52 protein-coding genes and 1 pseudogene (1 of these 53 running past the window's edge) are annotated in these 57671 nt (G+C 57.3%); 28 read left to right on the plus strand and 25 right to left on the minus strand.

The features are described 5' to 3' along the window. Positions 1-168, minus strand: a pseudogene (locus AB5Y86_RS02230) (IS3 family transposase); the annotation flags it as partial. A 115-nt stretch (positions 169-283) separates the two neighbouring features. Further along, positions 284-3376, minus strand: coding sequence for a ribonuclease E (rne, locus tag AB5Y86_RS02235; RefSeq protein ID WP_368191959.1), 3093 nt, complete (start codon positions 3374-3376; stop codon positions 284-286). A gap of 413 nt (positions 3377-3789) precedes the next feature. Here rne and rluC point away from each other — a divergent pair, with 413 nt between their 5' ends. Together rluC and AB5Y86_RS02245 are read left to right on the plus strand one after the other, a co-directional pair. Beyond that, the gene (rluC, locus tag AB5Y86_RS02240; RefSeq protein ID WP_042030945.1) at positions 3790-4734 is read left to right on the plus strand and encodes a 23S rRNA pseudouridine(955/2504/2580) synthase RluC; all 945 of its coding nucleotides are present in this window, start codon (positions 3790-3792) and stop codon (positions 4732-4734) included. Beyond that, on the plus strand, positions 4734-5396 hold the full coding sequence (locus AB5Y86_RS02245; protein ID WP_368191962.1) for an HAD family hydrolase: 663 nt from the start codon (positions 4734-4736) through the stop codon (positions 5394-5396). Before rluC ends, AB5Y86_RS02245 begins: the two co-directional genes overlap by 1 nt. 100 nt (positions 5397-5496) lie before the next feature. On the opposite strand, the gene AB5Y86_RS02250 is transcribed toward AB5Y86_RS02245, so the two are convergent. Continuing rightward, entirely contained in the window at positions 5497-6078 is a 582-nt protein-coding gene (locus tag AB5Y86_RS02250) for a nucleoside triphosphate pyrophosphatase (RefSeq protein ID WP_100653779.1), read from the minus strand. Positions 6079-6196: 118 nt separating this feature from the next. On the opposite strand from AB5Y86_RS02250, the gene yceD reads away from it, so the two are divergent. The 15 genes from yceD (at position 6197) to AB5Y86_RS02325 (ending at position 18379) form a co-directional block, all read left to right on the plus strand. Beyond that, the gene (gene yceD / locus AB5Y86_RS02255) at positions 6197-6718 is read left to right on the plus strand and encodes a 23S rRNA accumulation protein YceD (RefSeq protein ID WP_368191964.1); all 522 of its coding nucleotides are present in this window, start codon (positions 6197-6199) and stop codon (positions 6716-6718) included. Positions 6719-6737: 19 nt separating this feature from the next. Then, on the plus strand, positions 6738-6905 hold the full coding sequence (rpmF, locus tag AB5Y86_RS02260) for a 50S ribosomal protein L32 (protein WP_005300935.1): 168 nt from the start codon (positions 6738-6740) through the stop codon (positions 6903-6905). Positions 6906-6914: 9 nt separating this feature from the next. Continuing rightward, positions 6915-7934: a phosphate acyltransferase PlsX gene (gene plsX / locus AB5Y86_RS02265; protein ID WP_368191966.1), complete on the plus strand. Its 1020-nt coding sequence runs from the start codon at positions 6915-6917 to the stop codon at positions 7932-7934. Positions 7935-7941: 7 nt separating this feature from the next. Then, positions 7942-8901, plus strand: a complete 960-nt coding sequence (locus tag AB5Y86_RS02270; RefSeq protein WP_042655782.1) for a beta-ketoacyl-ACP synthase III — start codon at positions 7942-7944, stop codon at positions 8899-8901. A gap of 71 nt (positions 8902-8972) precedes the next feature. Beyond that, complete coding sequence (fabD, locus tag AB5Y86_RS02275) at positions 8973-9908, plus strand: ACP S-malonyltransferase (RefSeq protein ID WP_368192047.1); 936 nt, start codon at positions 8973-8975, stop codon at positions 9906-9908. Positions 9909-9921: 13 nt separating this feature from the next. Beyond that, on the plus strand, positions 9922-10656 hold the full coding sequence (gene fabG / locus AB5Y86_RS02280; protein ID WP_005351850.1) for a 3-oxoacyl-ACP reductase FabG: 735 nt from the start codon (positions 9922-9924) through the stop codon (positions 10654-10656). 158 nt (positions 10657-10814) lie between these two features. Then, positions 10815-11051 carry an acyl carrier protein gene (acpP, locus tag AB5Y86_RS02285; RefSeq protein ID WP_005300909.1) on the plus strand — a complete coding sequence of 79 codons (237 nt, stop codon included), beginning with the start codon at positions 10815-10817 and terminating at the stop codon, positions 11049-11051. Between the two features lie 82 nt (positions 11052-11133). Continuing rightward, the gene (fabF, locus tag AB5Y86_RS02290; protein WP_005360452.1) at positions 11134-12375 is read left to right on the plus strand and encodes a beta-ketoacyl-ACP synthase II; all 1242 of its coding nucleotides are present in this window, start codon (positions 11134-11136) and stop codon (positions 12373-12375) included. A 68-nt stretch (positions 12376-12443) separates the two neighbouring features. Then, on the plus strand, positions 12444-13250 hold the full coding sequence (pabC, locus tag AB5Y86_RS02295; RefSeq protein ID WP_139429134.1) for an aminodeoxychorismate lyase: 807 nt from the start codon (positions 12444-12446) through the stop codon (positions 13248-13250). Then, positions 13240-14241 carry an endolytic transglycosylase MltG gene (gene mltG, locus AB5Y86_RS02300; protein WP_005333156.1) on the plus strand — a complete coding sequence of 334 codons (1002 nt, stop codon included), beginning with the start codon at positions 13240-13242 and terminating at the stop codon, positions 14239-14241. The genes pabC and mltG overlap by 11 nt, the downstream gene beginning before the upstream one ends. After that, positions 14241-14882 (plus strand): dTMP kinase, encoded by a 642-nt coding sequence (gene tmk, locus AB5Y86_RS02305; RefSeq protein ID WP_368191968.1) that lies wholly within the window; start codon positions 14241-14243, stop codon positions 14880-14882. Before mltG ends, tmk begins: the two co-directional genes overlap by 1 nt. Beyond that, positions 14867-15814, plus strand: coding sequence for a DNA polymerase III subunit delta' (gene holB, locus AB5Y86_RS02310; RefSeq protein WP_368191969.1), 948 nt, complete (start codon positions 14867-14869; stop codon positions 15812-15814). The genes tmk and holB overlap by 16 nt, the downstream gene beginning before the upstream one ends. Positions 15815-15839: 25 nt before the next feature. Beyond that, complete coding sequence (locus AB5Y86_RS02315) at positions 15840-16619, plus strand: TatD family hydrolase (protein WP_005345529.1); 780 nt, start codon at positions 15840-15842, stop codon at positions 16617-16619. Between the two features lie 285 nt (positions 16620-16904). Then, positions 16905-17933 carry a site-specific integrase gene (locus AB5Y86_RS02320; protein WP_368191971.1) on the plus strand — a complete coding sequence of 343 codons (1029 nt, stop codon included), beginning with the start codon at positions 16905-16907 and terminating at the stop codon, positions 17931-17933. 161 nt (positions 17934-18094) lie between these two features. Next, positions 18095-18379, plus strand: coding sequence for a RepB family protein (locus AB5Y86_RS02325; protein ID WP_113739559.1), 285 nt, complete (start codon positions 18095-18097; stop codon positions 18377-18379). A gap of 226 nt (positions 18380-18605) precedes the next feature. Here AB5Y86_RS02325 and rsmF read toward each other — a convergent pair whose 3' ends face one another. The 4 genes from rsmF to AB5Y86_RS02345 all read right to left on the minus strand — a co-directional run bounded on the left by rsmF (position 18606) and on the right by AB5Y86_RS02345 (position 24001). After that, a complete protein-coding gene (gene rsmF / locus AB5Y86_RS02330) occupies positions 18606-20036 on the minus strand; it encodes a 16S rRNA (cytosine(1407)-C(5))-methyltransferase RsmF (protein ID WP_368191973.1) in 1431 nt (476 codons plus the stop codon). 144 nt (positions 20037-20180) lie between these two features. Beyond that, positions 20181-22733, minus strand: coding sequence for an MlaD family protein (locus AB5Y86_RS02335; RefSeq protein WP_368191975.1), 2553 nt, complete (start codon positions 22731-22733; stop codon positions 20181-20183). 55 nt (positions 22734-22788) lie between these two features. Next, positions 22789-23391 (minus strand): paraquat-inducible protein A, encoded by a 603-nt coding sequence (locus tag AB5Y86_RS02340; RefSeq protein WP_005333132.1) that lies wholly within the window; start codon positions 23389-23391, stop codon positions 22789-22791. Further along, on the minus strand, positions 23375-24001 hold the full coding sequence (locus AB5Y86_RS02345) for a paraquat-inducible protein A (protein ID WP_005345516.1): 627 nt from the start codon (positions 23999-24001) through the stop codon (positions 23375-23377). Before AB5Y86_RS02345 ends, AB5Y86_RS02340 begins: the two co-directional genes overlap by 17 nt. Before the next feature lie 147 nt (positions 24002-24148). Between AB5Y86_RS02345 and prpB the strand changes: the two genes are divergently transcribed. The 3 genes from prpB to AB5Y86_RS02360 are packed head-to-tail and all read left to right on the plus strand — an operon-like array spanning position 24149 to position 27630. Continuing rightward, complete coding sequence (gene prpB / locus AB5Y86_RS02350) at positions 24149-25036, plus strand: methylisocitrate lyase (protein WP_139411816.1); 888 nt, start codon at positions 24149-24151, stop codon at positions 25034-25036. A 10-nt stretch (positions 25037-25046) separates the two neighbouring features. Next, complete coding sequence (prpC, locus tag AB5Y86_RS02355) at positions 25047-26174, plus strand: 2-methylcitrate synthase (RefSeq protein WP_368191976.1); 1128 nt, start codon at positions 25047-25049, stop codon at positions 26172-26174. A gap of 10 nt (positions 26175-26184) precedes the next feature. Further along, complete coding sequence (locus tag AB5Y86_RS02360; protein WP_368191978.1) at positions 26185-27630, plus strand: bifunctional 2-methylcitrate dehydratase/aconitate hydratase; 1446 nt, start codon at positions 26185-26187, stop codon at positions 27628-27630. Between the two features lie 99 nt (positions 27631-27729). Here AB5Y86_RS02360 and AB5Y86_RS02365 read toward each other — a convergent pair whose 3' ends face one another. After that, positions 27730-28458: a hypothetical protein gene (locus AB5Y86_RS02365; protein ID WP_368191980.1), complete on the minus strand. Its 729-nt coding sequence runs from the start codon at positions 28456-28458 to the stop codon at positions 27730-27732. Positions 28459-28717: 259 nt separating this feature from the next. Between AB5Y86_RS02365 and AB5Y86_RS02370 the strand changes: the two genes are divergently transcribed. Then, on the plus strand, positions 28718-29050 hold the full coding sequence (locus AB5Y86_RS02370) for a polyhydroxyalkanoic acid system family protein (protein ID WP_368191982.1): 333 nt from the start codon (positions 28718-28720) through the stop codon (positions 29048-29050). Between the two features lie 255 nt (positions 29051-29305). Continuing rightward, positions 29306-30736, plus strand: coding sequence for a wax ester/triacylglycerol synthase family O-acyltransferase (locus tag AB5Y86_RS02375; protein WP_219263906.1), 1431 nt, complete (start codon positions 29306-29308; stop codon positions 30734-30736). A gap of 115 nt (positions 30737-30851) precedes the next feature. Here the strand turns inward: AB5Y86_RS02375 and AB5Y86_RS02380 are convergent, their stop codons facing one another. The 4 genes from AB5Y86_RS02380 to AB5Y86_RS02395 all read right to left on the minus strand — a co-directional run bounded on the left by AB5Y86_RS02380 (position 30852) and on the right by AB5Y86_RS02395 (position 34163). Then, positions 30852-31640: a hypothetical protein gene (locus tag AB5Y86_RS02380; RefSeq protein ID WP_368191984.1), complete on the minus strand. Its 789-nt coding sequence runs from the start codon at positions 31638-31640 to the stop codon at positions 30852-30854. A 25-nt stretch (positions 31641-31665) separates the two neighbouring features. After that, positions 31666-32307: a TetR/AcrR family transcriptional regulator gene (locus AB5Y86_RS02385; protein ID WP_005345492.1), complete on the minus strand. Its 642-nt coding sequence runs from the start codon at positions 32305-32307 to the stop codon at positions 31666-31668. Position 32308: 1 nt separating this feature from the next. Continuing rightward, positions 32309-33496 carry a patatin-like phospholipase family protein gene (locus AB5Y86_RS02390; protein WP_368191986.1) on the minus strand — a complete coding sequence of 396 codons (1188 nt, stop codon included), beginning with the start codon at positions 33494-33496 and terminating at the stop codon, positions 32309-32311. Positions 33497-33590: 94 nt separating this feature from the next. Beyond that, entirely contained in the window at positions 33591-34163 is a 573-nt protein-coding gene (locus AB5Y86_RS02395) for a phasin family protein (protein WP_005333118.1), read from the minus strand. A 248-nt stretch (positions 34164-34411) separates the two neighbouring features. Between AB5Y86_RS02395 and AB5Y86_RS02400 the strand changes: the two genes are divergently transcribed. Then, complete coding sequence (locus AB5Y86_RS02400) at positions 34412-36385, plus strand: SDR family oxidoreductase (RefSeq protein WP_368191988.1); 1974 nt, start codon at positions 34412-34414, stop codon at positions 36383-36385. Between the two features lie 90 nt (positions 36386-36475). On the opposite strand, the gene AB5Y86_RS02405 is transcribed toward AB5Y86_RS02400, so the two are convergent. Then, positions 36476-37351, minus strand: a complete 876-nt coding sequence (locus tag AB5Y86_RS02405; RefSeq protein WP_368191990.1) for an esterase/lipase family protein — start codon at positions 37349-37351, stop codon at positions 36476-36478. A 170-nt stretch (positions 37352-37521) separates the two neighbouring features. On the opposite strand from AB5Y86_RS02405, the gene AB5Y86_RS02410 reads away from it, so the two are divergent. From AB5Y86_RS02410 to AB5Y86_RS02420, 3 genes are all read left to right on the plus strand, one after another. Further along, the gene (locus AB5Y86_RS02410; RefSeq protein WP_368191992.1) at positions 37522-37824 is read left to right on the plus strand and encodes a YebG family protein; all 303 of its coding nucleotides are present in this window, start codon (positions 37522-37524) and stop codon (positions 37822-37824) included. Positions 37825-38202: 378 nt separating this feature from the next. Further along, positions 38203-39456 (plus strand): tyrosine-type recombinase/integrase, encoded by a 1254-nt coding sequence (locus tag AB5Y86_RS02415; protein WP_368192049.1) that lies wholly within the window; start codon positions 38203-38205, stop codon positions 39454-39456. A 397-nt stretch (positions 39457-39853) separates the two neighbouring features. Beyond that, positions 39854-40192: a hypothetical protein gene (locus tag AB5Y86_RS02420; protein WP_005333109.1), complete on the plus strand. Its 339-nt coding sequence runs from the start codon at positions 39854-39856 to the stop codon at positions 40190-40192. A gap of 847 nt (positions 40193-41039) precedes the next feature. On the opposite strand, the gene AB5Y86_RS02425 is transcribed toward AB5Y86_RS02420, so the two are convergent. Beyond that, positions 41040-41414 (minus strand): DNA-binding protein, encoded by a 375-nt coding sequence (locus tag AB5Y86_RS02425; protein WP_368191993.1) that lies wholly within the window; start codon positions 41412-41414, stop codon positions 41040-41042. A gap of 129 nt (positions 41415-41543) precedes the next feature. Between AB5Y86_RS02425 and AB5Y86_RS02430 the strand changes: the two genes are divergently transcribed. Both AB5Y86_RS02430 and fabA read left to right on the plus strand, forming a co-directional pair. Next, positions 41544-43520, plus strand: a complete 1977-nt coding sequence (locus AB5Y86_RS02430) for a Lon protease family protein (RefSeq protein ID WP_069554855.1) — start codon at positions 41544-41546, stop codon at positions 43518-43520. A 98-nt stretch (positions 43521-43618) separates the two neighbouring features. Continuing rightward, positions 43619-44158: a 3-hydroxyacyl-[acyl-carrier-protein] dehydratase FabA gene (gene fabA / locus AB5Y86_RS02435; protein WP_196783564.1), complete on the plus strand. Its 540-nt coding sequence runs from the start codon at positions 43619-43621 to the stop codon at positions 44156-44158. Positions 44159-44243: 85 nt separating this feature from the next. Here fabA and rmf read toward each other — a convergent pair whose 3' ends face one another. From rmf to pepN, 11 genes are all read right to left on the minus strand, one after another. Next, entirely contained in the window at positions 44244-44420 is a 177-nt protein-coding gene (gene rmf, locus AB5Y86_RS02440) for a ribosome modulation factor (protein ID WP_010674759.1), read from the minus strand. Positions 44421-44581: 161 nt separating this feature from the next. After that, positions 44582-46495 (minus strand): ABC transporter ATP-binding protein, encoded by a 1914-nt coding sequence (locus AB5Y86_RS02445; RefSeq protein WP_368191995.1) that lies wholly within the window; start codon positions 46493-46495, stop codon positions 44582-44584. 74 nt (positions 46496-46569) lie between these two features. Further along, positions 46570-46800 carry a glutaredoxin family protein gene (locus AB5Y86_RS02450; protein WP_368191997.1) on the minus strand — a complete coding sequence of 77 codons (231 nt, stop codon included), beginning with the start codon at positions 46798-46800 and terminating at the stop codon, positions 46570-46572. Continuing rightward, positions 46800-48995 carry a bifunctional 23S rRNA (guanine(2069)-N(7))-methyltransferase RlmK/23S rRNA (guanine(2445)-N(2))-methyltransferase RlmL gene (gene rlmKL, locus AB5Y86_RS02455; protein ID WP_368191998.1) on the minus strand — a complete coding sequence of 732 codons (2196 nt, stop codon included), beginning with the start codon at positions 48993-48995 and terminating at the stop codon, positions 46800-46802. Before rlmKL ends, AB5Y86_RS02450 begins: the two co-directional genes overlap by 1 nt. 140 nt (positions 48996-49135) lie before the next feature. Continuing rightward, positions 49136-49261, minus strand: a complete 126-nt coding sequence (gene ykgO / locus AB5Y86_RS02460; RefSeq protein WP_005336596.1) for a type B 50S ribosomal protein L36 — start codon at positions 49259-49261, stop codon at positions 49136-49138. Continuing rightward, complete coding sequence (locus AB5Y86_RS02465; RefSeq protein WP_005336598.1) at positions 49262-49525, minus strand: type B 50S ribosomal protein L31; 264 nt, start codon at positions 49523-49525, stop codon at positions 49262-49264. A 380-nt stretch (positions 49526-49905) separates the two neighbouring features. Beyond that, complete coding sequence (locus AB5Y86_RS02470) at positions 49906-50442, minus strand: cell division protein ZapC (protein ID WP_129504048.1); 537 nt, start codon at positions 50440-50442, stop codon at positions 49906-49908. 90 nt (positions 50443-50532) lie between these two features. Next, positions 50533-51543 (minus strand): quinone-dependent dihydroorotate dehydrogenase, encoded by a 1011-nt coding sequence (pyrD, locus tag AB5Y86_RS02475; protein WP_005336601.1) that lies wholly within the window; start codon positions 51541-51543, stop codon positions 50533-50535. Positions 51544-51620: 77 nt separating this feature from the next. After that, a complete protein-coding gene (locus AB5Y86_RS02480; RefSeq protein ID WP_368192000.1) occupies positions 51621-56459 on the minus strand; it encodes an NAD-glutamate dehydrogenase in 4839 nt (1612 codons plus the stop codon). Positions 56460-56737: 278 nt separating this feature from the next. Next, positions 56738-56959, minus strand: coding sequence for a DUF2835 family protein (locus AB5Y86_RS02485; protein ID WP_368192002.1), 222 nt, complete (start codon positions 56957-56959; stop codon positions 56738-56740). A 70-nt stretch (positions 56960-57029) separates the two neighbouring features. Then, a protein-coding gene (gene pepN / locus AB5Y86_RS02490) for an aminopeptidase N (RefSeq protein WP_368192004.1) crosses the window boundary here: on the minus strand, positions 57030-57671 show its 3' end. The gene runs 1983 nt beyond the window's last position; the window shows 642 of its 2625 coding nt (coding positions 1984-2625); its start codon lies off the right edge, out of view; its stop codon occupies positions 57030-57032.

Genomic DNA, 57671 nt, shown 5'->3' on the forward strand with positions numbered 1-57671 from the left:
CTTGCCGACCATGTTTACGCAACCATACCAGAACGGTGGAGCGGCCCTGAATGCCATAACGCACCTGAGCCTGTTTGTAGGTGAGCTCGCCTTTTCAATCTGCTCGACCAGTGCCAGTTTAAAAGTCAGCGAGTAATCGCGCTGTGTCCGTTTCACACCTTGTCCCATCGGGTTCTCCATTTATTGGGGGGAAAGGTGTAAACCATATTCAGGACGGGACAAGAGAAATAAAAAAGCCACACCGGTTGGTGTGGCTTTTGTTTAGGAGGTCAACCAGGGTTGCTTAGGGGCGACCGGCCGGGCAGGTGGCCACGTTGACGGCGGCTGTGCTGCCACCATGACGACCTGATGTGCTCACTTCGTTGCGTACCAGCGGCGGGTAGTTAACCGGCTCACGAGCAGGCAGGGCAGGGGCTTCGGCAGGGGTTGCCATCGGCGCGGATGCTTTGCGGGCACGAGCCAGCAGGCCGGCACCGTGAGCTACCTGTTTGGTCACGACCGGAGTCTCTTCCACCGCAACGGCAGCGACAGGTGCAGGTGTTTCGACAACAGCAACTGGCATTTCGACTGCAGCCGGTTCAGCTTCGACGACAGGAGTGTTGACTGCAGGGGCTTCTTCAACAACCGGAGCGGTTTCAACCACGGTAGCGGCAGTCACGTCGACAGTCGGAGCGGAGACAACAGCAACTTCTGGCTCTGCTGCAACCACGACTTCTGCGACAGCGTCAACAACTGGGCTAGCGCTCACATCGGCTTGAGTTGCTTCAACCTGGGCAGCAGCCTGTTCGGCAGCTTCTTCTGCAACGGCTTCGACAACCACATGCTCGGTCAGTGCGGCAGAGGCTTGCAGGGCAGCTGCGACGGCTTCAGCGCTCGGGATGGTAACAACGGGCACTACCGGCTCTTCAACCTGCGCTTTGGCAATATCTGCCTGGGCTGCGGTGGTCAGAGTGGTGGTATCTTGCTGTTCTTCGTCACGCTGGCTGCGGGCATCTTCGTTGATGCGCTTGCGGCGCTGTCCTTCGATACGCTGGCTGCGCGGAGTGCGGCGTGAACGGCGTTGGCCTTCACTCTGCTCTTCCTGCTCGTTACCCACGGTGGCATCGATCACGTCAGCTTGCGCTGGTACTTCGTCAACCGGCAGGGCAGGGGTGTCAGCAGCGGCGACATCGACGCGGATCTGCTTGCGCAGTTGGCGACGTTCGCGGCGCTCGGCCACTTTCTGCTCTTTCTCCTGACGTGGCTGGACGGCAGTTGCATCAACGGCGTCTACCGCTTCAACAACGACTTCGGCGCGCGGCTCACGGGGAGCACGAGGTTCACGGGCCGGACGTGGTGCACGTTCCTGGCGCGGTTCGCGAGGCTCGCGTTCCTGACGGGGTTCACGTTCCATGCGCTGTTCGCTGCGCACTTCGCCACGAGCTTCACGCTCCTGACGAGGCTCGCGCTCTTTGCGCGGACGGCGATTGCGGTTTTCACCACCTTCGCGGTTGCCACCTTCACGCTTCTCGCCAGCTTCCGCATTGTTGCGGTTGCCACGATTGTCATCACGACGAGGACGCTGACCACGGCCACGGCCTTCTTCGCGCTGGTGACGTTGACCTTCATCCTTGCGTGCTTCACGAGCTGCAGGTTTCTCGGCGGGCGCTTTTACGTCGGCAGGGGCTGCATCGCTGCTGAACAGGCCGGTAATGCCTTTGATCAGCTTGCTGAAGAAGCCGGCTTCGGCAGGGGCCGCAGCAACGGGAGCCGCCGGCTGTTGCGGTGCAACAGGGGCCGGTTGTGCCGGTTGGGCAAAGCCTTGCAGCAGCGGTTGCTCACGCTCGATCACCTGAGCTTGCTTCGGTTGGTAGACCGGCTTGGCAATCTCGGTTTTCAGCTCATAGCTGGCCGCTTCCGGGATCTCGTTCTGACGAATGCGAGTCACTTCGTAGTGCGGGGTTTCCAGATGCTGGTTCGGAATGATGTAAACACGCACATCATTGCGCTGTTCCAGACTGGCGATGGCGGCACGCTTCTCGTTAAGCAGATAGGCGGCAACATCCACCGGCACCTGGCCGTGAACCTGCTCGGTGTTGTCCTTCATGGCCTCTTCTTCGATGAGACGCAGGATGGACAGGGCGAGGGATTCGTTGTCACGGATCACGCCTTGACCCTGGCAACGGGGGCAGATGTGGCTGCTGGACTCGTTGAGGGAGGGGCGCAGACGCTGGCGAGACATCTCCAGCAGACCGAAACGGGAGATCCGGCCCAGCTGGATGCGGGCGCGATCCTGATGAACCGCTTCACGCAGACGGTTTTCCACTTCGCGCTGATGGCGAACCGGCGTCATGTCGATGAAGTCGATAACGATCAGTCCCCCTAAGTCGCGCAGACGCAATTGACGGGCAATTTCGTCGGCCGCTTCCAGGTTGGTTTGTAGCGCAGTCTCTTCGATATCGCCGCCCTTGGTGGCGCGGGAGGAGTTGATATCGATGGAGGTCAGCGCTTCGGTCGGATCGATAACGATGCTGCCGCCGGAGGGGAGGCGCACTTCACGCTGGAAGGCTGATTCAATCTGGCTCTCAATCTGGAAGTGGTTGAACAGGGCAACTTCACCCTTGTACAGCTTCACACGGTTGAGGAAATCGGGACGTACCAGCTCGATATGGGCCTTGGCGCGTTCGAAAATCACCGGATTGTCGATCAGGATCTCGCCCACATCGCGACGCAGATAGTCACGGATGGCACGCACGATGACGTTGCTTTCCTGGTGGATCAGCACCGGCGCAGCGCGCTCCTGAGAGGCCTTGTGGATGGAGTCCCAGTGGTTGAGCAGAACGTTCAGATCCCACTCCAGCTCTTCTGGCGACTTGCCCACACCGGCGGTACGTACGATCAGGCCCATGCCTTCCGGCACGGTCAATCCGCTCAGGGCTTCTTTCAGTTCAGTCCGCTCATCACCCTCGATACGGCGGGAGATACCACCGGCACGGGGGTTGTTGGGCATCAGTACCAGGTAGCTACCTGCCAGGCTGATAAAGGTGGTGAGGGCTGCACCCTTGGTGCCACGCTCTTCCTTGTCGATCTGGACGATAACTTCCTGACCTTCGCGGACCACTTCTTTGATGTTGGGACGACCCTGATAGGAGTAACCGGAGGGGAAGTAATTGCGGGCGATCTCCTTCAACGGCAGGAAACCGTGGCGCTCGGCGCCGTAGTCGACAAAAGCAGCTTCAAGGCTGGGTTCTACGCGGGTGATCTTACCCTTGTAAATGTTCGCTTTCTTCTGCTCGTGTCCCGGACTTTCAATATCCAAATCGTAGAGCTGTTGTCCGTCAACCAGCGCTACGCGCAACTCCTCTTCTTGAGTTGCGTTGATAAGCATTCTTTTCATTGAGTTCTCATTATTGTGTCATTTTGATTTCCTCCATCTGGGTCCTGCCAGCGCCGGCCTCGGGTCTTCAGCATACTGGGGCAACCTCCCGGTTGGGGTATGCATGAGGCGCAAACTAAGGGCGTTCTGGTCATCACTTCTCGAGAAGGAATGAATAAGGATGCCGAAATGGAGACAAATAAACGGTGATGTTTGTGTTCTCCATGCGTTGTACCTCGCACCCGGGAACCGTCATGTTCTTGTATACACGGTGTTTCGGGATTGGGTGGCATACTTTTTGGCCACTTAGTACAAGGCTTGAACACAATGACAAAACCTTGTTTATTATCCCATTTAAACCTCTTTTATAGCAAGGCGCCATTTTTCAACAAACCATGCAGCCAAGGGGCGCTGGCAGTGTTAAAATCCGCGCCATGACACAGATACATCAACAAGTGCAGCTGCTCACCATCGAAGCTGAGCATGACGGGCAGCGCATCGACAATTTTCTAAAGACTCAGCTAAAGGGCGTCCCCAAGAGCCTGATCTATCGCATCCTTCGTAAAGGTGAAGTGCGAGTAAACAAAAAGCGCATCAAACCGGAGTACAAACTCTGCGCAGGTGACGAGGTGCGGGTTCCTCCCGTGCGCGTTGCTGAAAAAAATGAGCTGCCATCCGCAAACCTCGGGGTTATCCAGCGTCTGGAGAGCCAGATCCTGTTCGAAGACGATGCCATGATCGTGCTTAACAAGCCTTCCGGCATGGCCGTACACGGCGGCAGCGGCCTGAGCTTTGGCGTGATTGAAGGGCTTCGAGCCCTGCGGCCGGAAGCCCGTTTCCTCGAGCTGGTTCATCGACTGGATCGCGATACCTCAGGCGTACTGCTGGTTGCCAAAAAACGCAGCGCCCTGCGCAGCCTGCATGAGCAGTTGCGCGTCAAGACCATGCGCAAGCAGTATCTGGCGCTGGTTCGCGGCAAGTGGCAGGCTCACGTCAAGGTGGTCAATGCACCTCTGCGCAAAAACGACCTGCAGTCTGGCGAGCGGGTAGTGCGGGTCAGCGCCGATGGCAAGCCATCGGAAACACGGTTCCGCATCGTGCGTCAATTTGCCGAAGCGACCCTGGTCGAATGTAGCCCCATCACTGGCCGTACCCACCAGATCCGCGTGCATACCCTGCATGCCGGTCACCCGATCGCCTGTGACGATAAGTACGGTGAAGCGGCGTTTGACGAGAAAATGCGTAGCCAAGGGCTGAAACGGCTCTTTTTGCATGCCTGGAAGCTCAGCTTCACCCATCCGGCCGATGGTCGCGAGATGCAGGTAGAAGCACCGCTGGCACCTGAACTCGACAACTTCCTCAACGGCTTGCCACGCTGATGCAGGATATCCGGCTCGCCATTTTCGATTGGGACGGTACCCTGATGAATTCGGTGGGCCGGATTGTGGTCTGTGTGCAGGGGGCTGCCAGAGATTGTGAGCTGGCAGTTCCTACTCCAGCCCAGATCCGGCAGATCATCGGATTGAGCCTCGATGTCGCCATGTCCCGCCTGTTCCCTTTGCGTAGCGACAGTGGCACCGCCATTGATGAGCGCCAGATTACCATGCTCATCGATCGCTATCGTCATCACTATCTGCACGACACCACCCCCAGCCCGCTGTTTTCCGGGGCAGGGGAGCTGCTGCATGACTGGCAGTCACGGGGGCTGCAACTGGCTGTTGCTACCGGCAAATCGCGCCGTGGGCTGGATCGGGTATTGGATGAGACCGGGCTGCTCCCGTTGTTTGTGACCAGTCGTGGGGCCGATGAGGCTCGCTCCAAGCCTGATCCGTTGATGCTTGAGCAGATCCTGGACGAGCTGGGGCTGTCACCCCGGCAGGCCGTCATGATCGGCGACTCTGTTCACGATATGGCGATGGCCGAGGCAATTGCCATGCCGCGCATTGGCGTTACTTGGGGTGTAGATAGTCGGGATGCCCTCAGTCGTCACGGACCTGTGGCGGTGGTGGACTCCATGACGGCTCTTCGCGGGCTGTTATAGACGCCTCTCTTTAAGAGACATCGATCTGATTGATAACAGAAGCCCGGTCTATTGACCGGGCTTTTTATATTCTCGTTCTAGCTTATCTATTCGTCCGCAATCAGGGCAGGGCAATACCGTGGCGCTCCAGCAGCTCGATCAGGCCGATCAGTGGCAGGCCGATCAATGCGTTAGGGTCGCGCCCCTCCAGCCCCTTGAACAGCACGATCCCCATCCCTTCACATTTGAAGCTGCCCGCACAATCGAGGGGTAGTTCAGCCTCTACATAGCGGCGAATGGCGGCTTCATCGAGGTTGCGAAAATGGACGGTGAAAGGTTCCACCAGTTGATGAGCCTCACCGGTTGCGGCATTTACCACGCACAGGCCGGTGTGGAAGGTGACGCTGCGACCTTGAGCCGCCATCAGCTGGGCGATGGCATTGTCGATGGTGCCCGGTTTGCCGAGGATGTGATTATCGCAGACACACACCTGATCAGATCCGATGATCAAGCCGTGATCACGATGTTGGGCGACAGCATCAGCTTTGGCACGAGCCAGTCTGGCCACCAGCGCCTCGGCGGATTCGCCAGCCAGTGGTCGCTCATCCACATCGGGGGCGGCACATTCAAAGGGGAGACCGAGCTTCTCCAGCAGGGCTTTGCGATAGCGAGAAGTTGAGGCGAGGATCAGATTCTGTGGCATAATCAGGTACCGATGAAAGCGAGTACCGGCATTCTAGGGACTTGTGACGTTAAAATCATCGGCGGTAAGGACTTTTTCCTTTGACTATCAGTTGTTGGACCTATATTATTCGCGCCCTATGCAAAAGGTGAAGTTGCCCGTTAAGGTTGATCCAGTCCGTAGTGCCTTGAAGCTGCTCGATTACATCGGGATAGTGGAAAAGTCGCAGATGCCCAGGCTGGAGGAATCAACCGCTGGCTTGCAGAGTGATATCGATGTATCACTGCACTTTGGCAAAGATGTCCAGAAGTTGGCCGTTATGAAAGGCACTGCCCATGCCAAGGTTGACCTGGTTTGCCAACGTTGCGGAGAGACATTCGAACACCTCTGTGAAGCTGAATTTATCTACACTCCGCTGTTCGAAAGAACAAACGAGGAAGAACTGCCGGAAGCTTATGAGCCCATTGAGTTGGACGAAAACGGCGAGATAGATCTTCATCAAATCCTGGAGGATGAACTCATCCTCTCGTTGCCTCAAGTCGCTATGCATTCTCTGGATGCATGCCCGAGAGGAAACATGGAGATGACCTGGGGTGAAATCGAACCTGCTGATGAGCGGCCGAATCCCTTTGCAGTTCTTGAAGAGCTTAAACGTAAGTGAATTTAGGAGTTAGCCTACAATGGCCGTACAACAGAACCGTAAAACCCGTGCCAAGCGTGGCATGCGTCGTTCCCACGATGCGCTGACCACCGCTGCCCTGACTGTTGATCAGACCAGTGGCGAAATTCATCGTCGTCACCACGTGACTGCCGATGGTTTCTACCGCGGTAAAAAGGTAATCGCTTAAGGATTGCCTTTGTCTACGCAAACTGTCGCGCTAGACATCATGGGGGGAGATATTGGCCCCTCGGAAACAGTGCCTGCCGCCGTGCAGGCACTGTCTCTTTTACCCCAGCTAAAACTGATCCTGGTCGGCGACCAGTACCAGACCTCCTCTCTGCTGCAGCAACATGGTTTGCTGAATCATCCCCGAGTCCGTTTCGTACATGCATCCCAAGTGGTTGGCATGGGCGATAAACCGATCGTGGCGCTGCGTACTCTGAAAGACTCCTCCATGCGGGTGGTACTCAATCTGGTGAAAGCCGGTGAGGCCGATGCCTGCGTCAGTGCTGGCAATACGGGTGCGTTGATGGCGATGGCCAAGTGCGTGCTCAAATCCCTGCCCGGGGTCGATCGGCCGGCACTTATCAAGGCGTTGCCGACATTGAGTGGCAAACGCACCGTGATGCTGGATCTAGGCGCCAACGTCAGTTGCGATGCGGATACCTTGCTGCAGTTTGCCGTGATGGGCTCCGTCGTAGCCGAAAAGGTCGAAGGGATTGCATCCCCCCGTGTTGCCTTGCTCAACATCGGCGAGGAGGAGATCAAGGGCAACGATCTGGTGCGTCACAGTGCCGAATTGTTGCGTCAGTGCCACGCGCTCAATTATGTCGGGTTCGTCGAAGGGGATCGCATCTTCAGCGGCGACAGCGACGTGATCGTCTGCGACGGTTTTGTCGGCAATGTCGCCCTCAAGACTGCAGAAGGGGTGGTGCGGATGATGGCCCAGCTGGCCGGATATCCCCGCAAGAAACGCACTTTTCTTGGCCGGATCGCCGGATTTATGTTCAAACGGCGTTTTTCTTACCTGAACCCCGACCAGTATAACGGAGCAAGTCTGTTAGGATTGCGCGGCATTGTGGTAAAAAGTCATGGGCGGGCCGAACGGCGCGCTCTGTGTAATGCGATCCTGCTGGCCGCACAAGAGGCCAAACATCAACTTCCACTGCAAATAGCAGATCGCCTTGAAGCTGTCTTCTCTGACAGGGATCTATAAGAACTCTATGCATAGCAAAATTCTGGGTACTGGCAGCTACCTGCCGAGTTCAGTGCGTACCAACGCCGATCTCGAGCAGATGGTTGAGACCAGTGATGAGTGGATCGTGGAACGCACTGGTATCCGTGAGCGCCGTATTGCCGGTGCTGACGAGACCGTTGCCACCCTCTCTTACCAGGCCGCCCTGCGCGCCCTGGAGGCGGCCGGTTTGACCGCTGCCGATCTCGACATGATAGTACTGGCCACCACCAGTGCTGAAAATGCCTTCCCGGCTGCTGCCTGCGAGCTGCAGGGGCTGCTCGGCGTACCGGGCATTCCTGCCTTTGACGTGGCAGCGGCCTGTGCCGGTTTCACCTACGCACTCTCCATTGCCGATCAGTTCGTCAAATCCGGCGCAGCCCGCCATGTGCTGGTCGTCGGGGCCGATGTGCTCTCCCGCATGTGCGATCCGCAAGATCGCGGCACCATCATCCTGTTTGGTGATGGGGCAGGGGCTGTGATTGTCGGTGCCAGCGAGACGCCGGGCATCCTCTCTACCCATCTCCATGCCGATGGCCGTTATGGCGAGCTGCTCAAGCTGCCGCACCCTCGCCGCGGCATGCCGGGTGCCGAGCTCGAAGCCTACATGTACATGAAGGGCAACGATGTCTTCAAGGTCGCGGTCACCCGTCTGAGCGAGATCGTCACCGAAACCCTTGCTGCTGCAGGCATCGAGCCGAGCGAGCTGGATTGGCTGGTGCCGCATCAGGCCAACTTTCGCATTATCAGCGCCACAGCCAAGAAGTTGGGTATGAGCCTCGATAAAGTGGTGCTGACCCTCGACAAGCACGGCAATACCTCTGCCGCTTCCGTTCCGGTCGCCTTTGACGAAGGGGTGCGGGATGGCCGGATCAAACCGGGTCAGCTGGTACTGCTGGAGGCCTTTGGCGGCGGTTTTGCCTGGGGCTCGGCGCTGGTTCGCCTCTGATCTTCGGCGGGATGGTGCGCCCATCATCCCGTCACCGATTTCATTTTTGTCTTATCTAAAAGGAATCAATGATGACCCAATTTGCCATTGCCTTCCCGGGACAAGGTTCCCAGTCCGTTGGCATGCTGGCCGAGCTGGCCGAACAACATGCCGTGATCAAGGAGACCTTCGCCGAGGCGAGTCAGGTGCTGGGTTATGACCTGTTTGCCCTGGTGATGGATGGTCCGGTTGAAGATCTGAACAAAACCTGGCGCACCCAGCCTGCGCTGCTGACTGCCTCTGTCGCCCTGTGGCGCCTGTGGCAACAGCAGGGTGGGGCAACGCCTGCCATGATGGCGGGTCACAGCCTGGGTGAGTACTCTGCGCTGGTTTGCAGCGGCGCACTCGATTTTGCCGATGCGGTCAAACTGGTCGAGTTGCGTGGTCTGGCTATGCAGGAAGCGGTACCGGAAGGCACCGGCGCCATGGCGGCCATCATCGGTCTGGATAACGAATCCATCGCCGCCAACTGCGAAAAAGCGGCACAAGGGCAGGTGGTCTCTCCGGTCAACTTCAACTCCCCGGGCCAGGTGGTTATCGCCGGTCACAAAGAGGCCGTTGAGCGCGCCAACGTGCTGATGAAAGAGTCGGGCGCCAAGCGTGCGCTGCCGCTGCCGGTCTCCGTGCCGTCTCACTGCGCGCTGATGAAACCTGCCGCAGAAAAACTGGCAGCTGCGCTGGACGGGATCGAGATCAAGGTTCCAACCATCGCGGTCATCAATAATGTCGACGTATCCTGTGAACAGGATCCGGCCGCCATCAAGCAAGCGCTGGTACGTCAGCTGTTCAGCCCGGTTCGTTGGACCGAGACTGTCGAGCGGATGGCCAATGAAGGGGTTACCCTCGAGATCGAGATGGGACCGGGCAAAGTGTTGACCGGGCTCGCCAAGCGCATCGACAAGCGCGTGGAAGGTATTCACGCCAACGATGCCGCCTCTTTCGAGCAGGCGCTGGCCCAGCTCAAGTAAACAGGAGCAAGTGATGAGCTTTACCGATAAGGTTGTGTTGGTGACCGGTGCCAGTCGTGGCATCGGCCGTGCGATTGCCGAAACATTCGTGGCCCGTGGCGCGAAAGTGGTCGGTACGGCGACCAGCGAGAGCGGTGCCGAGGCGATCAGCGCCTATCTGGGTGACAATGGCTGCGGCATGGCACTGAACGTGACCAGCCAGGAATCCATCGAAGCCGTCTTCGCCGCCATCAAGGCGCGCTTTGGCGACATCGACATCCTGATCAACAACGCGGGGATCACCCGTGACAACCTGTTGATGCGGATGAAAGATGACGAGTGGAACGAGATCATCGATACCAATCTGACCTCGCTTTATCGTCTGAGCAAACCGGTGTTGCGTGCCATGATGAAGAAACGTCACGGTCGCATCATCAGCATTGGCTCCGTGGTGGGAACCATGGGCAATGCCGGTCAGGTCAACTATGCTGCCGCCAAGGCCGGTCTGGTTGGTTTTACCAAATCGTTGGCGCGGGAAGTGGCATCCCGTGGTATCACAGTGAACGCGGTTGCCCCCGGTTTCATCGAAACCGACATGACCCGTGCCCTGAATGACGATCAACGTGCCGGCATCATGAGTCAGGTGCCTGCCGCCCGTTTGGGTGATCCAAAAGAAATTGCCGCAGCTGTGGTATTCTTGGCTTCTGATGAAGCAGCCTATATCACCGGCGAAACCCTGCATGTTAATGGCGGGATGTACATGGTGTAATCAATTTGTCGTAAGATCTGTTCAAATTTGCGATAGTACGCCGAAGTTTGGCACATTTCGTGGTTTGACCAGCGGCAAGCTACTTGCAAACTCACGTCAATTGAATAAACTATCCCAACCAGACGCAAATAGCGTATTTTTAAAGGAAAATTCAGGTCATGAGCAACATCGAAGAACGCGTAAAGAAAATCATCATCGAACAACTGGGTGTTAAAGAGGAAGACGTTAAGAACGCTGCCTCCTTCGTCGACGACCTGGGCGCTGACTCTTTGGATACCGTTGAACTGGTAATGGCGCTGGAAGAAGAATTCGATACCGAAATTCCTGATGAAGAAGCCGAGAAGATCACCACTGTTCAAGCGGCTATCGACTACATCACCGCTAATCAGGAATAAGTTCCTGTTCTGAAAGAAGCGGCCCAAGGGCCGCTTCTTTTGTATTTGTTCCCTTTCAAAACACCTCTCGGAGACTACCTCAGTGTCAAAACGCAGAGTCGTGGTGACCGGCTTGGGGATGCTTTCCCCGGTGGGTAACACTGCCGAATCCAGCTGGCAAGCACTGCTCAACGGGCAGAGCGGCATTTCCCTTATCGAACACTTTGATGCCAGCGAGTTTGCAACCCGCTTCGCAGGTCTGGTCAAGGATTTCGATCCCGAGCAGTACGGTATCAACCGTAAAGACGCTCGCAAGATGGATCTCTTCATTCAATACGGCATCGCGGCCGGTATGCAGGCGCTGGATGATTCCGGCCTGACCATCAATGAAGAGAATGCCGAACGTGTCGGCGTGGCGATTGGCTCCGGTATCGGCGGTCTGGGTCTGATTGAACAGAACCACGAAAGCTTGGTCAACGGCGGCCCGCGCAAGATCAGTCCCTTCTTCGTTCCGTCCACCATCATCAATATGGTGTCCGGTCATCTTTCCATCATGAAAGGTCTGCAAGGGCCGAACATCGCCGTGACGACCGCCTGTACCACGGGTACCCATGCCATCGGCATGGCGGGCCGGATGATCGCTTACGGTGATGCCGACGTGATGGTCGCCGGCGGTGCCGAGAAAGCCTCCACCGCGATGGGAATGGGTGGCTTCGCAGCAGCCAAGGCACTCTCCAACCGCAACGATGAGCCGCAAAAAGCGAGCCGTCCGTGGGATAAGGATCGCGACGGTTTCGTGCTGGGTGACGGTGCCGGTGTCCTGGTACTGGAAGAGTACGAACACGCCAAGGCCCGTGGCGCCAAGATCTACGCCGAGCTGGTCGGTTTTGGCATGAGCGGTGACGCGTACCACATGACTGCGCCTCCCGCAGATGGCAACGGTGGCGCTCGTGCCATGAAAAATGCTATCAAGGATGCCGGCATTGCCCCCGAGCAGATTGGTTACATCAACGCGCACGGTACCTCCACCCCGCTGGGTGATGTGGCCGAGCTGCGTGGCATGAAGTCGGTGTTTGGTGAGCACGCCAAATCCCTGATGGTCAGCTCCACCAAGTCCATGACCGGTCACCTGTTGGGCGCCGCCGGTGCCATCGAGGCGATCATCACTGTGTTGGCCCTGCGTGATCAGGTGGCTCCGCCCACCATCAACCTGGACAACCCGGATGATGAGTGCGATCTGGATCTGGTACCCCATGTGGCCAAGCCAGGTAGCTTCGAGTACGCCCTTTCCAACTCGTTTGGTTTTGGCGGCACCAATGGCTCACTGATCTTCAAACGCGTATAATTTGCCGCAGGGCAAAGACACAGGCCCGATACTGCCGGTATCGGGCCTTTTTTATCGGAGGGATCCCTTTGCTTATCAATGGCATGAAGCTTGATACCATCTCGGCCCATGATCGGGGGCTGGCTTATGGTGACGGTCATTTCACCACCATGGCGGTCAGGGAGGGTCGCGTGTTGCAGTGGCCTGCGCATCTGGCACGGTTGCAGCTGGCCAACAACCGGCTGGGATTGGTTGAACCGGACTGGGATCTCTTGACCCGGGAGGTTGAAGAGATGGTGGCCGACCAGCCACAATGCGTGGCCAAGGTGATCCTGACCCGCGGCGAGGGGGGGCGGGGCTATGATGGCAGCGGATGTCAACACACAACCCGGATTGTCACTCTGGCGCCATTTCCCACTCACTATGGCCAGTGGCAACAGGAGGGGATCGAGATGGTGGTGTGCCGCCAGCGGATCGGCGATGCGCCCATGCTGGCCGGGCTTAAAACCTTGAATCGTCTGGAGCAGGTATTGCTGAAAAGCGAACTTGTCAGCCGAAATGCAGTCGAAGGGATAGTGCTTAACAGTCGCGGTTTTCTGATTGAAGGGGTCAGTGCCAATCTGTTTTGGCGTCGGGGCAAGACGGTGTTTACGCCCGATCTCGCCCGCGGTGGTGTCGATGGCATCATGCGCCGCCAGGTGATGGCGATGTTGAAACAGATGAGTATTGAGTTGCGTGTGGTAGAGGCTCCGCTGGAGTCACTATGGCAGGCGGAAGAGGTGTGGCTCACCAATACCCTGATGGGGATCGTGCCGGTCAATGGCATAGAGGATATTCACTATCCCCCAGCGGTATTGAGTCGCCGTTTACAGGAGCGTTTGGTCATTGAAGTTTAATCGGCTTTACACCCTGCTCGCGGGGGCGGCACTGACGGTAGCCGCTGCCGGGGGCTATGTACATTACAAATGGCAACAGGTAGAAACGCTCACCAACAAGGGGCCGACCCGGCTCTTTACGGTGGAGAAGGGCGCCCATGCAGCGCGCCTCATCGCCGAACTGGGTGAGGGGGAAACCAGCCCCTGGGCGGTGCGGCTTTGGTTGCGCAGCCACCCCGAACTGGTGGCCATCAAATCGGGCACCTATGAAATCAAGGAAGGTGCCCCCCTCAAGGAGACCCTTTCCCTGTTCGCATCGGGCAAGGAGTTTCACTTCAGCCTCACCTTCGTCGAAGGTTCCCGTTTCGAGGATTGGCAGAAGCAGCTCTCCAGCGCCCCATACCTTGAGCGATTGACCGTCGAGCAATCCGAAGCCGACCTGGCGCAGGAGCTCGGCATCGAGAATGGCAAGCTGGAGGGGTGGTTCCTGCCGGAAACCTACGCCTATACCACCCATGCCAGCGATCTCTCGATCCTGCGTCGTGCCCATCAGGATATGGAGACTTTCCTGCAGCAGAGCTGGGAGAAACGTCAGGCTAACCTGCCTTACAAGACCCCCTATGAGGCGTTGATCATGGCCTCCATCATCGAGAAAGAGACCGGCCAGCCGGATGAGCGGGCGCAGATCGCCTCGGTGTTTGTCAATCGTCTGCGTCTGGGCATGAAGTTGCAAACCGATCCCACCGTCATTTACGGGGTGAAAGATCGCTACGATGGCAACATTCGCCGCAGCGATCTGACAGACAAGAATCCCTACAACACCTATGTGATCGACGGTCTGCCGCCCACGCCTATCGCCATGCCGGGCAAGGCCTCCATCGAAGCTGCGCTTAACCCCAAATCGACCGACTATCTCTATTTTGTCGCCAAGGGGGGCGGTGCCCACTATTTCTCCAAGACCCTCGATGAACATAATCGGGCGGTTCGCGAATACATATTGAAGAAACCCTAATGTCTAAATTTATTGTGATCGAAGGATTGGAAGGGGCAGGGAAGAGCTCGGCCGTGCGTTATGTGACTGACTATCTGCAGCGTCACGGCATCAACCGGATCGAGTGCACCCGCGAGCCAGGTGGTACGCCGCTGGCCGAGCGGATGCGGGCCATCGTCAAAGAGGTGCACGACGAGCGCCTCACCATCGAGGCGGAATTGCTGCTGATGTATGCCTCCCGCGTACAACTGGTGGAGACCCGCATCAAACCCGCACTGGCCGACGGTATCTGGGTGGTGGGGGATCGCCACGATCTCTCCTCCCAAGCCTATCAAGGCGGTGGTCGTGGTATCGATGCACAGCTTATCGAAGCCATCAAGCAGGCGGTGCTCGGCAACTTCAAGCCTGATCTCACCCTCTATCTCGATATCGATCCTGCCCTTGGCTTGCAGCGCGCCCGCCATCGCGGCGAGCTGGATCGCATCGAACTGGAGCAACTGAGCTTCTTCGAGCGTACCCGAACTCGTTATCTCGAACTGGCTGCCAAGGATGATTGCATTGTGGTGATCGATGCGGCGCAAACGCCGGAACAGGTCAAAGCTGCCATCGAGCGTGCATTGGCTCACTATCTGTCGAACGAGCCGCTATGTATCCCTGGTTGATCCCCGACTGGCATGCCCTGAGCCAGACGGCCCAGTCCGGGCGGCTCGGCCACGCCTGGTTGTTGCTGGGCGATCCCGGTCTTGGCAAGGAGCAACTGGCCGAGCGGCTTGCACGTTTGCACCTTTGCCAGCAACCGGATCGCGGAGAGCCGTGCGGCCACTGCCACTCTTGCCAGCTGTTTGACAAGGGCAACCACCCGGATCTCGGCACCATAACTCGCGACAGCAAGACCATCGGGGTCGAGGCCATTCGCGAGATCTGCACCCGGCTGCAGAGCTCTGCCCAGCTCGGCCGTGGCAAGGTGGTGATCATTCCAGATGCGGAGCGGATGACCGAATCGGCGGCCAACGCCCTGTTGAAAACCCTGGAAGAGCCGGCCGGCGACAGCTTGCTGTTGCTGATTGCCTCCCAGGTTTCCCGGTTGCTTCCCACCATTCTTAGTCGCTGTCACAAACATGTCTGTCAGTTGCCTGCAGAAGGGGAGACAGTACGCTGGTTGGCCGAGCAGGGTCATCAGGCCACGTTGGCTCAGGTGCGGATCTGTCAAGGGGCCCCGCTGCGGGTACTCGACTATATCGAGCAGCAACAGGACGGTACTCGCCGCGAATTGCTGGAACAGTTTGTCGCCCTGAGTCAAAGTCCGGTCAAGGCGACGGCACTGTGCAGCCAGCTTGGTCATGAGACGCAGGTCAGGTTGCACTGGTTGCAGCTCTTCTTATGCGATGCCCTGAAAACCCAGGCCGGATGTGGTCACCATCAGCTTGCAATGCCTGATCTGGCAATCTTGAGTCAACGGTTGGCGGAGCAGCACTCCAGCGAAAAACTGCTGGAGGCAGAACAAGATCTTGTTGCCCTGAAAGCGGCATGCCAGCCTGGTCAGCTCTCCAATCCCACCATCCATCTGATGAACTGGCTCAGTCGCTGGTTATAAGTACCGACAAGCAGAAAGGTTTTATATGTTACTCGTTGATTCCCACTGTCATCTCGATCGCCTCAGCTATGGCAGCAAGCAGACCAGCATGGCTGATGTACTGGCCAAGGCCGCGAAACTGGACGTGGGATATTTTCTCTGTGTCAGTGTGACTCAGGCACAGTTCCCGACCATGCTCGAGGCGATCGCCCCCTATCCCCAGGTATTTGCCTCTTGCGGGGTACACCCGCTCAATCAGGAACCCGGTGTCGATGCCGAGTTGCTGCTCAAGCAAGCTGCCGATCCACGTGTGGTGGCCATCGGTGAGACCGGTCTCGACTACTTCTACTCCCCCGAGAACAAAGAGGTGCAGCAAGCTTCTTTCCGCGAACATATCCGGGTTGCTCGCGCGCTGAACAAGCCGCTGATCATCCATACCCGCGATGCCCAGCAAGATACCTTGCAGATCATGCGTGAAGAGGGAGCAGATCAGGTTGGCGGTGTGCTGCACTGCTTCACCGAATCCCTCGAAATGGCGCAAGCGGCGATGGCGATGGGGTTCTATATATCCATCTCCGGGATCGCCACCTTCAAAAATGCGTCTGCACTGCAAGAGGTGGTCAAGGCACTTCCCCTCGACAGATTGCTGGTCGAAACCGACTCGCCCTATCTTGCCCCCGTGCCGCATCGGGGGAGGGAGAACGAACCCGCCTTTGTGCGAGACGTTGCGCAGTTTATTGCCGATCTGCGTCATATTCCGCTTAATGAATTGGCAGAAGCCACCAGCCGGAATTTCTTTGAACTATTCAAGCTGGCGAAAAAATAACCCAAAAGCCCCGTTGTTCGGGGCTTTTATATTTCAAATACCAAGCTGATTACCCACGTGAATATCAACACCGAGTTACGTTATCTCTCACTTATTCCTGCCAATTTTACTTTTTCGTTTCTGCCAAACTGGGTTGAATGATATTCCTATGTTTCCTTTATTCAGCGTGGTCAAAGGGTAGTAAAACAAGATGTTCTAAGTATCGATAATATTCATTATCGATACTTGATGTGTGGGAAGGATCCTGTAAGATCCTCTCAAACTTCATATGAATCATAGTGTTTCGTGGCATATCCAACCTTGTCCAATCCGGCTTATCAGTCACTGCAGACTGTTTTCGATGCGCAGCTAAATAGTCGGGCACGCCGCTTTTTGCGCAGTGCAAAAGCGGATTCCACCCTCAATGCCTATCAGGCGGATACCCGTATTTTTGTCTTCTGGTGTCAATTGCACGGGCTGGATCCGCTACAAACGACCCATCACGACATCATGAATTTTCTCGCTGATCAGGCTGACGGCGTATTGGCAGACTGGGTATGGCTGGATAAAGAAGAGGGAAAAGGGGAGCTGCGCAACGGTGAACCTCGTAAACCGGCAACCCTGGTGAGACGGCTTGCCGGGATCCGTTATGCCTTCAAGCAGAAAGGCATTCACCCCATGCCCACCGAACATCCCGAAATTAAGGAGATGATGCGCGGTATTGTCAGGTTGGGGGATAACCGCAAGCGCAAAACCGGCGCCCTGACGCTGCAACCATTGACCCAGGTGCTGGATGGCATCGACACCGGTGACCTGGCTGGCTTGCGTGATCACACCCTGCTGCTCTTGATGTTCAGTGGCGCCTTGCGCCGCTCGGAAGCAGCCCGAATTGAGGTGAGCGATCTCGATTTTGTGGGGCAGGGGATCCGCCTTCGCCTCAAACCGAGCAAGCATCAGTTGCATGAAACCGAGATAGCCTTGATTCCGGGCAAACACTATTGCCCCGTGTCGGCACTGCAAAAATGGCTACACAAAAGCCGGATCAGCGAGGGGCCGCTATTTCGGCGCATGAACCGCTGGGGTCAACTGATGGCCGAACCACTCGGCCCCCAGGGCATCAATCTGATGATCAAGCGGCGAACCGGCCAAACCATTGACGATCTTTACGTCAGTGGCCATAGCCTGCGGCGCGGATTTATCACCTCGGCGGTAACAGCCGGCAAGCCGATGAACAAGATCATCGAGGTAACGCGCCACAAGGATATGCGAACCCTGCAGGAGTACTTCGATGATGCCCATAAATTCTCCGATCATGCCCTTGATGGCTTGCTTTGACACAACTGCGTCACTTCATTTTTTATGTTAAATGATATCTTGTTGATCTGATGATATATTTGCCGTGCAGCCAGCAGCCCAAGGTGGAAGGGCCATCTTCGTATGGATAATGGCATGTGATGAGAGATAACAAATCCGGAAATGGAAGATCGCAAGGACATATGAGCCAAGAAATGACAGGGCGTGAAGTGCAAGAGGCGGGGCCACAAAACAATGCCGAGCGGCAGCGCCAACATGTAAAACGCAAGCAAGAGACCCATACCCGGCTGCAATGCTGGATCAGCAATCGCCACGCCGAACGATTGGCCGCACTGGGTCTTCATCTCGAAGACAGTCAGGCATCACTCATCGAGCAGGCGATCGATCTGCTCTACCAACATGAGCTGGGTAGAGAACCTCCGTTTGAAAACAGAGTCGCCACACAGGTCGAAGAGACCGTTGAATAGACACAAGAGTGAAGTAATAGCGATACGTGAAGAGATAAAAAAAGCCAGGTACGAATTTCTTGTACCTGGCATAGGGGAATTGGCTCCTTGCAGAGCCGTGCGCTAACTGGTGTTCGGATTACCTTAAGCTTAGACAAGGCTCAAGGCTTTTCAAGATCCGAAGAAAAGTTCAACCAGAGTGTGGGTATTTCAGACTCGTTCAAGTGCTTATGCACCGAACAACCCACTAGGCATTGAACAGATTGTTGTCACGCACCAGCTCGCGGGGGAGGGCATTCTTGACCCGACTCCCCACCCATTTCCCCATCCCCAGGGTATGCCCCTGATAGCGGACGATCACCTCGCCAGCGCCAGCATCCTGCTCTGGCCAGACGTCCCGCCCCATCATGAATTCCCGCGCATTGGCGCTATCCAGCTCAACCACGCCCTTGCTCGCTTTATCGCCATAGGCCAATGCCCACTCATGAGTGAGGCGATAACCTTTCTTGAAGGTTTCGGCCAACTTGATGCCGATGCGATCGAAACGCAGCTTGTCCTGCACCTGATCAAACCGCTGGGGGAAGAGCCAGATCTCGTCATTGCGGCCAAACAGCTGACCCTGCGGTGCCACCCCGAAGTTGGCTTCGATCTCGCGCAATATGGGTTCCGCCTCTTTGGCAGGAAGCGGCGCAAAAGGGAATTTACCCAGCTTTCCCGGCTTGAACATGGTGTTGGGCACCGAGTGATGCTTGCGCAATCTGGCGACGAAAAAGCCTTCACTGTCGAAGATCTGGGGCCAAACGTGCAGGTATCCCTCGGATGTGCAGGCCTGCTCTGCATGAGGGAACAGGTCTGCCAACGAATCAAAACTCAAGGCATCGCCAAACTTGTCCAGCAAGGATTGGCAGACCGCCTGATTCTCCTGCTCACTCAAGGTACAGGTGGAGTAGACCAGCACACCACCCGGTTTCAGGGCATGGAAGGCGCTCTCCAGCAACCCTTGTTGCACCGCCGCAATCTCGTCGATGCTCTCGATACTCCAGTTGCGCAATGCATCTTCATCTTTTCGCACCGTCCCTTCACCGGAGCAGGGGGCGTCTAGCAGGATGGCGTCGAAGGTCTCAGGCAACCACTGGCCAAAAACCTTGGCATCAAAATGGGTCATGCCCACATTGGTCACCCCGCAGCGCTGGATATTGGCGCTAAGCACTTTCAACCGGCTGCTGGAAAACTCGTTGGCCACCAACATTCCCTGATTGTTCATCAGGGCCGCGATCTGGGTGGTCTTGGAGCCGGGGGCCGCCGCCGCATCCAGCAACATGCCATCCGCCTTGATCTTGTCGCTGGCAAAGAGTGCCGTCACCGGCAGCATGGAGCTCGCTTCCTGAATGTAGAAGAGCCCGCTCAAGTGCTCGGCGGTGTTGCCAAGTGGGACGGTTTCATCGCTGCGGGTCAGCCAGAAGCCGGTATCACACCAGGGCACAGGGTCAAGCTGCCAACCCAGTGGCTCCATCAGGGCGACGAAATCTGAGACGGCGACCTTCAAGGTATTGACCCGAATGCTGCGGCGCAGCGGACGTCGACAACTGGCCACAAACTCATCCATCGAGAGATGGGCCGGCATGATGGCCGCAATGTGGCGTAAAAAGTAATCGGGAAGGAAGGTGTTGTCGTGCACTGTGCCGTCTCGTTGACCGAAAAAGAGGGGCGATATCCTACCACAAGGCTAAGAATATTCTGAATCTGAACCCTATCAACAGGCACCGGAATATAAAAAAGCCCGGCACTGTGCCGGGCTTGGATGAGATACAAAGGGAAGAGATCAGGGCTGGATACGCGGACTCCACTCCAGCCACTCTTTCTCGGCCTTGCCGTAGAGCGGATAGCTGTGTCCTGCCTTGACGGTTGGCCCCATCTCTCTCTCCGGCGTATTGAAGGCGATGCCGCCGGCCAGCAGGCTCTGTACTGTCTCGACCTCTATGGTACCCCCGGTCAGGCCGATATCCGCCTTGACCCCGGAGACATTCCAGAAACGGGAGTTGGCCCGCACCAAATGGGCATACTCCTGATCCACGTTAACGTCGATCACCACCTCGCTGCCATCCCGAGCCAGCGCCACCTTGGTGATACTGCCCACTACCATCTTGCGAAACAGCAGCGGGCTACCGACGCTCAGGCCATTGACGGAGGGGCTCTTGAGGGTCAGGGCCAGACCCACCGGGCCGACCTGACTCAAAGGGAAAAGCTCTTTGCCAGCGCCTTTACCGGGTTGTGCTTCTACAAACGCCCCCTTGATCAGGGTATCGAGGTGAGCGACACCGCCCAGCCCCAGCTTGGCCTGCACCAGAGTAAAGCGGGCGCCGGACTGCAGGAAACGCTCGGCGTAGTGGCCATCGAGTTCCGCCTTGAAGATCACCTGACCCAGTGACGGCTCCAGCTCGATCTCTTCAATTTTGCCGATATCGACACCGCGATAGCGGATCGGGCTGCCAATCCCGAGCCCCGGATTGCTCTCTGCCACCAGTGACAGCTGGCGCACCTTGGCCTTTGCTTGCTCCCTGGAATCGAACAGTTGATGACTGCTGCGGCCATTGGCCAACCGATCGAACTCGATGGCGCCGCGCAGCAAGGTACCGAGGTTGCCCACCTTGACCTGCACCCCATCGACCCGCACCTTGGTGTCGATGGCCGGTTTTTTCCAGAACTGGGGTTGCTGGGCGAGGAGGGGAGCATAGACCCCATCAATCTCGAGTTCGATCTCGACCCCCTCTTTGGCGGCGCGTAGCTGTTTGACCTTGCCCGCTTCCAGCCCCAGATAGAGCACAGGCGAGCCAATGCCAATGCCATCGGCCTGATCTGCTTTGAGCAACCAGCGCTGGGGCTTGGCATCACGGGTGCCGAGCAGAGCCAGCTCCTGACTGGGGTAGAGACGGTTAATCCGCTCGCCACTGCTGGCTTGTACCAGCTTGATCCCGCCCCCCAGCCAGGCACTGGCCGGACTGGTTTCTACTTTGATGCCACTAAGATCGGCATCGATCTGCAACGGGGCGGCGCGATAGAAGCGGGCACGGTTGAGCAGATGACCATAGTTCGGCGCCATCACCAGCTCGACGCTGGCATTGCCGCGCGCATCCAGGGTGAGCTGGCTGATGCGGCCCACCTGCAATCCCTTGTACCAGACAGGTGCATCCTGATTGAGCCCCGCCAGATCGTCAGCCTGCAGCGTCACCTTGGTGCCGCTCTGGGGCGCGCGATCGGTAAGTGTCATCTTCTCTACCGGTTTGCCCGCCACATAGTCGAGGCGAATGGCCGGGCCGGAGAGCAGGCGATCTGCATGCTGCACGCCGGTCGCGGAGAGGGAGACGCTCTCCCACACCAGTTGACTCTTGTCGGTAATGCGATAAGCCTGCTCCGGGTTGATCAGCGCTGTGACCACCCGGCCTTTATCGGTAAGGCGAATGGGGTCGATACGACCGATCTCGATCCCCTCATAGAGGATGGGCATCCCCTCCTTGACCGGAAGATCGCCAGCCGCAATGTCGATACGCTCGCCACGCGCCGCTTCCGCCAGCCCTTTATAGAGGACGAAGGTCTGTCCCTTCTCCGGCTCCGGTGAATCTTTGGGTGAGTCAAAGGCAATGCCGCCGCTCAGGATGGAGGTGAGGCTGCCGGCCTCCACGTTGACGCCAGCCAGACTGAAGGAGCCCTTGATACCGCTGATATTCCAGAAGCGGGTATCGGCTTTGACCAGATGTTCGAAACGCGGCTCGATCACCAGATCCAGAATGACGTTCTGGTTGTCCTGACCCAGGCGGGTATTGATGACGCTGCCCACCTCGATACCGCGGAAATAGAGCTTGGCACCAATCCCCACCGAACCCAGCGAATCGGCGGTCAGGTGCAGCATGCGACCCTGAGCCTGATAGCCGGGAGGAGGGCCCTCCAGTGCATCGAAGGTCTCCTCCAGCGGATTGCTTTCACGCCCCGGTTGCAGGTTGATGTAGTTGCCGGAGACCAGGGTATCGAGGCCGGAGATCTCGGTGAGCGACGCCTTGGGGCTCACCAGCCAGAAGTCGGATCCCTTGCGGATCAGCGGTCTGGCACGGCTGTCAATCTTGGCCATCACCGCAATCTTGCGGCCATCTTCAGCCAGCTCCAGCTCCTGCACAACGCCGATGGCCACCCCCTGATAACGAACCTGGGTTTTACCCGGCAAGATGCCGTTGCCCTGGGCGAAGTTGATCTGGATAAGCTGGCCACGGCTCAATACCTGCTGATAGAGAAAGCCACCTGCAAGCAGCAGGGCTATCAGGGGTAACAGCCAGACCGGCGATAACCAGCGGCGCTTTTCGATGACGGGTTCAGCCCCGATCATAGTGACTCCTTATTGGCTGGATTAAACAGCACATCAGACAAAAACAGAGAAATCATCAACGGGCCGCCTTGTCCCACAGTAAACGGGTATCGAGCATGCGGGCCGACATCATGGTCAGCACGACCACACCGGCAAAGGCGGTGGCCCCCGGGCCTGCGCGAACACTCAGCAGCACACCACGATCGACCAGTGCCACCATCAGCGAAATCACGAACAAGTCCAGCATTGACCAGCGACCGATAAAATCGATCACCCGATACATCACCAGCTGGCGCTTGCGCCGCACCGGCTTGGCCCGCTGCAATTGCCAGCAGATCCAGCCCAGACCCAATATTTTGCCCACCGGCACCAGTATGCTGGCGGTGAGGACTATGGTGGCAATCCCGCTCATTTTGCTGCGATAGAGCATCATGATACCGCTGAAGATGGTATCTGACTGCAGTAACCCCTTGTTGTAGAAATGGGTAATGGGCAACAGATTGGCAGGCAGCAACATGAAGGTGGCGAGCGCCAGCAAGCCCCACGACCAGGCGAGGGAGCGGGGAATGCGCACCTGCAATTTGCTGCTGCAACGGGGGCAGACTGCCCCGGCTTGATAGCGCACCAGCAAACCACAGGTATGGCAGCGGCAGAGCCCCATCTCACGGGCGCTGGTCATGTTCCGGCTCCTTTAACGGGATCCTCGCCCAGTAGGGGGCGGGGTCAAACAGGATCAGCAGGGTCATGTTGAGCAGCATCAGAATACCGAGGCTGAGCAAGCCGCCACCTAGGCGCACATCGGCGATGTCGATCAGTTTGAACAGGGCAACCAGCAGGCTGACGATATAGACCTCCAGCATGGCCCAGTGGCGAAACACCTCGACCAGCTTCAAGGTGACGGGAAGAATGTGCCAACGTTTGGCCAGACCCGAAGCCAGCACAAAGATCCCCGCCAATAATCCCACCGGCGCCAACACGGCGCACCAGAGCACCAGGCTGGCTACCCACCATTCACCTTCGCCAAACAGCACCAGAATACCGCGCAGCAGGTCGGCGTCGGTGTTGACCCCAGCCAGCCGCAGATATATCAGCGGTTCAAAAAAGGCGGAGGGCAGCAGCAGAAATCCGGTGATGGTCAGGGCCATCAACTGGGAGGGACGAAAGGCATAACGGCCATAGAGATGTTGGTGACAACGCGGGCAGTGGGCATGGCGACGCAGCGGCAGTGCTTTGCGCTGGATCAGCAAGTCGCACGCCGGACAGACAATTACGGAACCGGGCTCCATCATACAATTCAACCTGTTGAAGGAATTGGTGAAATTTACCCTAAAACCGGTTTCCTGTCTTGCCTGCGGCCGGAATGTTACGAAAGTATAATTGACGTTAACGTAAACGTGATATTAGATAGCCAGACTAGACAGGTGAAAGGAGTCATGATGTCCAGTTTGTCCCCCTCGGCAGGCTTGCGCTTTCGCACCGCCCTTGCCAATGAACATCCCTTGCAGATCGTCGGCACCATCAATGCTTATATGGCGCTGATGGCCGAGCGCAGCGGTTTTCAAGCCCTCTATCTCTCCGGCGCCGGGGTAGCCAATGCCTCCTACGGCTTGCCGGATCTCGGCATGACCTCCCTCAACGATGTGCTGATCGATGCCGAGCGGATCACAGCGGCGACCCGTGTGCCGCTTCTGGTTGATATCGACACCGGCTGGGGCGGGGCATTCAATATCGCCCGCACCATTCGCGCGTTTGAGCGGGCCGGTGTTGCCGCCGTCCATATGGAAGATCAGGTGGCCCAGAAGCGCTGTGGTCATCGCCCCAACAAGGCGGTGGTCACGCTTGAAGAGATGTGCGATCGCATCAAGGCGGCAGTGGATGCCCGCGAGAATAGCGAGTTCGTCATCATGGCCCGCACCGATGCACTGGCGGTGGAGGGGATGGAGTCGGCTCTTGAACGCACTGCCGCCTATGTGGCCGCCGGTGCCGACATGATCTTCGCCGAGGCGGTGACCGAGCTTGCCCAGTACGACCAGTTCAAGCAGGCGGCCAAAGTGCCGATCCTCGCCAATATGACCGAGTTCGGCAAAACCGCGCTGTTTGATAAAGAGCAACTGGCCGCCCACGGGGTCGATATGGTGCTCTACCCCTTGAGTGCCAACCGGGCCGCCAATCAGGCCGCCCTCAACGTCTATCACCATATTCGCCAGGATGGCCATCAACGGGCCGTCGTGGAGACCATGCAGACCCGGGAGTCACTCTACGACTTCCTCGGATATCACCACTACGAGCAGACACTGGATCGTCTGTTTACAGCCAAGGAATAGGAGGCAGCTTATGGGACAGCAAAAACCGTTGGGCGGGGCCGGTCTGCGCGGGCAGAGTGCGGGGGAGACCAGTATCTGCACCGTGGGCAAGAGCGGCACCGGTCTTACTTATCGCGGCTATGACATCAAGGAGCTGGCCGATAGCGCCCAGTTCGAGGAGGTCGCCTATCTGCTGCTCAAGGGGGAGTTGCCCGGTGAGCAGCAGCTTGACGCGTACAAGCGCGAACTGCGTCGCCTGCGCACTTTGCCGACGGCTCTGCTGGAGGTACTGGAGCGCATTCCCGCCGATGCTCATCCGATGGATGTGCTGCGTACCGGCTGCTCCATGCTCGGCGATCTGGAGCCGGAAGATGGTTTCGAGCATGAACACGAAGTGGCGGATCGGCTGCTGGCCGCCTTTCCGGGCATTCTGATCTACTGGTACAAGTTCAGCCACGAGGGAGTTCGCATCGCCCTCGACAGCGACGAGGAGTGTATCGGCGGCCACTTTCTGGCCCTGCTGCACCAGAAGGCGCCAAGCGAGCTGGAGAGGCGGGTGATGCATGTCTCCCTTATCCTCTACGCCGAGCATGAGTTCAACGCCTCCACCTTTGCCGCGCGAGTCTGCGCCTCGACCCTTTCCGACATGTTCTCCTGCATCACCGCCGCCATCGGCACCCTGCGCGGCCCGCTCCATGGCGGCGCCAACGAGGCAGCCATGGCGATGATCGAAGATTGGCAAGACGAGACGCAGGCAAGGCGCGAACTGCTGGCCAAGCTGGCGGCCAAGGAGAAGATCATGGGCTTTGGCCACGCCATCTACCGCACCTCGGATCCGCGCAACGTCATCATCAAGGAGTGGTCGGCCAAACTTGCCGAGGCGGTGGGGGATGATCGCCTCTATCGCGTCTCCTGCGAGGCGGAGAAGGTGATGTGGGAAGAAAAAGAGCTCTTTCCCAATGCCGACTTCTTCCATGCCAGCGCCTATCACTACATGGGGATCCCAACCAAGCTGTTCACGCCTATCTTCGTCTGCTCGCGGGTCACCGGCTGGTGCGCCCACGTGATGGAGCAGCGCGAGCACAACCGGATCATCCGCCCGAGCGCCGATTATGTCGGCCCGGCCCCCCGTCACTTTGTCTCTCTACAACAACGATAAGGAAATCACGATGTCCGCCAACGTCGACGTCAACCACAGACCCGAGCCCGATCAGGTACTGGTCGATATTGCCGATTATGTCTGCAACCACCCCGTAACCTGCGAGGCGGTTCTCGACACCGCCCGCTACTGCCTGATGGACACCCTTGGCTGTGGCCTGCTGGCCCTGCGCTTTCCCGAGTGCACCAAACACCTTGGCCCCATCGTACCCGGCACCCTCGTACCCCACGGCGCCCGGGTGCCCGGTACCCAGCTCTGCCTCGATCCGGTCAAGGCGGCCTGGGATATCGGCGCCATCATCCGCTGGCTCGATTACAACGACACCTGGCTGGCCGCCGAGTGGGGCCACCCCTCCGACAATCTGGGCGGTATTCTCGCCACTGCCGACTGGCTCTCCCGTACTCGCGTGGCCGAGGGCAAGGCGCCGCTCACCATGGCAGATGTGCTGGTGGCCATGGTCAAAGCCCACGAAATTCAGGGGGTGCTGGCGCTGGAGAACTCCTTCAATAGGGTCGGTCTCGATCACGTGGTACTGGTCAAGGTCGCCAGCACCGCCGTGGTGACTCACATGCTGGGTGGCACCCGCGATCAGGTGATCGATGCGATCTCCCAGGCCTGGGTCGATGGCCAGAGCCTGCGTACCTACCGGCATGCCCCCAATGCAGGGTCGCGCAAGAGCTGGGCGGCGGGGGATGCCACCTCTCGCGCGGTGCGCCTCGCCCTTATCACCATGAGCGGCGAGATGGGCTATCCAGGCGTACTGAGCGCGCCCAAGTGGGGTTTCTACAACGTGCTGTTCAAGGGCAATCAGTTCGCCCTGCATCAAGGGTACGGCAGCTATGTGATGGAAAACGTGCTGTTCAAGATCTCCTATCCCGCCGAGTTCCATGCCCAGACCGCGGTGGAGTGCGCCATGAAGCTGCACGGTCAGGTGAAGGGGCGGCTGGATGAGATAGACCGTATTGAACTCACCACCCATGAGTCGGCCATTCGCATCATCAGCAAGGTCGGCGCCCTCAACAACCCGGCCGATCGGGATCACTGCCTGCAATACATGGTGGCGGTGCCGCTCATCTTCGGTCGCCTCATTGCCGAGGATTACGAGGACGATGTTGCTGCCGATCCCCGCATCGACGCGCTACGCGGCAAGATGGTGGTGCAGGAGGACAAGCGTTACAGCCGCGAATATCTGGAGGCGGACAAGCGCTCCATTGCCAACGCCATCCAGATTTTCTTCAAGGACGGCACTCACACCGCCAAGGTGGAGGTGGAGTATCCGGTCGGCCATCGTCGCCGTCGGGAGGAGGGGATCCCGCTGCTGGTGGAGAAATTCCAGCACAATCTGGCCACCCGCTTCCCAGCCAAACGGGTCAACGACATTTTGGCCCTCTGTCAGGATGGGCCTCGCCTTGCCGCCACCCCGGTACATGCCTTTATGGATCTGTTGGTGATCTGATCGCTCTTGCATTGGCCAACATATCGGCAAACAGTGATAAACGAAAAGCGGGCTCATCGGCCCGCTTTGTTATTCTGGCGGCTTATCCCTCGATAAGCCTTACCCAAGCGCACGGCTGTCGCCGTTAAAGAGCGCCGTCATGATGGCCGTCTCGCGACTGGCGATGGTCTCGAGAAACTCGTTGGCACGCCCCATCTGATGACACACCTGATAGCCGCGCTCGACAAAGGAGAAGAGCTCGCCAAGTCCCGCAAGATGGGCGGGACCAGACACCAGCTTGAGGGTTGCCCCCAGAAGTGGCTTTCTCGCCAGCCTGTCCAGCGTCATCCCAAGCTCGCTCACCAGCGCAATCTGATGTTCCCGGCGCGCCTGTTCACCCACGGCACGATAGGCGATGGTGTAGTGGTCCGGGGTGATGGGATCAATGCCATCAATGCGCCGCAGCGCCACCACCATCAGGTAATCCAGCTCTTCGGAGAGGGCATCAAGCTCGATCGCCTGCGCCAGCACCTTGAGGCCGGACTCCGGCAACAGCCGCTCGGCGGTCGGCATCACCCGCATCACGTCCGCATCGCGGCGGGCACAATCCCCCGGGCCATAGAGATCGGTCAGGAAAAACTCGGCGGCAGGGCCGTAGCGGTCACTCTCCAGCAGATCACGATGGGTCCGCCCCAACCGGTCGGCCTGCCACTGGCGTAGCCGATCCCGATCCTGCTGATCTTCCGGGTGAGCACGCATCTGCTCGCGCAAGGTTGCAACCCGTTTGAGCTGGCGGTAGAGCCGACCCAGGGTGCTATCGTCGTCGTGGGCATGTTCTTGATGCGTCATCTACAGCTCTCTGGCCTTGGGCCCATTGATGGGGATTGGGTGATACGAAGATACAAGTGAATGAAAAACAAGCAGCTTTTGCTGACCGTTCCGTGACAAGTGTAGCGCGCACGGGGGAGGGAATAAATGCCATGCCCCGCTGATGGCCTGCATCCCTCTCGACTCTGTTAAGTGAGTCCCATTTATGTGAACCATCCTTTCATTTGTTGTGAACATGTGTTTAATATCAATAACTAACTTATGACCCAGAGTAACGACCATGTTCTTCAACTCGCTCGCTGGCAGCAGCGCACTCTCTACCATCCAGATCAGCCGTCAGCATCCGCTGGGATTGGCCGCCGCCCGGCTCGCGGCCGAAGCCATCGCTGCGGACATGAGCGAGAGCTATCAACTCGATTGCGAATGGGCAGATGAAGAGGAGACCGAGCTTCGTTTTCGCGGCTCAGGGGTACATGGCACTCTCACCCTGGACGATGAGAACCTGGAACTGGAAGTGCATCTTGGTTTGATGCTGTTGCCGGTACGCAGCGTACTGGAGCAAGAGATCCTCGATTATGTCGATAATCGCTTACCTTGCCCCAAACGTGTTTGAAACTTTTCGTTGCACTGGCTTTAAATAAACCAGCTGTAAACGATGGTTGTTTGAAATAAGTTGGCAAGCCATAAGGTTTGTCAGATTTATTATCCGGTGAGGTCTAAATTATATTTTGTAAGTAATCTTTCATCTTTATTTCATATTTCGAGTCGGCACTCTTTAATGTCATTCCGATTGCATCAAGTCTTCATCCGGATATGAGGGCAGGAGCAATTTGCCGTCTCGGTAAATTCATTTTGTAGGGAAACAACCATGCCACTGAGTGAATTTATCTCCTGCGTCGATACCGCCTGGTTACGCATGGACAGACCCAACAACCTGATGCAGATCATCGGTGTCCTGATGTTTGAAGGAGAGCTTGATGAAACGCGTCTGCGGGCCGGATTACGCCACACCATTTCGGTGCAACCCCGCTTCCACCAGCGGGCCGTGCTGGAAGGGGGCTCCTACTACTGGCGCCATGATCCCGATTTCGATCTCGATCAACACCTCAAGCGAGTGATCCTGCCGGGTGAAGCGGGCAAGCTGGAGCTGGAGAAGCTGGTGGCCGATCTCGCCTCGACGCCGCTCAACCACCAGCGCCCCCTGTGGGATATGCACCTGACCGACACTTCGCTGGGTGGGCAAGCGCTGGTGGTGCGCATTCACCACGCCATGGGCGATGGCTTCTCGCTGGTGCGGGCCATGCTGACCATGATGGATAACACCCCGGAAGGGGCGCCGCGACCACCGTCACCGGAGCCACTGGATGACAGCGATGACGAGGATGAGGAAGATTGCCACCAGGGCAGCCGTCTGGTGCGGGCCGGTCTCAAGCTGACCGGTAGCCTCTGGTCCAAATATGTCGAAGTGGTCACCCATCCCACCAAGGCGGTGGATTACCTCAAGACCGGGCGGGATGTGGCTAGCGAGCTGTGCAATATCGCCACCCTCGGTGATGACTCCCCCTGCCGCCTGCGTGGCAAGACCACCAGCACCAAGCGGGTGGCCTGGTCGGAACAAATTGATCTGCCGGATATCAAGGCCGTGGGCAAGGTGCTGGGCTGCTCGGTCAACGATCTGCTGATCGCCGCCACCGCAGGGGCGTTTCGCCACTACCTGCAGGAGAAGGGGGATGATGCCAACAAGGTCAAGATCCGCGCCCTGGTGCCAGTCAATATGCGTGCGCCGGATGATGAGGGGGCTCTTGGCAACCGCTTCGGGCTGGTGGCCCTGGACTTGCCACTGGATGTTGAACACCCGTTGCAGCGGCTCTATACCGTGCGTGACCGGATGCAGGCGCTGCGCACCTCGCTGCAACCCGTGGTGGTGCTCAACCTGTTACATGCCCTTGGCATGGCACCCAATGCGGTGCAGCAGCAGGCAGTCGAGCTGCTCACGGCCAAGGCCAGCGCGGTGATCACCAACGTGCCCGGCCCGCAGCAGACCCTCTATCTGGCTGGAGCAAAATTGCGTCAGCCGCTGTTCTGGGTGCCGCAATCGGGGGATATCGGCGTCGGCGTCTCCATCCTCTCTTACGATCACAAGGTGCAGCTTGGCCTTATCACCGACAAGAAGCTGGTTCCGGATCCGGATCGGGTGGTCGAGCGGTTTGCGGTGGAGTTCGAACAACTGCTGTTGCTGGTGCTGATGGAGCCGGAGCTGCTGTTTGACCCCAACGGACTGGATGCGCTGCTCGGTTGAGCGAGCATTTGAGCGACCAGTGACGGCGTAGCCAACCGGACTGCACCCATCATAAAAGAGGCCAACCCGTGGGTTGGCCTCTTGTTTTGTTGTCTATCCGTGGCAAGTGTGGCGGTTAATCCTCCAACTCTTCCCGCGCCGCCTCCACATCGAGGCGCTCCATGGCATCCATCGGTTCGCACTCGGCTGCTTCAGCATAGAGGGCTTCGGCCGCTTTCAGGCGGCTCTTGCCGTGCAGCATTACCTGAGCGTTGGCGTACTCCATGCGGGCGATAGCGGAGTCGGGGATCAGCGTCAGCGCTTCCTTGAAGTGGCGCTCGGACTCCTCCTTCTTGGCGCCATAGGTGAGGCCGCCGATCATGGCCCCCAGCTTGTCGACGATTTCCGCGTGCCAGGCGCCAAAGGCGATATGGGCCTCGGCGTGATCTGGCGCCAGCTCCAGCGCCTTCTCAAGGCTTGCCTTGATCTTGTCGCCAATTCCTTGCGAGAGGGCCTTGGAGATGGAAATGACCTGACTGTAGCGACCTAGGGCCAGAGCATGGAAATACCAGGCGTTGGCGTTCTTGGGCTGGCGTTTTTGCAGCCTCTCGGCATGGCTGGCCGCCCGCTCGAAAGCGGCGCGCTTGGCATACTTGTCTTCCAGCAGGTAGCTGGCGTGGATCACCAGCGCCTTGTTCGCCACATTGAGGCCCGCCTCACCGGCCGCTTCACCAAGAGCGACGGCCCGGGCAAAATCCCCGGCATGATAGGCCCGCCAGGCATCCTGTACCTGCTCATCCTCGGGCCAGGGTTCGGCATCCCCCTGATGGAGACGATCCCAGTTGTCCGCCAGCTTCTGGCCAGCATACTCATAGGCCGCATCCGCGTAGGGGAAGGGGACAAATTCGAGTTGTGAAGTGGTCATGCTTGTTCTCCCTGTAGCATGTGAATCAAACCTTGTCGGTGTAGTGATGGGCGAGGGCGCCCAGATGAGCGCGGGCATCGGCCCGCAAATAGGGTGCGACCAGCTGCATCACCTGAAAGACGCCGAGGGCGATATCGGCGTCCGCCTTGGGATGCAGTGCCCGCTGGTAAGAGATCCAGAATGTGCCCACCAGCGCCACATTGGCCGCCAGCGTGCGCATCTGTTGCGCCGTGCCCTCCATCAGCCCGACCGTTTGCAGATGGTTGCAAATGGCGATGGCGGTCTGCTCCTTGCGGCGCAGCAGGGCGGAAAAGCGCTGTTCCACCTGATGATACCCACTCATCAGGGTCGCGATATCGTAGTAGAGGAAACGGTACTGCCAGATGGCTTCAAACATCAGGTGGAGAAAGAGCCAGATATCTTCTGGCTCATCGGACGGGGTGCTGACCGCCTCCAGCAGGCGATCCATCTGCTGTTCAAATTCGCAGAACAGGGCGTTGACGATCTCCTCCTTGTTGTGGAAGTGGTAGTAGAGATTGCCCTGGCTGATCTCCATCTCGGCCGCAATGGCCGAGGTGGTGACGCTGGGTTCCCCTTGTCGATTGAAGCAGGCGAGGGCAGTGGTCAGGATCCGCTCCCGGGTACGACGTTTGGGTTTGCGATCCATGCTACTCCTTTGGTGATGAACGGCGCACGCCGTGGCGATAGCGTTTGGCAAGCCAGTGCTGCAACTGCTCCAGCGACTTGTCGAGGGCGGCGACTGAGCCAATGCCGGGGGCCAGCAGGGTGCGATCTTCATCGGCCAGCGCGGCCAGATTGAACTCGAGGCCATGCTTGGCCAGCACCGGCGCCAGCTCGTTACGACGCTGCCAGAGATCGCGGCGGGTATGCTGGTAAGCGTGCTCGCAGAGACGGCGGCGATCCCGGTAACTGAACACATTGGTGAAGAACATCTCGCCATCGGCAGAAGAGGGCTCAAACAGCAGGGCGTCGGCGTCGGGATATTGGTGTTTGTAGCGATCCATCCCCACATGCATGCGGGAGTGGATGATGGCGCGAAAGGTCTGGGCCAGTACCACCGGCAGACCGCTGTCCACCAGATTGGTCGGGGTGCCGGCGGCCATGTCCGCATCATAGGGCACCAGCGGATTGATGCAGAACACCAGATCCGCCCCCTCTTCCAGCGCTACCGAAGCGTGCAGAGTCTTGATCAGCGCCCCGTCCACATAGTAACGACCGTTGATCAAGGAGGGCGGAAAGAGACCGGGCAGGGCGGCTGACGCCTGTACCGCCGCCGAGATGGGCACATCATCGAGCCCCGGGCTGCCGAAGGCGACCGGATGACCGGTGTCGAGTTCGGTGGCTACCACAAACAGTCGACTGCGCAACTGGCGGAAATCGTTGCTGCGGCCGGGACGAGAAAAAAACTGGGTCAGGGTGCGATCCACCCCGCGGTTGTCGAATAGTCCGGTCGGAATGGCCTTGGAGAGTCCCTGCAGCGATTCAAACAGGCTGCGCTTCCAGGGGGCCGCCAGATAATAGGTCAGGCTCTGCCACGCCAGTGGCGGGATCGAGGTCAGACGGTCGGCATATTCACGAAAGGCGGGGCGCAGCAAGGTGGCCGGGTCAAACATCTCCCCCGAATCATCGCTGAGCAGGATCCGCACCAGCTTAGCCGGCGAGATGCCATTGGCCAGCGCCGAAGCCACCACGGCCCCCGAACTGACGCCAACATAGATATCGGCATGATCAAGGCGCAGGCCGTTGATGCTGTCAGAGAGGGCTGCGCAGGCACCGATCTCGTAGATGCCGCCGAGCGGCCCGCCGCCAGCAAGGGCAATTGCGATGGTACTCATAGCGTCGCCTCTCTATCCATGACATTCACCATGACAAGACCGGCCCAGCGCAGGGCATGGGCCGGTATCAATCACCTTCCGTCACCACGAGGGATCAGGGCAGGACGCTCTCTGCTTTGGCCTTCACCTCTTTCACCGCATCTTCAGCGGCGGAGAGGAGATCGGCGGCCTGCTCAACCACAGCCTCTTTAGCCTTGGCTACCGGTGCCTTCTTTACCGGAGGCTTGCGGGCAGCGGGCTTTTTGGCTGCAGCCGGTTTGGCTTCAGCGGCAGGAGCCTCCTCTTCCTGCGCATCCAGCAGTTGCTGGACCACGTCGGTCAGCTCGGCCATGCGCTTGGAGAGCTTGTCGATATCCTTGCGGGTCGGAATGCCGAGGCTGGCCACAGCGCGGGCCACGCGATCTTCAAACACCTGCTCCAGACGACCCCAGGTATTGGCGGTCTTGTCGGTCACAGCGGCAATCTTCTCATCTGCGCTCTGACGGGTTTTTGCTTGCAGCGCTTCACCTTCCTGCACCAGCGCTTCAAAGATCTTGCCACCCTCTTCCTGCGCCTTGGCATAGGCACCCAGACCCGCCAACCAGATCTGCTGGGTGGACTCCTTGATGGTGGAGGTGAGTTGGTTGTCGGTCACTGACCCTGCCAGCGCTTTCAATTTCTTAGCCATGATCTTCTCCTTGAATAACGACAGTTAAATGTAATGGCGACAACGAAACTGCAATCGGGTTGTGGCATTACTGATTTTTCAACTTCAGTCTAGGGACAAAAAATAGAGGGTTCTACCTAATAACGGAACAGGCACACTACCGAAATTAGGGTTTGCTCACGAACCGACAATCAAATTGCGGATTCCCATATGAATCGTGATATATCTAACAACCTAGTAACACCCTAATCAGTAGCAGGATTCTCTTTATGAACTATTTCATTACTGGCGGTAGTGGTTTTATCGGGCGTCGATTGATCAAAAAGTTATTCCAACAGCATCCCGACTGTATCGTCTATTTTCTGATGCGCGCCTCTCATCAGGATAAATTGCCGGAGTTATTTGCATTCTGGAATGTGGATGAATCGCGTGCAGTCCCGGTTTTTGGTGACATGACGCAACCGCTGCTGGGGGTGTCGGTCGAGATGCAGGAGCAGTTGATCGGCAAGATCGACCACTTCTTCCATCTGGCTGCCATCTATGATCTCAACGCCAAGGCCGGGATCCAGCAGCAGGTCAACACCGAAGGGACCCGTCAAGCCGTTCAACTTGCCGAGCGGCTGGGGACGGGGCAGTTCCATCACTGCAGCTCCATTGCTGCAGCGGGCCTGTTTGACGGTCTGTTTCGCGAGGACATGTTCGATGAGGCCGAACACCTCGACATGCCTTACTTCCAGACCAAGCACGAAGCGGAAGGGATTGTGCGAAACGAGTGCACTATTCCGTGGCGGGTCTACCGACCGGGGATCGTTGTCGGTGACTCCAATACCGGCGAGATGGACAAGATCGACGGCCCTTACTACTTCTTCAAGACCATCCAGAAGCTGCGCCGTCTGCTGCCGCCCTGGATGCCGGCCATCGGTGTTGAGGGCGGGCGCATCAATATCGTGCCGGTCAACTTTGTGGTCGATGCCATGGTGCATATCGCCCATCAAGAGGGCGAGGAGAACAAAACCTTCCACCTGACCGACCCCAACCCGATGCGGGTTGGCGATATGCTGAGCACCTTCTCCCGCGCCGCCCATGCGCCAGAGCCTGCGATCCGCATCAACGCCTCTCTCTTTAACTTCATTCCCCGCCACCTGACCGCCATGCTGATGACCATGGCGCCGGTGCGCCGCATCCGCGATGCCGCCATCGCCGATCTGGGTCTGCCCAAGGATGTGTTCCGCCTTATCAGTTATCCCACCCGTTTCGACAGTCGCGAAACCCAGCGGGTACTGAAAGGGACCGGTATCGAAGTGCCGCCGCTGCACAGCTACGCCTGGCGGTTGTGGGATTACTGGGAGCGCCACCTTGACCCCGAACTCTTCATAGATCGCTCCCTGCGTGGTCGGGTAGAGGGCAAGGTGGTGCTGGTGACCGGGGCCACCTCCGGCATTGGCCGAGCAACCGCACGCAAGCTGGCGGGGGCGGGGGCCAACGTCGTTACCATCGCTCGCGACGAGCAGAAGATTGCCGAGACTAAAGCGGAGTTTACCGAGCTGGGGCTGACCATCGAGATCTATCAGGGGGATCTCTCCAATCTGGCGCAGGCCGAGGAGATCACCGCTCGCATCGTGGCCGATCACGGTGGCGTCGATATTCTGGTCAACAATGCCGGCCGCTCCATCCGCCGCTCCATCGAGGACTCCTTCGATCGCTTCCACGATCTGGAGCGCACCATGCAGCTCAACTACTTCGGCGCACTCAAGGTGATCATGGGGGTGCTGCCCACCATGATTGAGAAGAAAAAAGGGCACATCATCAACATCTCCTCCATCGGGGTGTTGACCAATGCGCCGCGCTTCTCCGCCTATGTTGCTTCCAAGTCGGCCCTCGATGCCTGGGTGCGTACCGCCGCCTCCGAGTTTGCCGACAAGGGGGTCAGCTTCTCCATCATCAATATGCCGCTGGTGAAAACGCCGATGGTCGCACCGACCAAGGTCTATGAGCAGGTGCCGATGATGACGCCGGAAGAGGCCGCCGATCTGGTGTGCGATACCATCATCAACAAGCATGTGCGACTGGCGACTCGCCTCGGGGTATTTGGCCAGGTGGTTCACGCTCTGGCACCTCGCGTTGCGCAGGTGATCATGAACACCAGCTTCCGCACCTTTGCCGATCCCAAGGATGGCGACAAGTCCAAGGCGACCGCCGATCAGGTTGCCGTCTCGACCCTGATCAAGGGGATACACTTCTAACCGGATGATGGGATAAAAAGATCAACAGGGGCCTAAGCAATCAGGCCCCTGTTTTATTTGGAATAACAGTTGAAGGACGAATAAGGAGGGTCAGACTCGGGACAACAACTCAAGCAGCAGATCAGTCGTGCGACGGGAGTAGAGCAGAGAGAGATGGCCAATGGCAGACAACTCGATATCTTCCATTCCCGCCAATCGTTGCCGCTCCTGCGGCATCACCACATTGTCGTGACTGGTTCGCACCGAGATGCCGGGCACGCAAAGCGGCACAGAGGCAAAACGCTGCAACCAGCCGGAACCGGGCTCCATCTCGCGGGCATTGGCCCCAAGCCCAAGGGCGGCCAGCTGACTGCCCTGATGAGGCGTAGCCAGGGTGATCAGGCGCACGACCTTGTCACCACCATGGATAGCCAGATAGTCGCGGCAGACCAGCCCCCCCATGCTGTGACCGACCAGCACCAGCTTGTCAGCCCCGGTCTGCGCCAGCACATCGTCAATCCGGGTGGCCAGCAGCGGCACCATCTCATCGATATGACCAAATGGTGGCATCAGGGTAATGGTGGCAACCACATGGCCTGCGGTCTCCAGTCGGGAGCGCTGGGTACGCCAGATCCCGCGACTGCAACCGTAACCATGCACCAGCAATACGGGGCGCTGGCATGGACGCAGCCGATCGGGTGCCATCAGCAAAGGCTCGAACGGTAGCAACAAGGTGAAGGTGTAGAGGTAGGCCAGCATCTCCTGCGTCATCATCTTCACCCTGCGCCAGGGGCCGATAGCCGGGGAGGGGTAGAAGCGGGTAAACAGCCAGCTGCCGAGCACCACCAGACAGCGCAACCCAAGCAGGGCAAACACTACAAACAGCAGGGTCAGCAACCAGGGGAGTCCCACGACCAAGTGGGCGATACTCCCGAGGAGCAGCACCTCTACCATCAGCAGAATAAACAGGTGTCGTACGATCGTCATAAGGCCATGATCCGACCAGTCTGGCGTGGAAGTCAAATGACACTTTGAGGCAGCTTGATCCAGCGCGGCTTTTGTCGCTAAACCCCGGCGAACTCTTTTCTGGTGAGGTTATTTGCAATACTGTATATCCATACATATACTCTATCCATCATCACCAAGAGGAGGCCATCATGGCTGTCGAGATCAAATATGTGGTTGTTCGTGGGGGAGTGGAAAAAATGACCTTTGCCAGCAAAAAAGAGGCCGATGCCTATGACAAGCTGCTGGATACGGCCGATGAGTTGATGACCCTGTTGGCTGGCGCCCCGATCGAGCTGGCACCAGAGCAGCAAGAGAGTCTGGCATTCTACCTGGCAGAGCAGCGTGATGTGCTGCAAACCCTGCTGCGTGGCGGCAAGGTTCAGGCTGGCACGAAAGAGGAAGAGACTCCAACAGCCAAGCGCAAGGAGAAGCCACTCAAACAGGTGGCTTGATTGCACAGACCTTATTTCTCGGGATAAATGGCTCAGCTCATTCACTTTATTTGCATTTAAAACCATTTTTACGGCTATTTACCCCGAGAATTTTTTAACCATGCTGCATATCCCATGCATAACTGAATAGCGTGCACCACTGAGCGACACCAGCCAGATCTATGAGGAAATAATGAGCAAACAGTGGAGAGAACGTTATCTAGATCGCTCCCGGTGACCTTAATCAGCAACAACAAGAGGTAGTACCAATCCCAATAGAAGCCGCATTCATGTATCACGAGCCCTTTTCTAGCAACTCGGCTTACAGGCTCATATCGATTCATCTCAGCATCAACAAGCATCACCATGACTCAACAACCATTATCCTTGCCGCCAGCTATGCCGCTGTTTGACAGCCTTATCTATCTGGAAGCTGGCAATCCGCAGGTCAATCAGTACCTTGCCAACCTCAGCCTCAATGATGTGCCCGATGCCGGGCTGGTTTACGAACTGGCGGTCGATTGGCTGCTAGAGCAGCGCAACAGCGAAAACAACTACAAAACCTATCGCAGCGAACTGACCACTTTTTTACACTGGTGCTTTCGAGAGGCAGCCATCAGCCCGAAAGATCTCACTCGCCGCATCATGATCCGCTATCTTGACTACTGTCAGTCCCCCCCTGACGTGTTGATCGCCTATCGCAACGTGGCGCAATTTGTCCTCGACAAGGAGTGGGGGGAGCGGTTGCCCAATCCGCAATGGCGACCGTTTTTGGGCAAACGGGAGCTGGGCCGCACCTTGCCCTATCGCCTGAGCGAGCAGGCGATGAAGACCAAGCTGGCCATCCTGTCGGCCTTCTTCCAGTTCCTGATCCAGGAGGAGTACATGGACAGGAATCCCGCTCTGCTACTGCAGCGGGTCAAACGGCCGCAACAGCAGGAGGCCGATGATCAGGTGCAGGCCTTCAGCGAGTTGCAGTGGTCATACGTGATGCAAGCTGCCGATACCCTTGCCAACGACCATCCGGAGCAGCATGAGCGCAGCCGTTTTCTCACCATTCTGATGTACGCCTGCTATCTGCGGATCTCTGAGGTTGCAGCACGGCCGGGCTTTACACCTGTGATGGGGCAATTCAGGCGGGATCGCAAAACCGGCGTCTGGGGCTACTTTATTCCGCAAAGCAAAGGGGGCAAACGGCGTACCGTAGCTGTATCCCAAGCGTTGTTGACGGCACTCGAACGCTACCGCTGTTTCCTCGGTCTCCCTCCCTTGCCGACACCGGATGAACAGACGCCACTGTTCGTTCGTCATAAAGCGGCAGCCCACGGCCGCGAGCAGGGCGAGCTAAACGCCAATCTCGGTATTCGCCAGTTACGGGATTTGATCATGGTGATCATCGGTAAAGGCGCAGAATTGGCAGAGCAGGATGGATTTGTCCAGGATGCGGCCGAAATGCGGCAACTCTCTCCCCATGCGATCCGCCACACCGGGATCACCCATGACATCAACCTGCATGGGCGACCGCTTTCCCACGTACAAGCCGATGCAGGACATGACAGCATCGACACCACTTCGAAATACCTGCACACCAGCAACAGTGAACGACATGAGAGCGCCCAGCAAAAACCGCTGGATCGACTGAATCAAAAATGAGAGATAACACTCGCAAGAATTAATGAACAACGTGACATGATTCCTGATTTTTATTGACTGCTCTTAGAACACAGAATGGCTTGTTTGGGATGTCATAGAAGTAGGTGCGGCGATTTTGTACTTCTCTGGATGGCAATCGGTTCAGGAAATATTTTTGGCTCACATGGATGATTCAGAACAGGCTCCTTGCCATCTGCGGCATACATATTTATCCCGTAGCAGAGAAGCAAAAAACAGAATTGCTTGCTGAAACACCGAGAACACCCGATGCCGAAAGCTAAGTAACATGCCGGAAGCAGTCATATTCGGTTTGAACTGCGCCTTGTTATCACACTTGCATATCCAGTCATCATTGGTGAGATTGGTGTCAATATTAACGAGAAGCCAAGGAGCGGGTATGCAAGTGGCAGTGGTGGAAAAGACCTTCAGGATCGTTGGCAAAGGGTCGCTCATGGCCCAGTTCACCTTTATCTCTTCAGGCACACTGCATATCTGGTTTCCGGATGTGGGCCTGCAGATGGAGGCCCACTGCAAAGAGTTGCGTATCGAAGATTGCACCATTATCTATACCAATGGCCTCCATCATGGCCAGCCCAGAGCACTCTGGTCCTTAACCCTCCATCCCGATGATATGAACGAGCTCAAACGTATATTGCAGCAGTTCAACAGCAACCTCTACTTGACCTGCCAGCCACCCACATTGGCCATCGCCAAACGTGCCTTGAATATGAATTGACCCGACTTCCAAAAAAGTCGCAATCATGCCAGCCAAAACAATAAGCCGTGAGGATTAAGGGGAGGGGAATCTATCGCGATAGTCGGCATTTTAATAGCTTGTATTACAAGAGGGAGTATCAATATTTCCAGAGAGAGAGCTCTCAAGTAGGGGACAGATATTTCCAAGAAAATTCACGGTAATGACGTTGGTTATAACGGTGAAAATCAAACATAACGCTCAATAAGTGAGGGGAATTCCGCACAACGTATTGATTTAATAGTGGACTCATGTCTCAAGATGGGACATTTGTGGTTTCAGGAATTTAGCTAAGGGGAGGGGGTATGTCTGATCATTGGGATGACTACTTCAACCAGGAAAAGCACCGCCTGACTTCCTGGTTGAGCGAGTAGATGTTGTGGGCGAGGGAGCTTTGGCGGATCAGTTGGCCAAGTTAGCCGACCTCTACATTGCCAAACAGCAGGGGATCCGGATGGCCGGTCTTACTGACTTTGGAGAGGATCTTCTTAAGCTGGCCGAGACTGGCATTCGTGACGGTTCATCGTCATACGCTGGATTGGTGAAGGAGATTGTGCAGCAGAACCGGCTGAACACCGCCTTGTTATCTCTCACGCGATGCCGATAACTACATTTATCGGCATCAGTTTAGTGTCTCTGCTCGCCACAGCTTGAAATTCATCCAAGCTGGACTCATATCTGTCTAGAGCATTTTGCTCTACTTACGAGGAAGCCCCTATATATGAACATATGTGATGATGAGATGCTTGTTCTCAGCGAGAATAAGAAAAAACTAGAACAAGAGTATGAGGCCATGAAGAAGTCTGGAGCCTCGCCAGAGCAACTTTGGTTAAAGCCAATGAATTGCACAAAGCCAATGAGGCCTGCAATAATTATGCGTCGAAGCATACGTCCGCTTATTCCTCGTAATCTCTAATCTTGACCCCAATGCCATTTCACCTCGTGAAATAGCATTGGGGCCACACTGAGCCAACAGTTCTTCCTGTGTGTAGATCGGCTGGCCATGCAGTTTGCTACGGGCACGTTCCACATCATCAAACGCAGCAGGTGGCTGAATTAACATCAGAACAATTAAAACCAGCTTTTGCGTCAGCAGAGCCGGATCACCATCTTCAAGAGCTGTCTGCAGATAGGCAACCATATCGGCCTCAGTGGCCAAGCAGTCAACCGCATCAAAGCGGCTCCATTGTTCGGTTCTCTTCATTTCGTCCTCCTGCATTCGTCATTGCGCATAATGTATATTATGTTAAATCGAGTATCTTGTTTCCTGTCACCACTTATTGAACTGTGTATAATGGCAACAATTGATCCTATCTTCGACCGGATGTCTTAAGTGGCTGAATTAACATCAGAACAATTAAAACCCGCTTTTGCGATTGAACAGTTCACCAAGCTCAGCGAGCTTGAACCTATCCCCTTTGCTGCGCTGCAACCCAGAGCCATTTCCGGCATCAAACGTCTTGCCAGTTTTGATGGTGACTGTCCGGTCATGCTGCTCAACGGATTCCCCGGCGCAGATTACGAAGGCGTTTGCCAGACGCTGATTGCCGACTCTAATGGCAAGGATGGTGACCTGTTTGATCTCTGCTACACCGAGAATCTGAACAACCCCTACAAGCCTATCTGGCTGCGCCTGCAACCGGGTACTGGCGTCGAGTTTTGCGAAATGGTTGGCGAGCTGCTCAAGCTGTTGAGCCACCATCTCGATGCCGAACGCATCGTGACCCGCATCATGCGCAAGCAGAACAATGATCCGAAAATCGATGATTTCCTCTCCGATCTGGCGGCTCACGTGGCATTGGGTCTGGAGTTCCAGCACCCCATTCTGATCAACCTGCTGATCCACCACGAAGCGCAGGAAGCGCCGGTGATTTATGGCCGTGATCTCAACTGGGATACCCTGTTTGGCTCCATCAATTACCAGACAGAACAAGGCTCTGTCTATGCCAACCAGCACCTTTTGGAGCCTGGCTTGCTGCGCGAAGCCAACGGCGGTTACCTCATTTTGCAACTGGATGAGCTGCTGGATCAGCCACACCTCTGGTTCAAACTGAAAAATGCCATGCAAAAAGGCGAGCTGGACTGGAACGCCTATCAGGAAGGGAAAACTCTGACCCCCTTCTTCGCACCTGAAGCGACCCCTATCAAGCTCAAGCTGATCCTTGTGGGTGACCGACTCGACGTAGCCGAGTTCCAGATGCTTGATCGGGATATGTCCGAACGCATCTTCCTGCGCGCTGATCTGGTGTCAGAGGTGAATATTGAAGAGGATCTGCAGGAATTTCTGCAGTACCTGGCCTGGCTGCGCCAGCGTTGGAGTCTGCTGGACTTCACGCCAGCCGCCCTCGCCGCCCTTTGTCGTCATGCCAGCCGCCTCTGTGACCATCAGGAGTGGTTGTCGCTCTCCGAAGTGCAACTCTCCGCCATCATGCGGATGGCTGACAGTCTGGCCCGGGAGCTGGAATCTGATGTGGTCACCGACGAGCATATTCGCGGCGCACTGGAAGAGCAGGATTACCGCCTCAACTATCTGGTTGAGCAGTCCGATCAGGGGGTTATCGACGGCCAGATCCTGCTGCAAACCGATGGCGAAGAGATTGGCCAGATCAACGGCCTGTCTGTCATTCAGGTCTCCGGTCACCCTTATGACTTCGGCGAGCCGGTGCGCCTCACCGCGACCGTACACCTTGGTGATGGCGATGTGGCGGATATCGAGCGCAAAGCGGAGCTGGCCGGTCATATCCACGCCAAGGCGATGATGATTATCCACGGCTATCTCTCCAACAAATTTGGTGCAGAGAACCCCTCCCCCCTGTCGGCGAATCTGGTGTTCGAGCAGTCTTACCACGAAATTGATGGCGACAGTGCCTCACTGACCGGCTTGTGTGCCCTGCTCTCTGCCCTCGCCCGCCAGCCTATCTATCAGCACTTCGCCGTGACCGGTGCGGTCGATCAGTTTGGCAATGTGCAAGCCGTTGGTGGCGTCAACGAGAAGATTGAAGGCTTCTTCCGGGTGTGCAAAATCCACGGCATCACCGGCAAGCAAGGGATCATTTTGCCGGGCACCAACATCCAGCAGCTGAACCTCTCTGACGAGGTGATTGCAGCGGTTGAAGCGGGCCAGTTCCACATCCACCCGGTGGATCATGTGGAAGAGGCCATCGAGTTGCTGACTGGCTGTGTCGCCGGTGAGCCTGATATGCCCGATACCCTGTTTGGCCGTATTCAGGAGCGGTTGGACGAGTTGAACGGCTCCACTGCCAAAGTCGGACTGCTGCAATCCCTGCTGGGGCGCCTGTTTGGCCGCTGATGAAGTGATCGGAGTTGTTTAGCGAACAACTGTAAGCTAAATTGGCCCGGCTTTGACCCATTTGAAGGAAATACCGCGTGACCGTAGACAATACCACCATGGAAGCCCGCCTTTCCCTGTGCGAACAGGGCAAGAACTCTTTTACCCGTGAAGAGCTGCTGGCTTGCAGCCGTGGCGAACTGTTTGGTGAGGGTAACAGTCAGCTGCCTGCCCCCAACATGTTGATGATGGACCGCATCGTCAAGATCAATGACAACGGCGGCGAACACGGCAAGGGCGAGATCCTGGCTGAGCTCGACATTACTCCGGATCTCTGGTTCTTCGATTGCCACTTCCCGGGTGATCCTGTGATGCCTGGCTGTCTCGGTCTGGACGCCATGTGGCAGCTGGTTGGCTTCTTCCTTGGCTGGAAAGGTGGCCCCGGCAAGGGTCGTGCTCTGGGCGTAGGTGAAGTGAAATTCACCGGCCAGATCCTGCCGACTGCCAAGAAAGTGACCTACAAGATCACCTTCAAGCGCGTCATCAACCGCAAGCTGGTGATGGGGATTGCTGATGGTGTGGTCGAAGTTGACGGCCGTCCGATCTACAGCGCCACCGACCTGAAAGTGGGCCTGTTCAAAGATACCACCGCATTCTGATCATCTCTGATGAGTGGTAAAACAGCATTAACGCAAAGGGGCCACAACGGCCCCTTTCCTTTTGTAATGAGTGATGAAGTATCTGCTACTTCATGAAGAGGCCTGAGCCCCGCCCTTCCATGGCGTCACGCCAACCACCAAGCCAATGCCCTCGGGCATCCAGGCATTGATACGGACACGCTTCTTTCTGTTTGCCGACCACGCCAGCCTGATAACCACGAGCACGAGCTCTTTCCAGACGGTCCCGCTTCTGTCTCTTCATCATCTACGACCCTCTTCGTGGAACAAAAAAAGCGACCAATTCTGCATCGGTCGCTTTCATCTTTACTCCTGCGAGCGCACTGGGTCAAACAAAAACTTCCACCCTAACCGGGCTATGTGACACAAGGCACTGAACTGGATTAAGTTTTAATTACAGGGAACTTACTCCTGATTTTTGAGTCCTTCCAGCTCTTCCCAGCGAGCAAATGCCTGCTCCAGCGCGGCTTCAGCGGCATTGAGCGCATCGAGTTTCGGCTGGGTTTTATCTGCCGGCAGCGAGAAGAACCCAGGCTGGTTGATCTCGCTTTGCAGCGTATCCAGCTCGGCTTCCAGCTGCTCAAGACGAGCAGGCAACCCTTCCAGTTCAAGCTGCAGCTTGTAGGAGAGCTTCTTGCTTTTCTTCGGCGCTTCTGGCGCGGCGGCAACGACCGGCTCGGGCGCCTTGACCGGTACACTCCTGGCCTGTTGCTGGGCATCCTGCTGTTCGCGGGTCGCCATCATGTCGGCGTAACCGCCCACGTAATCGCTGATGCGGCCATCCCCTTCAAACAGCCAGCAGCCGGTCACTGTGTTGTCGATGAAGCGACGATCGTGACTCACCAGCAGCAGGGTGCCGGGGTAGTCGGAAAGCAGCTCTTCCAGCAGCTCCAGAGTCTCGACGTCGAGGTCGTTGGTCGGTTCATCGAGGATCAGCAGGTTGCTGGGCTTGAGGAACAGCTTGGCCAGCAGCAGCCGGTTCTTCTCGCCACCGGAGAGCGCCTTGACCGGCGTACGGGCCCGCTTGGGCTCGAACAGGAAGTCCTGCAGGTAACCAAGAATGTGACGGGAGCGGCCACGCACCATCACCTCCTGCTTGCCCTCCCCGACGTTGTCCACCACTGTCTGCTCGGGGTCGAGCTGCTCGCGGTACTGATCGAAGTAGGCCACCTCCAGATTGGTGCCCCCCTTGACGGTGCCACGGGTTGGCTCAAGCTGACCCAGCAACAGCTTGATCAGGGTCGATTTACCGCAACCATTGGGGCCGACCAGCGCAATCTTGTCACCGCGCAGCACTTGCAGATCGAGCCCCTTGAACAGGGTGCGATCGCCAAAGTCCAGCCCAAGCCCTTCGGTCTCGAACACCAGCTTGCCGGAGCGATTGACCTCGTCCAGTTGCAGCTTGGCCTTGCCCTGCAACTCGCGACGCTGGGAGCGCTCCATCCGCATCGCCTCAAGGGCGCGCACCCGGCCTTCGTTACGGGTACGGCGAGCCTTGATACCCTGACGAACCCATACCTCTTCCTGGGCCAACTTGCGGTCGAACTCGGCATTTTTCAGCTCTTCGACCCGCAGCCACTCCTCTTTCCCCTGCAGGTACTCGTCATAGTTGCCAGGCCAGGAGGTTATGGCACCGCGATCCAGATCGATGATCCGGGTCGCCAGCTTGTGGATGAACTCCCGATCGTGAGAGATAAAGACGATGGCGCCGCGAAAATCCTTGAGGAAATCTTCCAGCCAGTTGATGGCTTCGATATCCAGGTGGTTGGTCGGCTCATCGAGCAGCAACAAGTCGGGATCGCAAGCCAGCGCACGGGCCAGCGCCACTTTGCGCAGCCAGCCGCCGGAGAGGCTGTCGAGGGTCACGTCAGGATCCAGCCCCAGCAGGGTCAACACCTGACTGATGCGGGTCTCGAACTGCCAACCGTTCTGATAGTCGAGCTGCTCTTGCAACTCGCTCATCTTGCGAATGTTGGCGTCTGACGGATCGCTCGCCAGCTCCATGGAGATGTGGTGGTACTGCTTGAGCAGCTCCCCCACCCCCGCCAGCCCTTCGGCGGCATAGTCAAACACCGTCAGCTCGCTGGAAGCAGGCGGATCCTGCTCAAGGCGGGTCACTTTCAAATCTTGCTGCAGCACCAGACGCCCGTCGTCCAGCGGCAATTCGCTGGCAATGACCTTCATCAGGGTGGACTTGCCTGCCCCGTTGCGGCCAACCAGACAGAGGCGCTCGCCCCGCTCGATGGTCAATTCGGCATTGTCGAGCAGCGGGAAATCACTGAACGACAGACATGCGCCGTGCAATGTTAAAAGAGCCATGTGTGTTCCTTATTTCATATGAAAAAAACGGGCAGCAGACTGGGTCTGCCCCCGTTTTATCGTCAAATCACAAATCAACCCTGACGGGCGGCCCAGCTTTTGAGCTCGGCCAGTGTGAAGGGCCAACCGAGCTCGCGGCCAGCTTCGTCACGCAGCACCGGAATACGCACCCGATAGGCGGCAAGCCACTGCTCATCATCCATGATGTCGCACTGGCGGGTGCTGGCGGCAAGGCCCGCCTGCTCCACCAGCGCCCAGGCCTGCTCGCACAGGTGGCAGCCGTCGGTATGAAACAGGGTCAACATCACGCCTCGCCTTGCTCCGGCGCATGGGTGATGATCCAGCAGTTGTGGATGTGCTGGTTACGTTCGAAATCCTTCGGTCGCGTCTTCTGGGTGATGTTCTGGGCCTTGAGACCAGTGGTCTCGAGACCGGCCAGATCCATCTTGAAGTGACGCTTGTTGTTGGAGAAGACCAGAGTGCCGTCCGCCGCCAGCAGGCGCTTCAGGTGCTGCATCAGCAACAGGTGATCGCGCTGTACGTCGAAGCTCTCGTCCATCCGCTTGGAGTTGGAGAAGGTGGGCGGATCGATGAAGATGAGGTCGTACTGCTCGTCCGCTTCAGACAACCACTTCAGACAATCGGCTTGGACAAACTTGTGCTGACGACCCACCAGCGAGTTGAGACGCATGTTGTCCTGCGCCCAGTTCAGGTAGGTGTGGGACATGTCCACCGTGGTGGTCTCGCTGGCACCGCCAAGACCCGCGTGCACGGTGGCACTGCCGGTGTAGGCAAACAGGTTCAGGAAGCGCTTGCCCTTGGCCATCTGGCCCAGCATACGGCGAGTCTGACGGTGGTCGAGGAACAGACCGGTATCCAGATAGTCATAGAGGTTGACCCACAGACGGGCGCCGTACTCCTGCACTTCCATCCGGTGCTGCTCTTCGGAGAGCTTCTGATATTGCTGTTTGCCCTCCTGACGCTCACGCACCTTCAGGATCACCTTCTCGCCATCCATGCCGGTCACCTTGATGGCAGCCTGAACCATGTCAAGCAGACGCTGACGGGTCTTCTGGGCGGGGATGTCCTTGGGCGCGGCATACTCCTGCACCACCAGATAGTCCTGATAGCGGTCGATGGCGGCGTTGTATTCCGGCAAGTCGGCATCGTAGATGCGATAGCAATCGATGCCCTCTTTGTTGGCCCATTTCTCGAGGGTTTTCAGATTCTTGCGCAGACGGTTTGCAAAGTCCTGTGCCACCTCTTTTTGGGAAGCCACGGAGTCCAGTGCGATCTGGTAGTTACGCAGCTGACACTCGAGGGCGCCGTTGAACAGGCGATATTGCTTGTCGGCGCGCAGGCGCAGACAGCTGAGCAGCTCGGGCGATGCGGAAAGAATGGAGACTTTCCAACCCTGGAAGCTGCGACGCAGGGCATCGCCGAGGGCCTGATGCACTTCCAGCAGCGCCGGAAATTCGCCAAGACGCTCGCCATAAGGCGGGTTGGAGATGAGCATACCAACCTGGCGGGCCTCCCCTTGACCTTCTTCCCCTTCAACAGGGGCAGGCATCGGCAGCGGGTTTTCCAGCTTGGTGACGTCGGCCTGCTTGAAGGTGATGAGGTGGGCCACACCGGCCGCTTTGGCGTTATCACGGGCTTTGAGCAGCACGCGCTGGTCGGCATCACAACCAAACAGTTTTACTTCGCAACGCTGCATACCGCGTTTGGCACGCACTTGTGCTTCCATCATCAGGCTCTGCCATAGCTCGCTATCGTGCTGCAGCCAGCGATCGAAACCGAAGCGCTCGCGGCGCAGCGCCGGTGCCATGTCGGCGGCGATAAAGGCCGCTTCAATCAGCAAGGTACCTGAACCGCACATGGGGTCCATCATGGGCTCACCGGCCCAGCCGCTACGGGCAATCATGGCGCAGGCCAGGTTCTCTTTGAGCGGTGCTTCACCTGTTCCCTGACGATAGAAACGCTGGTGCAGTGCCGGGCCTGACAAGTCCAGCGTGATATTGGCCTTGCCCTTGCCCAGGTGCGCCATGATGCGAATATCCGGCGACTTTTTGTCCACGTCCGGACGCACGTGACCGCGCTTGGTGAAGCGGTCGACGATGGCATCCTTGATTTTCAGCGCGCCATATTGGGTATTGCGAATGGCAGGGTTGGTACCGGTAAAGTCCACCGCGATGGTAGAGGTACCGGAGAAGTGCTCTTCCCAGGGGATTGTGTGGGCGCCCAGATAGAGATCCAGATCATCGTTCATCTGGAATTCGGAGAGCACCAGCACGATACGGGAGGCAAAACGGCTCCACAGGCAGGCCTTGTAGCCAATCGCCAGTTCGCCTTTGAAATGGACGCCAGCCACGGTCTCACGGACCTGCTCTGCGCCAAGATTGGTCAGCTCATCGGCCAACAGGTTTTCCAGCCCCTTGGGGCAGGTTGCAAAAAATTCTTTCATCACGCTCACGGGGAACCCATAAAAATAGTGCCGCATTATACCTCATCAGGCGGGCTGGAGCATGCAAAAGTCGGCGCAAACAGCAGGATGGAAACAGATTGGTAGACAGAGAGAAAGGCAAGAGACCCCATGACTACCCGATGGCGAGATCATGGGGCCAGACATCATTTAGCGGATCACTTCATACGAGCCTTGAAACGGGGATTGCTTTTGCAAATCACGAACAATTTGCCGCGGCGGCGCACCAACTGACAATCGGGATGACGCGCCCGTGCGGATTTGAGTGAACAGACGACCTGCATTCAGGACTCCTTCTTGCTTGAAAATGCGCCAAAGCGCTTGTTGAAACGGGCGACACTCCCCTCGCTCGATACCTGCTTCTGCTTGCCGGTATAAAACGAGTGCGACTGGCTGGAAACATCGAGCGATACATAGGGATACTCCTTCCCATCTTGCCACGTATAGCGGCGATCGCTCTTGATGGTTGACCCGACCAGGAAAAAGGCATCTGCTGCCGTGTCATGGAACAGCACCAAACGATAATCCGGATGAATATGAGGCTTCATGGCAACTCCATTTTGTTATGTTATAACAAAATGTAAGTGAGAATAGCTCTCGTTTCAAGCATAAAATGTCGTGTGAAGAAAATCGCTTCAGTGAGTGATGTGTTGATGCTGAGGTGGAGGCACTACACAATCAGAACGAAACAAGAGGGAGACACCATGCTTGCAGCACGGAAGACCAAGATACTGCGTGGGTCAGGACACAAGGTGCAAGTGAGCGTAACAAGCCTCAAGAGGGGCTGAATTACAACCATGAAGATCAATGAGAATGGGCAAGATCATCGCGGATCAATGAATTATCAGAAACGAGGCGCGATTGAGGTGACAACAGTAAAAAGAGGCAGCGGTGTAATCACAGAGATAAAACGATTGGTGAAAATATATCAACTGACCTGACGATATTGCTCGGTCACGATAACACGCGGTTTCATCCGGTTATTCATCACCTTGATCACCCCGAAACACGGCAAGGTTTTACTGGTGGTCAATACCAGATCGGCAGTGAGGTTCAAACAGACGCTAGCCTGATCCCCTGCCTCAATGACCATAAATTCGCCGTTGCCATGGGGTGTATTCATCAAGACCAGATCACCGTTTTGCGGGATCACTTGCGGATGCTGTTCACTAAAAAACCAGCTTTGTGGCATCAGGGGTTTATAAAAACGACTGACCGCGATGGCATTAAGCACCAGTTGCACCTGATGGGGAATACTCCACTCAAGTTCGGCTGCTTTATCCATCAACTGATAATAGAGGGCTGCATCATCGACGCAAAAAGGCTGGGTTGCAAATGAGCTGGGCACCAATTGTCGCCCTTTATACTCGGTTGCAAATAACATGTTATCAGACAGGTCCAACATCAGACGGTCACTCTGGGCATCATAGTGCCATTGCCAGCTATCGGTCGGTTGGATAAACATGTTGGAGCCCTTACTTGATAATTACCAGTTGACTTTATTCCATATGCAGGAAATCAGCAACGTCAAATAAAGGGCTCCGCCATCTATTTCTTAAATATTGGTCACAATCTCTTTGACCAACCCCGGCCCTTTATAAATAAAGCCGCTATAAATTTGTACCAGACTGGCACCGGCGGCCAATTTTTCACGGGCGGCCATGGCACTATCAATACCACCCACACCGATAATTGGCAGAGCACCATTGAGCGCCTTGGCCAGATGACGGATCACCTCGGTACTCTTGTGCTGCAGCGGACGACCACTCAGGCCACCCGCTTCACCGGCGTGGGGCATGTCATAAATCATCTCGCGCTCGAGGGTGGTATTGGTGGCGATAACCCCATCAATACCATTACGCACCAGCGACGCGGCCACCTGATCTATTTCTTCAAGGCTTAAATCCGGGGCAATTTTAACCGCCAGCGGCACATACTTTTTATATTGGGCGGCCAGCTCTTGCTGACGTACCTTGAGGGCTGCCAGCAATTCATCCAGCGCCTCGCCATATTGCAGCGAACGCAACCCCGGGGTGTTGGGGGAAGAGATATTGACGGCAATATAACCGGCATGATCATAAACCTTGTCCATGCAGATCAGGTAATCATCCTTGCCCTGTTCGATGGGAGTGTCTTTGTTCTTGCCGATATTAATACCGATGACCCCCTGATATTTGGCCTCTTTTACCTTGGCCACCAGATGATCAACCCCTTTGTTGTTGAATCCCATCCGGTTGATGATCCCCTCTGCCGGAATAACCCGGAACAGGCGCGGCTTGTCATTGCCGCTCTGGGGTCTGGGGGTGACGGTACCGACCTCGATAAAGCCAAATCCCATGGCACCCAGCGCGTCAATGCACTCACCATCTTTATCCAGACCGGCCGCCAATCCCACCGGATTGGCAAAAGAAAGCCCCATGACAGTGACGGGGCGTTTCGGCAAATTCTGGCGGAAGAAACAATCGAGTGGCGTACCGAGAAGGCGGGGCAAATATTTCATGGAGAGATCGTGAGCCTGTTCCGGATTGAGTTTGAACAGGAAATGCCTGGCGATGGGGTACAACATCTTTGCTCCTTAAAGAAAGCCCCGGCAACTGGCCGGGGCTTTGGGTGTAATGTCGGTGTCATGCCTTAATCTGGCAATTAAAGTGCCCGACAATTCAACTGGAGCAGGTTCAACTCTCGCAAGGCCACCGAGAACTTGGCGAACTCGTGGGTACTGGTGGTCTTGAAGTCGGCCAACATGTGGGTCCAACGGGACAAGAGTTGCTCATGCTCCGAAATCCAGTCGGCCAGTATGGTAGCGCATTCTCCCTGATCTTTGCACCCTTCCAGTACCACAGAAGTGAGACTGCGTTGCTGCCAGTCCAGATCTTCGCGGAAGGAGGCTCGCGCCATCGCCTGCCAGTGGTTGCCGACCGGCTGATGGTTGATCTGGTCGAGGAACCAGTGCAGATCCAGTTTGGCTCCGAGGCGATAGTAGACATTGGCGGCGCGCAGGATATCGGTCTTGTGCTCCGCGGCAATCTGCGCCAGATCCAGGCTGGAAAAGAGGCTGCTCATATGGGCGACCTGACGGGCAATGGCCTCCGGCACCTGTTTCTCCATCCACTTGGCAACAGCCTGACGATGCTCGGCCACTTCGCTCTCATCCATCACCTCGTAGAGGTGCTTCCCTAAGGTCTCGAACGCCGGACGGAAGAAGGCGATGTTCTCGCTGATGCTCCAGCTGCGATTGCGGGCACGCAGGAACCAGCGGGTGGCACGGCGCACAATGCGGCGGCTGTAGAACATCAGCTCGAGCTGAGTCTGGGCATCCACCAGGTTGTCGCACCCTTCGATATCGCGCCACAGCTGGTTCATGCCAAACACCTCGCGGGCCATGGCGAAGCAGCAGGCCACTTCGGCGACCGAGGCACCGGTCTCGTCCTTCATCCGGCTGGCGAAGTTGAGCCCCATGTCGTTGACCAACATGTTGGCCACCCGGGTAGCGATGATCTCGCCGCGTAGCGGGTGATCGGCCAGCTGGGCACCAAACTGCTGCTGCACCTTGGCCGGGAAGCTGGTGACCAGCATGTTGGCGAGGAAGGGCTCGTCGGTCACTTCCGGGCAGTTGAGCTGCTCTTTCAGCACCATCTTGCCGTAAGCCACCAGCACCGCCAGTTCGGGGCGGGTCAGTCCCTGCCCTGCCGCCATCCGCTCTGAAAGCTCCTCATCGGATGGCAGGAACTCGAGCGCACGGTCGAGCTTGCCTTCCCGCTCCAGCCCCTGAATAAAGCGCTGTTGCTCTTTGAGTTGTTCAGAGCCGCGGAAGCTGGTGACCGAGATGGACTGGGACTGGCGATAGGCGTTGGTGATCACGATCTGCGCCACATCGTCGGTCATCTCGTAGAGCATCTGGTTACGTTGCTTGAGGGTCAGATCACCTGCCGCCACCAACTGGTTCAGTAGGATCTTGATGTTCACCTCATTGTCGGAGCAATCCACCCCCCCCACGTTGTCGGTAAAATCGGTATTGATGCGACCGCCCTGACTGGCGTACTCCACCCGACCAAGCTGGGTAAAGCCGAGGTTGCCCCCCTCGCCCACGATGCGGGCCCGCAAATCGCGACCATTGACCCGCAATGCGTCATTGCTGCGATCGCCCACTTCCCCATCGCTCTCGCGAGCGCTCTTCACGTAGGTGCCGATGCCGCCGTTCCACAGCAGGTCGACATTGAGGCAGAGCAGTGACTTGATCAGCTCGTTCGGCGCCATGCTGGTCTTGTCGGTGCCGAGCAGGGTCTGCATTTCCGGGCTCAGCTTGATGGACTTGGCAGAGCGCAAGAAGATGCCGCCCCCTTGTGATATCAGCTCGCGGTTGTAGTCATCCCAGCTGGAGCCCGGCAGATCGAACAGGCGCTGGCGTTCGACAAAGCTCTTGGCCGCATCCGGAGTGGGGTCAACGAAGATATGCATGTGGTTGAACGCGCCCACCAGCCGTGTGTGCTCGGAGAGCAGCATGCCGTTGCCGAACACGTCGCCAGCCATGTCCCCAATCCCCACGCAAGTGAAGTCGGTGGTCTGGCAGTTGACGCCAATTTCACGAAAATGCCGTTTGACCGACTCCCAGGCGCCGCGGGCGGTGATACCCATCTTCTTGTGGTCGTAACCGACCGAGCCGCCGGAGGCGAACGCATCGCCGAGCCACTGGCCGTATTCGAGGCTTATTTCGTTGGCGATGTCGGAGAAGGTCGCCGTGCCCTTGTCGGCGGCGACCACCAGGTAGTAGTCATCCTCATCGTGACGCACCACGGATGTCGGCGGGATCACCTCGCCGCCGATGATGTTGTCGGTCACATCGAGCAGGCCACGAATAAACAGGCGATAACAGGCCTTACCCTCCTCCTGGATGACGGCACGGGGCGCCCCCACCGGCATCTGTTTGCAGTAGAAACCGCCCTTGGCCCCCACCGGCACGATGACTGTGTTCTTCACCTGCTGGGCTTTCACCAGACCCAGCACTTCGGTGCGGAAGTCCTCTTTGCGATCTGACCAGCGCAGGCCGCCACGGGCAACCTTGCCCCAGCGCAGATGCACCCCTTCCACCCGTGGCGAATAGACGAAGATCTCGAATTTCGGCAGCGGCAGCGGCATGTCGGTAATGCTGGAGGGAGCCAGTTTGAAGGAGATGTAGGGCTTGATGTTGCCCGCCTTGTCCAGCTGGTAGTAGTTGGTGCGCAGGGTAGCGTCGATCATCTCCACATAGCGGCGAATGATGCGATCGTCGTCCAGGTTGGCCACCTGATCCAGCTTGGCGGCCAGCTCCTCGTGCAGCTTGGCTTCTGCTTTGGCATCCTGCTTGCCAGCCGGGTCGAGACGCTGCTCGAACAGGGTAAACAGCAGCTGGGCGATATCAGGGTAACGGGTCAGGGTCTCTTCGATATAGGACTGGCTGAAGGAGACGCCGGTCTGGCGCATATATTTGGCATAGGCGCGCAGCACCGACACCTGGCGGCCGGTGAGACCCGCCCCCAGCACCAGCCGGTTGAAGCCGTCATCTTCCAGCTGCTTGTTCCAGATGGCGGCAAACGCCTGCTGGAAGCGCTGCTGGCTCTGGGCCAGATCAAAGGGCTGCTCGCCATGCAGCAGCATGGAGAAGTCGAGGATCCAGAACAGATCGCCCCCCGGAGTGCGTACCTGATACGGGGTCTCGCCGATCACCCGCAGTCCCATGTTTTCCAGCATCGGCAGCACATCGGAGAGGTGAATGGGCTCGGTGCGGTGGAACAGCTTGAGCCGTACCCGACGATCGTTCTCCTCCTCCTGCGCGCGGTAAAACAGCATGCCCAGCGGCTCGGCTTCACTCAGGTTATCGAGCGCCATGATGTCGGCCACAGCAGAGCCCGGCAGCACATCTTCCTTGTAAGCACGAGGGAATGCAGTACTGAAACGGCGGCGCAGCTCGTTGCCACGGGCCTCGCCATAATGGGAAAGCAGCACGGAGTCGAGTCTGTCGTCCCAGCTGCGGGCCGCTTCAATCAGGTTGTTCTGTACTTCGTTCACATCCACATCCACGTTGTTGTTGTTGACCCGCACTATGTAGTGGGTCCGCGCCAGCACGCCCTCGGTGAAGTAGACGTTGAACTCCACCTCTTCATTGCTGCCAAAATATTTCTGCAAAATTTGCTGGGTCTTGATCCGCAGCGCCGTGTTGTAGCGCTCCTTGGTGACATAGACCATGCAGGAGAAGAAGCGACCATAGACATCCCGGCGCACGAACAGTCGCAGCATGTCCCGCTCCTGCATCTCCAGCACGCCAAGGCCGGTAGCCAGTAGTTCCTCTTCACGGGCCTGGATCAGCTCGTCACGGGGATAGGTTTCCAGCACGTTCAGCAGCGCCTTGTAGGCGTGGGAGCCCTTCTCGTGACCGGAGGCAGCCATGATGCGTTCGAGACGATGGCTGATGAGCGGGATCTGGGTCGCGCTGGTGTTGTAGATGGAAGAGGCGTAAAGACCTATGAAGCGATCTTCCCCGATCACCTTGCCATGCTCGTCAAAGCGCTTGATGCCGATGTAATCCACATAAGCCGGACGGTGCACCCGGGACTTGCTGTTGGATTTGGTGAGGATCAGCAGGTCAGAACTCAGAGCGGCGTGACGTGCGCTGGCTGGCATGTTGCCAAGGCGCTGGCCCACCTCCTTGATGGAGTTCTTCATCAGCCCCAGGCTGGAGCTGGCCTGCGGCAGGATCTCGTGATCCCCCTCCACCGCTTTGACGTCGTAGCGACGATAACCCATCAGGGTGAAGTTGTGGGCAGCTACCCATTTGAGGAAGGCAACGCAGGAGGCCACCTCCTCCTTGCTGGCCGGACTCTTGCGTTTGGGAAGCTCGTCGATGATCTCATTGAGCTTGGCCAGCATCGGCTGCCAGTCGCCCACTGCCAGCGCCACTTCACCGGCCACCGAGTTGAGCTCGGTAGCCAGCGCGGCCATCTGCTCCTCGCTGGTGAGGTGATCGATCTCGATAAGGAATGCCGTTTCAACCGAGGTCTGCCCGTCGGTGTTGTCGAGCTCCAGAATGGCGTCAATCTTGCCATCCGCACCACGAATGAGGTGCAGCGGTTGGTGCAGCATCATGTGGGCGGTGATATTGAGTCGCTTGAGCGCCATCCGGATGGAGTCCACCAGGAAGGGCGAATCCTGCAGGATCACCTCGACGATGGTATGGGGTGATTGCCAGCCATGACGGGTCAGCTCGGGATTGTAGACCCGGATGTAGGGATCGGTACCGCTGCGCTGATTGAGGGCATTCCACAAGCTAAGGGCCGCGCCATAGAGATCGCTGTCATTACGATCGTGCAGGTCGGAGCTCGCCATGTTGCCGTAGAACTTGGCAACGAAGCGCTCGACCAGAGAGGCACTGTTTTTGGGCAACTTCTGATGGATCAGGCTGAGAACGTTTTCGAGCAGAACTGAGGTAGGGGCGTCTTTCAATGCCATTTTTATATTCCTTATCGGACGACATTAACCACCGACGCAGAGGCAACCACCCTGGTTACCCGCTGGTGCAGAGTTGTTGCGAAGTGTAATGGCTTGGATAAGGGAAGGCGAGGAAAGGTGCTAACGAGATGTTAAAAACAAGGTGCAGATCACGGCTTAAACTGTGAGAAATTTTGCAAATAACCAAAAATACAGAAATTCCCACTACCTTTGTGCCAGTTTGCCGGATAGATAGTGATGCAAAGCAGATAAACAGTCGGTAATCTGTTCGATTTTTGTTAATTTATGCGTTCGAGACTGACAAAGCGGTAATCGTCCTGGGTTTTCAGCCGAAAGTAGCCATGCACACCATTGATGGCGACAAAGGGGCGTATTTTTTCTATGCCAAGTTCCAGGGTCAATCCCTGTTCGCTGCGCACCACCAGCCGTCTGGCATGGCCCTGATACATCAGCATCACCTCATCGCTATTCAATGAGAGCCGAAAAGTAAACTGCTTCACGCTTGCTCCTGATCACACGACAAATCACACAATGGGGGCAGGCGCATTCACGCCCCTGCCCCGTCGACAGTTACTGCTGCAGCGCCTTGCTTACCTTCTCGAACAGATCCCGTGCCAGTCCCTCAAGGTTGGCAAGACGGGTCAGCTCGGCGCGGATCAGGGCCTTGCGCGCCTCATCCAGTCGCTTGAACTGGATAAGCGGAGTGATAAGGCGGGAAGCCACCTGCGGATTGACCTCGTTGAGCTCGATCAGCAGATCGGTCAGGAAGCGGTAACCGCTGCCATCCACCGCATGGAACTGCACCTGATTGCTCATGGCGAAGCTGCCGATCAGCGCCCGCAGCCGGTTCGGATTGCGAATGCTGAAAGTGGGGTGATTCATCGCCTGTTTCACTTCGCTAAGCACATCGGCAGCCGGTTTGCAGCCAATCAGCCGCAGCCAGTTGTCCAGCACCAGTCCATCCTTGGCCCACTTGCCTTCAAAATCGGCCAGCAGCGCAGCGCGGCATGGCAACAGATAGCCGTTGGCCACCTGCAGTGCTGCCAGGGTATCGGTCATGTTGTCGGCAGTTGCATACTGCTCGCGCACCAGCGCATCGGCATGCTCCGCATCCAGTGCCGCCAGATAGCCGAGCACGACCCCTTTGAGGGCCCGTTTGGCCATGTCGGCGTGCACCACCTGATAACCATTCAGACGCAGGCTCTGATAGGT

It is taken from the genome of Aeromonas sp. s8 (genome assembly GCF_040907785.1).
Lineage (GTDB): Bacteria > Pseudomonadota > Gammaproteobacteria > Enterobacterales > Aeromonadaceae > Aeromonas > Aeromonas veronii.

What these genes read in the sequence shown, in the direction of transcription:
- AB5Y86_RS02335 (WP_368191975.1), bottom strand. Translation starts at nt 22,733, where the DNA reads ATGATCGGGGCTGAACCCGTCATCGAAAAGCGCCGCTGGTTATCGCCG.
- AB5Y86_RS02325 (WP_113739559.1), top strand. Translation starts at nt 18,095, where the DNA reads ATGAGCCAAGAAATGACAGGGCGTGAAGTGCAAGAGGCGGGGCCACAA.
- AB5Y86_RS02415 (WP_368192049.1), top strand. Translation starts at nt 38,203, where the DNA reads ATGCCGCTGTTTGACAGCCTTATCTATCTGGAAGCTGGCAATCCGCAG.
- AB5Y86_RS02400 (WP_368191988.1), top strand. Translation starts at nt 34,412, where the DNA reads ATGAACTATTTCATTACTGGCGGTAGTGGTTTTATCGGGCGTCGATTG.
- tmk (WP_368191968.1), top strand. Translation starts at nt 14,241, where the DNA reads ATGTCTAAATTTATTGTGATCGAAGGATTGGAAGGGGCAGGGAAGAGC.
- rluC (WP_042030945.1), top strand. Translation starts at nt 3,790, where the DNA reads ATGACACAGATACATCAACAAGTGCAGCTGCTCACCATCGAAGCTGAG.
- rmf (WP_010674759.1), bottom strand. Translation starts at nt 44,420, where the DNA reads ATGAAGAGACAGAAGCGGGACCGTCTGGAAAGAGCTCGTGCTCGTGGT.
- AB5Y86_RS02480 (WP_368192000.1), bottom strand. Translation starts at nt 56,459, where the DNA reads ATGGCATTGAAAGACGCCCCTACCTCAGTTCTGCTCGAAAACGTTCTC.
- AB5Y86_RS02395 (WP_005333118.1), bottom strand. Translation starts at nt 34,163, where the DNA reads ATGGCTAAGAAATTGAAAGCGCTGGCAGGGTCAGTGACCGACAACCAA.
- AB5Y86_RS02315 (WP_005345529.1), top strand. Translation starts at nt 15,840, where the DNA reads ATGTTACTCGTTGATTCCCACTGTCATCTCGATCGCCTCAGCTATGGC.
- rne (WP_368191959.1), bottom strand. Translation starts at nt 3,376, where the DNA reads ATGAAAAGAATGCTTATCAACGCAACTCAAGAAGAGGAGTTGCGCGTA.
- fabA (WP_196783564.1), top strand. Translation starts at nt 43,619, where the DNA reads ATGGAAGCCCGCCTTTCCCTGTGCGAACAGGGCAAGAACTCTTTTACC.
- AB5Y86_RS02450 (WP_368191997.1), bottom strand. Translation starts at nt 46,800, where the DNA reads ATGTTGACCCTGTTTCATACCGACGGCTGCCACCTGTGCGAGCAGGCC.
- AB5Y86_RS02390 (WP_368191986.1), bottom strand. Translation starts at nt 33,496, where the DNA reads ATGAGTACCATCGCAATTGCCCTTGCTGGCGGCGGGCCGCTCGGCGGC.
- AB5Y86_RS02420 (WP_005333109.1), top strand. Translation starts at nt 39,854, where the DNA reads ATGCAAGTGGCAGTGGTGGAAAAGACCTTCAGGATCGTTGGCAAAGGG.
- AB5Y86_RS02465 (WP_005336598.1), bottom strand. Translation starts at nt 49,525, where the DNA reads ATGAAGCCTCATATTCATCCGGATTATCGTTTGGTGCTGTTCCATGAC.
- AB5Y86_RS02470 (WP_129504048.1), bottom strand. Translation starts at nt 50,442, where the DNA reads ATGTTTATCCAACCGACCGATAGCTGGCAATGGCACTATGATGCCCAG.
- AB5Y86_RS02370 (WP_368191982.1), top strand. Translation starts at nt 28,718, where the DNA reads ATGTTCTTCAACTCGCTCGCTGGCAGCAGCGCACTCTCTACCATCCAG.
- AB5Y86_RS02345 (WP_005345516.1), bottom strand. Translation starts at nt 24,001, where the DNA reads ATGATGGAGCCCGGTTCCGTAATTGTCTGTCCGGCGTGCGACTTGCTG.
- prpB (WP_139411816.1), top strand. Translation starts at nt 24,149, where the DNA reads ATGTCCAGTTTGTCCCCCTCGGCAGGCTTGCGCTTTCGCACCGCCCTT.
- AB5Y86_RS02360 (WP_368191978.1), top strand. Translation starts at nt 26,185, where the DNA reads ATGTCCGCCAACGTCGACGTCAACCACAGACCCGAGCCCGATCAGGTA.
- AB5Y86_RS02250 (WP_100653779.1), bottom strand. Translation starts at nt 6,078, where the DNA reads ATGCCACAGAATCTGATCCTCGCCTCAACTTCTCGCTATCGCAAAGCC.
- prpC (WP_368191976.1), top strand. Translation starts at nt 25,047, where the DNA reads ATGGGACAGCAAAAACCGTTGGGCGGGGCCGGTCTGCGCGGGCAGAGT.
- fabD (WP_368192047.1), top strand. Translation starts at nt 8,973, where the DNA reads ATGACCCAATTTGCCATTGCCTTCCCGGGACAAGGTTCCCAGTCCGTT.
- rpmF (WP_005300935.1), top strand. Translation starts at nt 6,738, where the DNA reads ATGGCCGTACAACAGAACCGTAAAACCCGTGCCAAGCGTGGCATGCGT.
- pyrD (WP_005336601.1), bottom strand. Translation starts at nt 51,543, where the DNA reads ATGTTGTACCCCATCGCCAGGCATTTCCTGTTCAAACTCAATCCGGAA.
- AB5Y86_RS02375 (WP_219263906.1), top strand. Translation starts at nt 29,306, where the DNA reads ATGCCACTGAGTGAATTTATCTCCTGCGTCGATACCGCCTGGTTACGC.
- AB5Y86_RS02365 (WP_368191980.1), bottom strand. Translation starts at nt 28,458, where the DNA reads ATGACGCATCAAGAACATGCCCACGACGACGATAGCACCCTGGGTCGG.
- AB5Y86_RS02340 (WP_005333132.1), bottom strand. Translation starts at nt 23,391, where the DNA reads ATGACCAGCGCCCGTGAGATGGGGCTCTGCCGCTGCCATACCTGTGGT.
- AB5Y86_RS02410 (WP_368191992.1), top strand. Translation starts at nt 37,522, where the DNA reads ATGGCTGTCGAGATCAAATATGTGGTTGTTCGTGGGGGAGTGGAAAAA.
- AB5Y86_RS02405 (WP_368191990.1), bottom strand. Translation starts at nt 37,351, where the DNA reads ATGACGATCGTACGACACCTGTTTATTCTGCTGATGGTAGAGGTGCTG.
- yceD (WP_368191964.1), top strand. Translation starts at nt 6,197, where the DNA reads ATGCAAAAGGTGAAGTTGCCCGTTAAGGTTGATCCAGTCCGTAGTGCC.
- ykgO (WP_005336596.1), bottom strand. Translation starts at nt 49,261, where the DNA reads ATGCAGGTCGTCTGTTCACTCAAATCCGCACGGGCGCGTCATCCCGAT.
- AB5Y86_RS02445 (WP_368191995.1), bottom strand. Translation starts at nt 46,495, where the DNA reads ATGGCTCTTTTAACATTGCACGGCGCATGTCTGTCGTTCAGTGATTTC.
- rlmKL (WP_368191998.1), bottom strand. Translation starts at nt 48,995, where the DNA reads ATGCGGCACTATTTTTATGGGTTCCCCGTGAGCGTGATGAAAGAATTT.
- AB5Y86_RS02245 (WP_368191962.1), top strand. Translation starts at nt 4,734, where the DNA reads ATGCAGGATATCCGGCTCGCCATTTTCGATTGGGACGGTACCCTGATG.
- AB5Y86_RS02385 (WP_005345492.1), bottom strand. Translation starts at nt 32,307, where the DNA reads ATGGATCGCAAACCCAAACGTCGTACCCGGGAGCGGATCCTGACCACT.
- fabG (WP_005351850.1), top strand. Translation starts at nt 9,922, where the DNA reads ATGAGCTTTACCGATAAGGTTGTGTTGGTGACCGGTGCCAGTCGTGGC.
- AB5Y86_RS02380 (WP_368191984.1), bottom strand. Translation starts at nt 31,640, where the DNA reads ATGACCACTTCACAACTCGAATTTGTCCCCTTCCCCTACGCGGATGCG.
- acpP (WP_005300909.1), top strand. Translation starts at nt 10,815, where the DNA reads ATGAGCAACATCGAAGAACGCGTAAAGAAAATCATCATCGAACAACTG.
- AB5Y86_RS02425 (WP_368191993.1), bottom strand. Translation starts at nt 41,414, where the DNA reads ATGAAGAGAACCGAACAATGGAGCCGCTTTGATGCGGTTGACTGCTTG.
- AB5Y86_RS02270 (WP_042655782.1), top strand. Translation starts at nt 7,942, where the DNA reads ATGCATAGCAAAATTCTGGGTACTGGCAGCTACCTGCCGAGTTCAGTG.
- holB (WP_368191969.1), top strand. Translation starts at nt 14,867, where the DNA reads ATGTATCCCTGGTTGATCCCCGACTGGCATGCCCTGAGCCAGACGGCC.